The organism is Streptomyces sp. NBC_01707 (assembly GCF_041438805.1).
Classification (GTDB): Bacteria; Actinomycetota; Actinomycetes; order Streptomycetales; family Streptomycetaceae; genus Streptomyces.
The window spans coordinates 4,244,831-4,301,350 of record NZ_CP109190.1 but is presented as its reverse complement, the minus strand read 5'-3'; the positions used below and the strand labels follow the sequence as shown (position 1 = coordinate 4,301,350).

55 protein-coding genes and 1 pseudogene (2 of these 56 only partly in view) are annotated in these 56,520 nt (G+C 70.8%); 31 read left to right on the top strand and 25 right to left on the bottom strand.

Features of this window, described 5'->3' with window-relative positions; translation table 11 throughout:
• The 3 genes in view from OG963_RS19240 to OG963_RS19230 are tightly spaced (at most 12 nt apart) and all read left to right on the top strand, a layout consistent with a single transcriptional unit that may run on beyond the window.
• A protein-coding gene (locus tag OG963_RS19240; RefSeq protein ID WP_093773100.1) for an acylneuraminate cytidylyltransferase crosses the window boundary here: on the top strand, positions 1–1,221 show its 3' portion. Its footprint begins 24 nt before the window's first position; 1,221 of the gene's 1,245 nt are visible here — the last part of the coding sequence; the start codon falls outside the window, past its left edge; it ends in the stop codon at positions 1,219–1,221.
• A 12-nt stretch (positions 1,222–1,233) separates the two neighbouring features.
• On the top strand, positions 1,234–2,169 hold the full coding sequence (locus OG963_RS19235) for an N-acetylneuraminate synthase family protein (RefSeq protein WP_030914580.1): 936 nt from the start codon (positions 1,234–1,236) through the stop codon (positions 2,167–2,169).
• An 11-nt stretch (positions 2,170–2,180) separates the two neighbouring features.
• Complete coding sequence (locus OG963_RS19230) at positions 2,181–3,236, top strand: hypothetical protein (protein WP_030914583.1); 1,056 nt, start codon at positions 2,181–2,183, stop codon at positions 3,234–3,236.
• Positions 3,237–3,433: 197 nt separating this feature from the next.
• Here OG963_RS19230 and OG963_RS19225 read toward each other — a convergent pair whose 3' ends face one another.
• Entirely contained in the window at positions 3,434–4,708 is a 1,275-nt protein-coding gene (locus tag OG963_RS19225) for a M48 family metallopeptidase (RefSeq protein WP_256328065.1), read from the bottom strand.
• A 281-nt stretch (positions 4,709–4,989) separates the two neighbouring features.
• Between OG963_RS19225 and OG963_RS19220 the strand changes: the two genes are divergently transcribed.
• From OG963_RS19220 to OG963_RS19185, 8 genes are all read left to right on the top strand, one after another.
• The gene (locus tag OG963_RS19220; RefSeq protein WP_093773096.1) at positions 4,990–6,255 is read left to right on the top strand and encodes an amidohydrolase; all 1,266 of its coding nucleotides are present in this window, start codon (positions 4,990–4,992) and stop codon (positions 6,253–6,255) included.
• Between the two features lie 138 nt (positions 6,256–6,393).
• Entirely contained in the window at positions 6,394–7,434 is a 1,041-nt protein-coding gene (locus OG963_RS19215) for a BMP family protein (RefSeq protein ID WP_030914591.1), read from the top strand.
• Positions 7,435–7,691: 257 nt separating this feature from the next.
• Positions 7,692–9,284: an ABC transporter ATP-binding protein gene (locus OG963_RS19210; RefSeq protein ID WP_030914594.1), complete on the top strand. Its 1,593-nt coding sequence runs from the start codon at positions 7,692–7,694 to the stop codon at positions 9,282–9,284.
• Entirely contained in the window at positions 9,281–10,396 is a 1,116-nt protein-coding gene (locus tag OG963_RS19205) for an ABC transporter permease (RefSeq protein WP_371799274.1), read from the top strand. Before OG963_RS19210 ends, OG963_RS19205 begins: the two co-directional genes overlap by 4 nt.
• Entirely contained in the window at positions 10,393–11,679 is a 1,287-nt protein-coding gene (locus OG963_RS19200; RefSeq protein WP_030914602.1) for an ABC transporter permease, read from the top strand. Before OG963_RS19205 ends, OG963_RS19200 begins: the two co-directional genes overlap by 4 nt.
• The gene (locus tag OG963_RS19195; protein WP_327126483.1) at positions 11,676–12,074 is read left to right on the top strand and encodes a cytidine deaminase; all 399 of its coding nucleotides are present in this window, start codon (positions 11,676–11,678) and stop codon (positions 12,072–12,074) included. Before OG963_RS19200 ends, OG963_RS19195 begins: the two co-directional genes overlap by 4 nt.
• 112 nt (positions 12,075–12,186) lie before the next feature.
• On the top strand, positions 12,187–13,464 hold the full coding sequence (locus OG963_RS19190) for a thymidine phosphorylase (RefSeq protein WP_030914606.1): 1,278 nt from the start codon (positions 12,187–12,189) through the stop codon (positions 13,462–13,464).
• A gap of 90 nt (positions 13,465–13,554) precedes the next feature.
• Complete coding sequence (locus OG963_RS19185; RefSeq protein ID WP_371799273.1) at positions 13,555–13,908, top strand: STAS domain-containing protein; 354 nt, start codon at positions 13,555–13,557, stop codon at positions 13,906–13,908.
• A gap of 290 nt (positions 13,909–14,198) precedes the next feature.
• Here OG963_RS19185 and OG963_RS19180 read toward each other — a convergent pair whose 3' ends face one another.
• The 3 genes from OG963_RS19180 to OG963_RS19170 form a co-directional block, all read right to left on the bottom strand.
• Positions 14,199–15,188, bottom strand: coding sequence for a sigma-70 family RNA polymerase sigma factor (locus tag OG963_RS19180; protein ID WP_093773092.1), 990 nt, complete (start codon positions 15,186–15,188; stop codon positions 14,199–14,201).
• 105 nt (positions 15,189–15,293) lie between these two features.
• Positions 15,294–15,977 carry a L,D-transpeptidase gene (locus OG963_RS19175; RefSeq protein WP_093773090.1) on the bottom strand — a complete coding sequence of 228 codons (684 nt, stop codon included), beginning with the start codon at positions 15,975–15,977 and terminating at the stop codon, positions 15,294–15,296.
• Between the two features lie 118 nt (positions 15,978–16,095).
• Positions 16,096–17,406: an MFS transporter gene (locus tag OG963_RS19170; RefSeq protein ID WP_371799272.1), complete on the bottom strand. Its 1,311-nt coding sequence runs from the start codon at positions 17,404–17,406 to the stop codon at positions 16,096–16,098.
• A gap of 62 nt (positions 17,407–17,468) precedes the next feature.
• Between OG963_RS19170 and OG963_RS19165 the strand changes: the two genes are divergently transcribed.
• Positions 17,469–18,422 (top strand): LysR family transcriptional regulator, encoded by a 954-nt coding sequence (locus OG963_RS19165; protein ID WP_093773086.1) that lies wholly within the window; start codon positions 17,469–17,471, stop codon positions 18,420–18,422.
• A 62-nt stretch (positions 18,423–18,484) separates the two neighbouring features.
• Here OG963_RS19165 and OG963_RS19160 read toward each other — a convergent pair whose 3' ends face one another.
• Positions 18,485–19,243, bottom strand: coding sequence for an alpha/beta hydrolase (locus OG963_RS19160; protein ID WP_256223855.1), 759 nt, complete (start codon positions 19,241–19,243; stop codon positions 18,485–18,487).
• A gap of 103 nt (positions 19,244–19,346) precedes the next feature.
• Between OG963_RS19160 and OG963_RS19155 the strand changes: the two genes are divergently transcribed.
• Both OG963_RS19155 and OG963_RS19150 read left to right on the top strand, forming a co-directional pair.
• On the top strand, positions 19,347–20,501 hold the full coding sequence (locus OG963_RS19155) for an adenosine deaminase (RefSeq protein WP_093773082.1): 1,155 nt from the start codon (positions 19,347–19,349) through the stop codon (positions 20,499–20,501).
• A gap of 135 nt (positions 20,502–20,636) precedes the next feature.
• Positions 20,637–20,969, top strand: coding sequence for a hypothetical protein (locus OG963_RS19150; protein ID WP_030914629.1), 333 nt, complete (start codon positions 20,637–20,639; stop codon positions 20,967–20,969).
• Between the two features lie 68 nt (positions 20,970–21,037).
• On the opposite strand, the gene OG963_RS19145 is transcribed toward OG963_RS19150, so the two are convergent.
• The 5 genes from OG963_RS19145 to afsQ1 all read right to left on the bottom strand — a co-directional run bounded on the left by OG963_RS19145 (position 21,038) and on the right by afsQ1 (position 24,808).
• On the bottom strand, positions 21,038–21,244 hold the full coding sequence (locus OG963_RS19145) for a PspC domain-containing protein (RefSeq protein ID WP_030914632.1): 207 nt from the start codon (positions 21,242–21,244) through the stop codon (positions 21,038–21,040).
• A gap of 93 nt (positions 21,245–21,337) precedes the next feature.
• On the bottom strand, positions 21,338–21,886 hold the full coding sequence (locus tag OG963_RS19140; protein ID WP_256223854.1) for a VanZ family protein: 549 nt from the start codon (positions 21,884–21,886) through the stop codon (positions 21,338–21,340).
• Positions 21,887–21,972: 86 nt separating this feature from the next.
• Positions 21,973–22,599 carry a hypothetical protein gene (locus OG963_RS19135; protein ID WP_371799271.1) on the bottom strand — a complete coding sequence of 209 codons (627 nt, stop codon included), beginning with the start codon at positions 22,597–22,599 and terminating at the stop codon, positions 21,973–21,975.
• Entirely contained in the window at positions 22,596–24,134 is a 1,539-nt protein-coding gene (locus OG963_RS19130; RefSeq protein WP_093773076.1) for a HAMP domain-containing sensor histidine kinase, read from the bottom strand. Before OG963_RS19130 ends, OG963_RS19135 begins: the two co-directional genes overlap by 4 nt.
• A complete protein-coding gene (gene afsQ1, locus OG963_RS19125; protein WP_176902165.1) occupies positions 24,131–24,808 on the bottom strand; it encodes a two-component system response regulator AfsQ1 in 678 nt (225 codons plus the stop codon). Before afsQ1 ends, OG963_RS19130 begins: the two co-directional genes overlap by 4 nt.
• A 181-nt stretch (positions 24,809–24,989) precedes the next feature.
• Here afsQ1 and OG963_RS19120 point away from each other — a divergent pair, with 181 nt between their 5' ends.
• Positions 24,990–25,736 (top strand): SigE family RNA polymerase sigma factor, encoded by a 747-nt coding sequence (locus tag OG963_RS19120; protein WP_030914645.1) that lies wholly within the window; start codon positions 24,990–24,992, stop codon positions 25,734–25,736.
• 215 nt (positions 25,737–25,951) lie between these two features.
• Here OG963_RS19120 and OG963_RS19115 read toward each other — a convergent pair.
• Positions 25,952–26,074, bottom strand: a pseudogene (locus OG963_RS19115) (DNA-binding response regulator); the annotation flags it as partial.
• 71 nt (positions 26,075–26,145) lie between these two features.
• Here OG963_RS19115 and OG963_RS19110 point away from each other — a divergent pair.
• The gene (locus OG963_RS19110; RefSeq protein ID WP_176902149.1) at positions 26,146–26,289 is read left to right on the top strand and encodes a hypothetical protein; all 144 of its coding nucleotides are present in this window, start codon (positions 26,146–26,148) and stop codon (positions 26,287–26,289) included.
• A gap of 40 nt (positions 26,290–26,329) precedes the next feature.
• On the opposite strand, the gene OG963_RS19105 is transcribed toward OG963_RS19110, so the two are convergent.
• A complete protein-coding gene (locus OG963_RS19105; RefSeq protein ID WP_093773417.1) occupies positions 26,330–26,971 on the bottom strand; it encodes a uridine kinase in 642 nt (213 codons plus the stop codon).
• Positions 26,972–27,100: 129 nt separating this feature from the next.
• Here OG963_RS19105 and OG963_RS19100 point away from each other — a divergent pair, with 129 nt between their 5' ends.
• On the top strand, positions 27,101–27,490 hold the full coding sequence (locus OG963_RS19100; RefSeq protein ID WP_030914651.1) for a hypothetical protein: 390 nt from the start codon (positions 27,101–27,103) through the stop codon (positions 27,488–27,490).
• Between the two features lie 68 nt (positions 27,491–27,558).
• On the opposite strand, the gene OG963_RS19095 is transcribed toward OG963_RS19100, so the two are convergent.
• The 3 genes from OG963_RS19095 to deoC are packed head-to-tail and all read right to left on the bottom strand — an operon-like array spanning position 27,559 to position 30,934.
• On the bottom strand, positions 27,559–28,479 hold the full coding sequence (locus tag OG963_RS19095; RefSeq protein WP_093773074.1) for an aldehyde dehydrogenase family protein: 921 nt from the start codon (positions 28,477–28,479) through the stop codon (positions 27,559–27,561).
• Positions 28,479–29,936 carry an aldehyde dehydrogenase family protein gene (locus tag OG963_RS19090; protein WP_030914657.1) on the bottom strand — a complete coding sequence of 486 codons (1,458 nt, stop codon included), beginning with the start codon at positions 29,934–29,936 and terminating at the stop codon, positions 28,479–28,481. The genes OG963_RS19095 and OG963_RS19090 overlap by 1 nt, the downstream gene beginning before the upstream one ends.
• A gap of 5 nt (positions 29,937–29,941) precedes the next feature.
• Positions 29,942–30,934 carry a deoxyribose-phosphate aldolase gene (gene deoC / locus OG963_RS19085; RefSeq protein ID WP_030914659.1) on the bottom strand — a complete coding sequence of 331 codons (993 nt, stop codon included), beginning with the start codon at positions 30,932–30,934 and terminating at the stop codon, positions 29,942–29,944.
• A 135-nt stretch (positions 30,935–31,069) separates the two neighbouring features.
• On the opposite strand from deoC, the gene OG963_RS19080 reads away from it, so the two are divergent.
• Together OG963_RS19080 and OG963_RS19075 are read left to right on the top strand one after the other, a co-directional pair.
• Positions 31,070–31,708 (top strand): PH domain-containing protein, encoded by a 639-nt coding sequence (locus OG963_RS19080; protein ID WP_093773072.1) that lies wholly within the window; start codon positions 31,070–31,072, stop codon positions 31,706–31,708.
• Between the two features lie 74 nt (positions 31,709–31,782).
• The gene (locus OG963_RS19075) at positions 31,783–32,121 is read left to right on the top strand and encodes a hypothetical protein (RefSeq protein WP_371799270.1); all 339 of its coding nucleotides are present in this window, start codon (positions 31,783–31,785) and stop codon (positions 32,119–32,121) included.
• A gap of 18 nt (positions 32,122–32,139) precedes the next feature.
• Here OG963_RS19075 and OG963_RS19070 read toward each other — a convergent pair whose 3' ends face one another.
• The 3 genes from OG963_RS19070 to OG963_RS19060 form a co-directional block, all read right to left on the bottom strand.
• Positions 32,140–33,780, bottom strand: coding sequence for a phospho-sugar mutase (locus tag OG963_RS19070; protein ID WP_093773068.1), 1,641 nt, complete (start codon positions 33,778–33,780; stop codon positions 32,140–32,142).
• Between the two features lie 182 nt (positions 33,781–33,962).
• Positions 33,963–34,787 (bottom strand): purine-nucleoside phosphorylase, encoded by an 825-nt coding sequence (locus OG963_RS19065; RefSeq protein WP_093773066.1) that lies wholly within the window; start codon positions 34,785–34,787, stop codon positions 33,963–33,965.
• A 104-nt stretch (positions 34,788–34,891) separates the two neighbouring features.
• Entirely contained in the window at positions 34,892–35,329 is a 438-nt protein-coding gene (locus OG963_RS19060; RefSeq protein WP_030914674.1) for a gamma-glutamylcyclotransferase, read from the bottom strand.
• 262 nt (positions 35,330–35,591) lie between these two features.
• Here OG963_RS19060 and OG963_RS19055 point away from each other — a divergent pair, with 262 nt between their 5' ends.
• On the top strand, positions 35,592–37,031 hold the full coding sequence (locus OG963_RS19055; protein ID WP_093773064.1) for an NAD(P)H-quinone dehydrogenase: 1,440 nt from the start codon (positions 35,592–35,594) through the stop codon (positions 37,029–37,031).
• Between the two features lie 178 nt (positions 37,032–37,209).
• Complete coding sequence (locus tag OG963_RS19050) at positions 37,210–38,172, top strand: DeoR/GlpR family DNA-binding transcription regulator (protein WP_093773062.1); 963 nt, start codon at positions 37,210–37,212, stop codon at positions 38,170–38,172.
• A gap of 206 nt (positions 38,173–38,378) precedes the next feature.
• Here the strand turns inward: OG963_RS19050 and OG963_RS19045 are convergent, their stop codons facing one another.
• On the bottom strand, positions 38,379–38,978 hold the full coding sequence (locus OG963_RS19045) for a TetR/AcrR family transcriptional regulator (RefSeq protein WP_030914684.1): 600 nt from the start codon (positions 38,976–38,978) through the stop codon (positions 38,379–38,381).
• Positions 38,979–39,127: 149 nt separating this feature from the next.
• A complete protein-coding gene (locus tag OG963_RS19040; protein ID WP_093773060.1) occupies positions 39,128–40,882 on the bottom strand; it encodes a biotin carboxylase N-terminal domain-containing protein in 1,755 nt (584 codons plus the stop codon).
• Between the two features lie 411 nt (positions 40,883–41,293).
• Between OG963_RS19040 and OG963_RS19035 the strand changes: the two genes are divergently transcribed.
• On the top strand, positions 41,294–41,764 hold the full coding sequence (locus tag OG963_RS19035; protein WP_256223852.1) for a hypothetical protein: 471 nt from the start codon (positions 41,294–41,296) through the stop codon (positions 41,762–41,764).
• Between the two features lie 14 nt (positions 41,765–41,778).
• On the opposite strand, the gene OG963_RS19030 is transcribed toward OG963_RS19035, so the two are convergent.
• The 4 genes from OG963_RS19030 to OG963_RS19015 all read right to left on the bottom strand — a co-directional run bounded on the left by OG963_RS19030 (position 41,779) and on the right by OG963_RS19015 (position 44,572).
• Positions 41,779–42,390, bottom strand: coding sequence for a nucleoside triphosphate pyrophosphatase (locus tag OG963_RS19030; RefSeq protein ID WP_030914694.1), 612 nt, complete (start codon positions 42,388–42,390; stop codon positions 41,779–41,781).
• Positions 42,391–42,454: 64 nt separating this feature from the next.
• The gene (gene mmpB, locus OG963_RS19025) at positions 42,455–42,583 is read right to left on the bottom strand and encodes a morphogenic membrane protein MmpB (RefSeq protein WP_093773058.1); all 129 of its coding nucleotides are present in this window, start codon (positions 42,581–42,583) and stop codon (positions 42,455–42,457) included.
• A gap of 175 nt (positions 42,584–42,758) precedes the next feature.
• Positions 42,759–42,965: an acyl-CoA carboxylase epsilon subunit gene (locus tag OG963_RS19020; protein WP_030914697.1), complete on the bottom strand. Its 207-nt coding sequence runs from the start codon at positions 42,963–42,965 to the stop codon at positions 42,759–42,761.
• Positions 42,966–42,979: 14 nt separating this feature from the next.
• A complete protein-coding gene (locus OG963_RS19015; RefSeq protein WP_093773056.1) occupies positions 42,980–44,572 on the bottom strand; it encodes an acyl-CoA carboxylase subunit beta in 1,593 nt (530 codons plus the stop codon).
• Between the two features lie 190 nt (positions 44,573–44,762).
• On the opposite strand from OG963_RS19015, the gene OG963_RS19010 reads away from it, so the two are divergent.
• From OG963_RS19010 to hutH, 5 genes are all read left to right on the top strand, one after another.
• A complete protein-coding gene (locus tag OG963_RS19010; protein WP_093773054.1) occupies positions 44,763–45,629 on the top strand; it encodes a biotin--[acetyl-CoA-carboxylase] ligase in 867 nt (288 codons plus the stop codon).
• 1,214 nt (positions 45,630–46,843) lie between these two features.
• The gene (locus tag OG963_RS19005) at positions 46,844–48,016 is read left to right on the top strand and encodes an adenylate/guanylate cyclase domain-containing protein (RefSeq protein ID WP_030914705.1); all 1,173 of its coding nucleotides are present in this window, start codon (positions 46,844–46,846) and stop codon (positions 48,014–48,016) included.
• Between the two features lie 92 nt (positions 48,017–48,108).
• A complete protein-coding gene (locus OG963_RS19000; RefSeq protein ID WP_093773052.1) occupies positions 48,109–48,921 on the top strand; it encodes an enoyl-CoA hydratase/isomerase family protein in 813 nt (270 codons plus the stop codon).
• 86 nt (positions 48,922–49,007) lie between these two features.
• Complete coding sequence (locus tag OG963_RS18995; protein ID WP_030914711.1) at positions 49,008–50,192, top strand: GGDEF domain-containing protein; 1,185 nt, start codon at positions 49,008–49,010, stop codon at positions 50,190–50,192.
• Positions 50,193–50,299: 107 nt separating this feature from the next.
• Complete coding sequence (gene hutH, locus OG963_RS18990; RefSeq protein ID WP_093773050.1) at positions 50,300–51,850, top strand: histidine ammonia-lyase; 1,551 nt, start codon at positions 50,300–50,302, stop codon at positions 51,848–51,850.
• A 215-nt stretch (positions 51,851–52,065) separates the two neighbouring features.
• Here hutH and OG963_RS18985 read toward each other — a convergent pair whose 3' ends face one another.
• Entirely contained in the window at positions 52,066–52,365 is a 300-nt protein-coding gene (locus OG963_RS18985) for a hypothetical protein (protein WP_030914718.1), read from the bottom strand.
• A gap of 109 nt (positions 52,366–52,474) precedes the next feature.
• Between OG963_RS18985 and OG963_RS18980 the strand changes: the two genes are divergently transcribed.
• The 4 genes from OG963_RS18980 to OG963_RS18965 all read left to right on the top strand — a co-directional run.
• Positions 52,475–52,834 (top strand): hypothetical protein, encoded by a 360-nt coding sequence (locus OG963_RS18980; protein WP_234321983.1) that lies wholly within the window; start codon positions 52,475–52,477, stop codon positions 52,832–52,834.
• A gap of 251 nt (positions 52,835–53,085) precedes the next feature.
• Positions 53,086–54,351 carry an Ig-like domain-containing protein gene (locus tag OG963_RS18975; RefSeq protein WP_093929505.1) on the top strand — a complete coding sequence of 422 codons (1,266 nt, stop codon included), beginning with the start codon at positions 53,086–53,088 and terminating at the stop codon, positions 54,349–54,351.
• A 171-nt stretch (positions 54,352–54,522) separates the two neighbouring features.
• Complete coding sequence (locus OG963_RS18970; RefSeq protein ID WP_371799269.1) at positions 54,523–55,980, top strand: ABC transporter permease; 1,458 nt, start codon at positions 54,523–54,525, stop codon at positions 55,978–55,980.
• Between the two features lie 45 nt (positions 55,981–56,025).
• Positions 56,026–56,520, top strand: partial view of an ABC transporter ATP-binding protein gene (locus OG963_RS18965; protein ID WP_030914729.1) — the 5' portion only. The gene runs 189 nt beyond the window's last position; only the first 495 of its 684 coding nucleotides appear in the window; it begins with the start codon at positions 56,026–56,028; its stop codon lies off the right edge, out of view.

Genomic DNA, 56,520 nt, shown 5'->3' with positions numbered 1-56,520 from the left:
GCCGTGATCCCCGCCCGCGGCGGATCCAAGGGCGTCCCGGCCAAGAACATCGCCCAGGTCGGTGGCATACCGCTGGTCGCCCGCGCGGTGCAGGCCTGTCTCGGCTCGAGCGAGGTCACCGACGTCGTGGTGACGACCGACGACGCTTCCATCGCCGCCGTCGCGCGGGCCGCGGGTGACGCGCTGGGGGCCTCCGAGCGGCTGCACTGCGTGCAGCGTCCCGCGGCCATCGCGGGCGACAGGTCGAGCAGCGAGGACGCGGTGCTGCACGCCCTCGACGCGTACGAGGCGACGCACGGCCGCACCGTCGACGTGGTGCTGCTGGTCCAGTGCACCAGCCCCTTCCTCACTCGCGAGGACATCGACGGCGTGGCCGCGGCGGTCGCCCGCGAAGGTGCCGACACGGCCGTCACCGTGGCTCCCTTCCACGGCTTCATATGGCGCGACGGCACCGCCGTCGAGGACCACGCCTACGGCGTCAACCACGACAAGGGCGTCCGGCAGATGCGGCAGGACCGCCCCGAGGACCTGCTGGAGACCGGCGCGGCGTACGCGATGGACGTCGCCGGCTTCCGCACCCACCGCCACCGCTTCTTCGGCGACACCGCGCTGGTCCGCACCGACCCCGCGCGGGTCCTGGAGATCGACGACCCGCACGACCTGGCCCGTGCCCGCGCCCTCGCGCCGCTACTCGACCCGTCGCCGCTGCCGACCCGCGACGACATCGACGCGGTCGTCCTCGACTTCGACGGCACCCAGACCGACGACCGCGTCCTCATCGACGCCGACGGGCGCGAGATCGTCGCCGTCCACCGCGGCGACGGCCTGGGCATCGCGGCCCTGCGCAAGTCCGGGCTGGACCTTCTCATCCTGTCCACCGAGCAGAACCCGGTCGTCGCCGCCCGGGCCAACAAGCTCAGGATCCCCGTCCTGCACGGCATCGACCGCAAGGACCTCGCGCTCAAGCAGTGGTGCGACGAGCAGGGCATCGCGCCCGAGCGGGTGCTCTACGTCGGCAACGACGTCAATGACCTGCCCTGCTTCGCCCTCGCCGGCTGGCCCGTCGCCGTCGCCAGCGCCCACGACTCGGTACGCGCCGCCGCGCGCGCCGTCACGACCACCCCCGGCGGCTTCGGTGCCATCCGCGAAATCGCGGCCTGGCTGCTCGGCCCCACTCTCACAAACCACCAGTCCACCCCCACCAACAACACCACCAAGTAAGGAAACACCCCCATGAGCACCTCCCGCCTGCGCACCCTCGGCACCCGCACCGCCGGCCCCGGTCAGCCCGTCTACATCACCGGCGAGATCGGCATCAACCACAACGGTGACCTCGACAACGCCCTCGCGCTGATCGACGTGGCCGCCGAAGCCGGCTGCGACGCCGTCAAGTTCCAGAAGCGCACCCCGGAGATCTGCACCCCGCGCGACCAGTGGGACATCGAGCGCGACACCCCGTGGGGCCGGATGACGTACATCGACTACCGCCACCGCGTCGAGTTCGGCGAGGCCGAGTACCAGGCCATCTCCGACCACTGCGCCAAGCGCGGCATCGACTGGTTCGCCTCCCCGTGGGACACCGAGGCCGTCGCCTTCCTCGAGAAGTTCGACATCCCCGCCCACAAGGTCGCCTCGGCCTCGCTGACCGACGACGAGCTGCTCCGCTCGCTGCGCGCCACCGGCCGCACGATCATCCTCTCCACCGGCATGTCGACCCCGCGCCAGATCCGCCACGCGGTCGAGGTCCTCGGCAGCGACAACATCCTGCTCTGCCACGCCACTTCGACGTACCCCGCGAAGGCGGAGGAGCTGAACCTGCGCGTCATCAACACCCTTCAGCAGGAGTACCCGAACGTCCCGATCGGTTACAGCGGCCACGAGACCGGCCTCCAGACGACCCTCGCCGCCGTCGCCCTCGGCGCCGCGTTCGTCGAGCGTCACATCACCCTCGACCGCGCCATGTGGGGTTCCGACCAGGCCGCCTCGGTCGAGCCGCAGGGCCTCACCCGCCTCGTCCGCGACATCCGCACGATCGAGGCCTCCCTGGGTGACGGCGTCAAGAAGGTGTACGAGTCCGAGCTCGGCCCGATGAAGAAGCTCCGCCGCGTCGCGGGCGTCGTCGCCGAGAACACCGAGGCGGCCCCGGTCGCCGAGCCGGCCGCGGTCTGACGGGCCGACCGGTGAACCTCGCCTTCGTCGAGAGCCCGGTCCAGCTCCTGAACGTCCTGGAGTGGGCCTACACAGAGGGAGGCGACGACCTGGTCCGATCGGACATGACGGTCGTCGTCCTCCCCCCGGTCGACCCGATGTCGCGCGGTCAGCTGCGCCGGATGGCGGAGCTGGCCCGCGACGAAGGCGCCACCGTGCGCTGGCAGGAGGCGCGCGGCGGCGCGGGTGCGCCGCTGAAGACCCTGCGCGCACTGACGGGGCTGCTGCGCAGGGCGGACCGGATCGTGATCGGCGACCCGTTCTCCCGCTATGTGCAGCTGCTCCTCACGATGGTCCGTGCCCGCCGCCTCACGGTGGTCGACGACGGCACGGCCACGATGGAGTTCGTCGCCCAACTGGCACGCGGCGAGAGGCTGGTGCGCTGGCACCGGCGCGGCACCTCAGGCGCGCGCGATCTGGTCCTGGCCCCGGTCACGGCCACCGCCCGCCGCCGTTTCACCCCGTCGAGGACCCGTACGGTCGAGGTATTCACAGCGATGCCGGTCGAGGCTCCGGCCGGCATCACGGTCACCCCCAACACCTTTGCCTGGACCCGTGCCCGCTTCGGTCCGCCGCTGCTCACCCGGGGCGCGGACCTGGTCGGCACATCCCTGGTCGAGACGGGCGTCATCGACCAGGAGCAGTACCTGGAGGCGGTCTCCGCCCTGGCCCGGACCCACGGCGCGACCCGGTACTTCGCCCACCGCCGGGAGTCCGCCGAGAAACTCCACGCCCTGGAGGCCGCCACCGGACTGGAGATCGTCCGTCCGGACCTCCCCCTGGAACTCATCGCTCGCCGCGGCCCGATCGGCCGCACGGTCCTGAGCTTCCCGTCCACCGTCGTCCACACGTTGCCGCTCGCACTGGTCGGCACGGAGGTCAAGGTCGCGGTCTGCGACGTCGCCCCGGAGTGGCTGCGGGACACGGCGTCGCCGCGCGCGCAGGGATTCCTGAGCGGTGTCACGGAGACGGCGCGCGACGTACAGCGGCTGGCCCCGTGGCGGGCGACGGCGGTCACGAAGGCCTAGCCGCCGGCGGGGCGGTGCGACCCGCATCGAGGAGCATGGGATCCCATGCTCGCGGAGTGAGGGGACAGGCTGCCTCCCGCGCCGGTCATTTCCCCGGCGCTCCGGCCGCGTCGTGCATGACGCCATCATCCCCGGACGCGGCGGTTGTCCGGGCGTACGTGAAGACGTTCGACCGGTCCGGACCGACGTCCGGTGCGCTAGCTTCCGTTGAGGATCTCGCGCGCCAATGTCTCCCGGGCCTTGGCCAGTTCGGCATCGAGAGCGGCCTGCCGCTCGGGAGCCGCCACCACCTCGGCGGCCGTCGGAGCCCCGGTGAGCAGGCAGGCGCGGCGTAGATGGGTGGGCGGGTGGGTCGTGTCGACGCCGTGTCCCCGCAACGCACTGCAGCGCCGCTGACGCTCGTACTCGCTCTGCGGGAGCGAGTCCATGTGGGCGGCCAGCCGCTTCCAGAGGCCGAGCCAGGCCTCCTCGCGCGCCGGGTTCCCGGCCCGCGCCACCTGCTTGGTGTTGGCTTCGCGCAGCAGCGCGGACGTGGCGGAGTCGCCGACCAGCAGGCGGTCGAGGAGCCCCACGGCCGCTTCGGTGGACCCGGCTCGGGCGGCGAAGGAGTCCGCCAGGTACTCGCCGCGCTGCGTGGCGCGAAACGTCAGGTGGTCGAGCAGCATGAGTACACCCAGGACCGCGCAACGGGGCAGCAGATACAACGCGTTGAGCGCCACCTCGCCGAGGGTGGGCTGCGGGATCCGGTTCAGCAGATACCTCCACGTGGTCAGCGAGCGCAGTGCGTTCGCGATGATCAGCCCGTGGCGGGTGTCCCCGTTGGCGTAATGTCCGAGCTCGTGCCCCAGCAGTGCGATCCGCTGCTGCGGCGTCAGGATCTCCCAGAGACCGAGTCCGATCTCCAGCCGCCGGCGCTGCCGCAGTCCGTACGTGCTGACGGACGCGTTCACGTCGACGGTCACGACAACCGCGTGCACCCCCGCCGTGCCGACGGCCTCGGCGACCTCGGCGATCAGGCGGAACAGCTCGGGCGCATCGGCCCGGTACAGCACCGGCACGTCGTCGGGAAGCTGTTGGAAGCGGGGTCGCAGGGGCCAGGCGATGCCCAGGAGAACCGCGCCCAGCAGGGGCAGCGCGCTGCCCCAGCCGAGCACCACCAGCAGGATTCCGGTGACGACCAGAGCAGCCGTGACGCCGTGGACGGCCAGAGCGATGGTGTAGGCGAGGACACTGGCGCCGTCGCGCCGGGGCCGCAGCGTCACACCGGCCGTCACCTCGGCGAGCAGCTTCTCCCCGTGCTGCCGGGCCAGCCTGCGCTGCAGCCGCTCCAGCCGCCCAGGGGTCTCCTCGGGCTCTCCCGGATCCATGTTCCAGTCGCAGGCGGCGCACCACACGACGAACCTGGGGTCCGTCCGGATCTCTGTTCCGCACTCCGGGCACGGCTGAACTCTCCGGTCCACGGTGTCGAGCATCGTCGAGGCCCCCCTCGTCCCGCGGCCCCGCCCCGGGACCGCTCCTTTGTACGACGCACTCGAACCGAGCGGGCCGGCGACGCAGCGTAAGCCGTGTGGAGTCCGGACCGACCGGCGGGCCGCGGCGTACGCCTTCGGGGGAAAACGGGTGAGTTTACCCACCTCCATCTCACGGCACACGCTCCGGCGCCGTATTTTGTTCCTCTATGCGGCTGAACTTTTGTTGATCTGTGGTCAGTTGAGGGGGCAAGGGGCCTACCCTTCAACAGGTGAACCACTTGATGTCCCGCGAGTCCGATCCCGAGCCGCCCGAGGACGCCGCCCTGCCCGGCACGCTGCCCGAACCCCTGCGGGCCGAGCTGATCGCCTTCCGGCGTGATCTGCACATGCACCCCGAGCTCGGCAACCAGGAGTTCCGTACCACCGCGGCCATCAAGGCCCGGTTGGAGAAGGCCGGGCTCGAACCCCGGGTGCTCTCCACCGGCACCGGGCTGATCTGCGACATCGGCACATCAGGAGGGGCACGGAGCTCGGACGAGGGCGATGACCGGCGGGCGGGCGATCCGCGGCCCATGCTCGCCCTCCGCGCGGACATCGACGCCCTGCCCATCCCGGACACCAAGGCCGGCGTCCCCTACCGGTCCACCGTCCCCGACCGGGCGCACGCCTGTGGGCACGACATCCACACCACCACCGTCCTCGGCGCCGGGCTCGTCCTCGCCGAGCTCGACCGGCAGGGGCTGCTGCCGCACCCCGTGCGGCTGATCTTCCAGCCGGCCGAGGAGGTGCTGCCCGGCGGGGCGGCCGATGCGATCGAGGCGGGGGTGCTGGAAGGCGTCGGGCGGATCATCGGGGTGCACTGCGACCCGAGGGTCGACGTGGGCAGGATCGGGCTGCGGGCCGGGCCGATCACCTCGGCCTGCGACCGGCTCGAGGTCACCCTGGACGGACCCGGCGGTCACACCGCCCGTCCGCATCTGACCACCGACCTGGTCACCGCCGCCGCGAAGGTGGCCACCGAGGTGCCCGCGCTGCTCGCCCGCCGGGTCGACGCCCGCTGGGGGCTCGCGGTCACCTGGGGGCGGCTGGTGGCCGGGCACACGTGCAATGTGATCCCGCAGCACGCCGAACTGTCCGGGACGGTCCGCTGCCTGGATCTGGCGGCGTGGCGGGAGGCGCCGGACCTGGTCCATGCCGCCATCGACGAGGTGGCCGGAATGCATCGGGCCAAGTCCGTGATCAACTATGTCCGTGGGGTCCCACCCGTCGTGAACGACCCGGGGACGACAGAGCTGCTGGCCGCCGCCATGGCCGGGCGCCGCGGATCGTATGCGATCGAGGACACCGAGCAGAGCCTCGGCGGGGAGGACTTCTCCTGGTATCTGGAGCACGTTCCGGGGGCCATGGCACGGCTCGGAGTGCGTACGCCCGGGGACACCCGGCGCCTCGACCTGCACCGCGGAGACTTCGATGCGGACGAGGAGGCGATCACCGTTGGCGTGGAGCTGTTCACCGCCGCAGCTTTGCTCGATGGCAACCGTTCGTAACCGGACAGGTCACCGCCGGTTCGCGACGATCCGATAACGGCTTCCGTACAGGGCTTTATCTGACATCTACGCGCGTTACGATCGCGGCGAAACCAGCGCCGGAAGAGGCGCTTCGGTCAGGTTTGAAGGAGCCTTCCCTTGCGCCGGGTATCCAAGATCACCGCTGCGTGTGCTGTCACTGCGGCTCTCGCGCTCACCGCCACCGCGTGTGGCGAGTCGTCCGACGAGAGCACCAGCTCCGACAAGGGCCAGATGAAGATCGGCATGGCCTACGACGTGGGCGGCCGTGGCGACAACTCGTTCAACGACTCCGCCGCCCGCGGCCTGGACAAGGCCAAGGCCGAGTTCAAGGCCCAGACGAAGGAGCTCACCGCCAAGAACGGTGAGACTCCGGCCGACCGCGAGCAGCGCCTGCAGTCGCTCGCCGAGGGCGGCTACAACCCGGTCATCGCGATCGGCTTCGCGTACAAGGACGCGGTCGACAAGATCGCCCCGAAGTACCCGAAGGTCAACTTCGGTCTGGTCGACTCGGTCTCCGACGCCAAGAACGTCGCCTCCATCGTCTTCACCGAGGAGCAGGGCTCGTACCTCGCCGGTGTCGCGGCGGCGCTGAAGTCGAAGGACGGCCAGGTCGGCTTCATCGGCGGTGTGGACCTTCCGCTGATCAAGAAGTTCGCCGCGGGCTTCCAGCAGGGTGTCCTGGACACGAACCCGAAGGCCAAGGTGCAGATCCAGTACCTGTCCACCGGTTCGGACCTGTCCGGCTTCGGTAGCCCCGACAAGGGTGAGGCCGCCGCCAAGGGCATGCTCGACAAGGGCGCGGACGTCATCTTCGCCGCCGCGGGCGGTTCCGGTGCCGGTTCGATCGAGGCCGTCGCGGGCCAGAAGGGTGCCTGGTCCATCGGTGTCGACTCCGACCAGGCCCTGGACCCGGCGCTGGCGAAGTACAAGGACACGATCCTGACCTCGGTCGTCAAGAACGTCGACGCCGGTGTCTACGACCTGATCAAGTCCGTCAAGGACGGTAAGCCGCTGACCGGCGTCCAGACGTACTCCCTGGCCAAGGGCGGCGTCTCGCTGACCACCACGGGTGACCACCTCACGGACATCCAGGCCAAGCTCGACGAGGCGAAGAAGAAGATCGTCGACGGCACGATCACGGTCAAGACCACGACCTGATCCGTCCCGTCGATCGGGGCCCGGGGGGAGCTGCTTCGGTTGCTCGCCCGGGCCCCGATTTCGCGTACGGCCTTCGGCGGAACGCCTCCGTAGTCGTGCGCACACCGTCCGCCACCTGCTATCGGGTGGTCAACGATTCGGTGGCGCTACGCGCGTAGCGTCCGCCGGGCGCGGTACCTTTTTTCGCCCCCACCGCCTCCGCCCTCCGCTCCTGCCAAGGAGAGTGCGTCATCAACGCGTCCAGCAGTCCCCATGCCGTGGAGCTCCGCGGCATCACCAAGCGGTTCCCCGGGGTCGTGGCCAACCACGACATCGACATCACCGTGCGCCGCGGCACCGTCCACGCTCTTGTCGGCGAGAACGGCGCCGGCAAGTCCACTCTGATGAAGATCCTGTACGGCATGCAGAAGCCGGACGAGGGCACCATCGCGGTGGACGGCGAGCAGGTCTCGTTCCACAACCCCGGCGACGCCATCGCACGCGGCATCGGCATGGTGCACCAGCACTTCATGCTCGCCGACTACCTGACCGTCCTGGAGAACGTCGTCCTCGGCTCCGAGAAGCTGTTCGGGATCGGCGACCGGGCCCGTGCCAGGATCAAGGAGATCTCCGACGCGTACGGCCTCGGCGTCCGCCCGGACGCCATGGTCGAGGACCTCGGCGTCGCCGACCGTCAGCGCGTGGAGATCCTCAAGGTCCTCTACCGCGGTGCCCGCACGCTGATCCTCGACGAGCCGACCGCGGTCCTCGTGCCCCAGGAGGTCGACGCGCTCTTCGACAACCTGCGCGAGCTCAAGGCCGAGGGCCTGACCGTCATCTTCATCTCGCACAAGCTCGGCGAGGTCCTCTCCGTCGCCGACGAGATCACGGTGATCCGGCGCGGCACGACGGTCGGCACCGCCGACCCGGCGAACACCACGACCAAGCAGCTCGCCGAGCTGATGGTCGGCAGCGAGCTGCCGTCGCCGGAGACCCGCGAGTCGACCGTCACCGAGACTCCCATGCTCACCGTCGACGACCTGCGGCTGACCGCCACCGACCCCGACGGGGTGGTGCGTGCCGTGCTCGACGGCATCACCTTCACCATCCACAAGGGCGAGGTCCTCGGCATCGCGGGCGTCGAGGGCAACGGCCAGTCCGAACTGGTCGACGCCATCATGGGGATGCGCTCCCTGGACGACGGGGTGCTCACCCTGGACGGCGCCGACATCTCCCGTACCCCGACGCGCAAGCGCCGCGAGGGCGGCATGGCCGTCATCCCCGAGGACCGCCACCGGCACGGACTGCTGCTGGAGGCCCCGCTCTGGGAGAACCGCATCCTCGGTCATGTCACCGAGCGGCCCAACAGCAAGGGCGCGTTCCTCGACCTCAAGGCCGCCCGCGCGGACACCGAGCGGATCGTGCGCGAGTACGACGTCCGCACCCCCGGCATCGAGGTCACCGCGGCCTCGCTCTCCGGCGGCAACCAGCAGAAGCTGATCGTCGGCCGCGAGATGAGCCACTCCCCGAAGCTGCTGATCGCCGCGCACCCCACCCGGGGCGTGGACGTCGGCGCGCAGGCGCAGATCTGGGACCAGATCCGCGAGGCGCGTCACGAGGGTCTGGCGGTGCTGCTGATCTCCGCCGACCTGGACGAGCTGATCGGGCTCTCCGACACCCTGCGCGTCATGTACCGCGGCCGGCTGGTCGCGGACGCCGACCCGGCGACCATCACCCCGGAAGAGCTCGGCTCGGCGATGACGGGAGCGGCCAGCGGCCATCTCGAAGCGCCGGCCGAGTCCGGTACGGATGCGGAGTCCGGTCCGGACTCCGCCGACACCGACCCCCGGGACGGGGGAGAGGACCGATGAAGAAGTTCGACAAGGAGCGGCTGCTCCTGGCGATCGCGGCCCCCGTACTCGCGATCGTGGTCGCGTTCCTGGTGACCGCTCTCGTGCTGGCCGCCACCGGCAAGGAACCGTTCAGCGCGTTCGGCATCATGTTCGACTACGGGGTGAAGTCGGACAGCCAGGTCTACATCCTCAACAAGGCGACGACGTACTACCTCGCAGGTCTCGCGGTGGCCGTCGGCTTCCGGATGAACCTCTTCAACATCGGCGTCGACGGCCAGTACCGCCTCGCCGCCTTCTTCGCCGCCGCCGTCGGTGGCGCGCTGACCCTGCCGGGCGCCCTCCAGATCCCGCTGATCATCCTCACCGCGATGATCGTCGGCGCGATGTGGGCCGGGATCGCCGGTGTCCTCAAGGTCACCCGAGGTGTCAGCGAGGTCGTCTCGACGATCATGCTGAACGCCATCGCCACCGCCGTCATCGGCTACCTGCTCCAGCAGGGCCGCCTCGGTCACCTCGACGAGGCCGGCACGAAGATCTCCACCAAACCGCTCCCGGAGTCCTCGCACTTCTTCGAGTTCCCGACCACCCCGACGCCCGTGTGGGGCTTCATCGTGGTCGCGGTCGTCGCGGGCATCGCCTACTGGTTCACGCTCTCGCGCACCCGGTTCGGCTTCGACCTGCGTACCGTCGGCCAGTCCGGCTCCGCGGCCGAGGCCAGTGGTGTCGACGTCAAGAAGATGATCGTCACGTCGATGCTGATCTCCGGCGCGGTGGCCGGCCTCATCGGCATGCCGACGCTGCTCAACGACAGCTACGAGTACAGCGGCGACTTCCCCATCGGTATCGGCTTCACCGGCATCGCCATCGCCCTCCTCGGCCGCAACCACCCCGTCGGCATCGCGCTCGGCGCGCTGCTCTGGGGCTTCCTGGAGCGCGGCACCGGAAAGCTCGAGTTCGAGGGGTACGACAAGGAGATCGTCGGCGTCATCCAGGGCGTCATCGTCCTGTGCGTCGTCATCGCGTACGAAGTCGTCCGCCGCTACGGACTCAAGCGCCAGCAGAGCAAGGTCGGCGCGGAACTCGCCGCACAGGCCGCCCGTAACTCCGACCAGCAGGAGGTGTCGGCGTGACCGCCACGGCGACTTCCACCCCGCCGCCCGCGGCCCCCAAGGTCTCCGGTGGCAGCGGCCGCACCCGCCTCTCCTTCCCTGTCGTCCTGCTGATCGTCGCGGGCGCGCTGCTCGCGCTGTCCGCGGTACGCGCCATCACCGGCGCCCAGGACGTCACCTCCGCCGGGCAGATCAGCGCGGCGCTCGCGATGGCCGTGCCGATCGGGCTCGCCGGTCTCGGCGGCCTGTGGGCCGAGCGGGCCGGTGTGGTCAACATCGGCCTCGAGGGCATGATGATTCTCGGCACCTTCTTCGGCGCCTGGGCCGGCTGGCAGACCAGCCCCTGGCTCGGCGTGCTGGCCGGTGTCATCGGCGGCATGCTCGGCGGGCTGCTGCACGCCGTCGCGACCGTAACCTTCGGCGTCGATCACATCATCTCCGGTATCGCCATCAACATCCTGGCGCTCGGGTTCACCACCTACTTCGCCAAGCTCTGGTTCAACACCGGTGACGCGGCGGCCAAGGGTGGCAGCCCGAAGCAGTCACCGCCGGCCGACGACATCACCTCGGTGACGATCCCCGGCCTGTCGGAATGGCTGCACTCGATCGAGAAACACCACTGGTTCTTCGTCTCCGACGTGGCCGGTGTCGTCGGCGGTCTGATCACCAATGTCTCGCTGCTGACGATCCTGGCCGCGATCCTCTTCGTCGTGACCTTCTTCGTCATGTGGAAGACCTCGTTCGGGCTGCGGCTGCGCTCCTGCGGTGAGAACCCGGTCGCCGCCGAGTCGCTCGGCGTGAACGTCTACCGCTACAAGTACATCGCTGTGATCATCTCGGGCGGCATGGCCGGACTCGGCGGTGCCTTCCTCTCCCTGGTGACCTCGCACATCTACAACGAGGGCCAGACCGGCGGACGCGGATACATCGGTCTCGCCGCGATGATCTTCGGTAACTGGCGGCCCGGCGGACTCGCCATGGGCGCGGGCCTGTTCGGCTTCGCCGACGCGCTCCAGCTGCGCAACGGCGGCGAGTCCGTCCACGCGCTGCTGCTCCTGCTGTTCGTCGTGCTGGCCGTGCTCGCCGCCTGGAAGCTGTACCGCAAGAGCTTCGTGCAGGGCGTGGTCAGCGCTGTCATCGCCGCAGCCGTGCTGGTGTGGTACCTCGCCACGGACACGGTGCCCACCGAGTTCGTGAGCGCCACCCCGTACATCGTCACGCTGCTCGTCCTCTCGCTCTCCGCGCAGCGGCTGCGGATGCCGAAGGCGGACGGCATGCGGTACCGGAAGGGCCAGGGCAAGTGACCGCGGCCGCCGACGTCGACTGGGACGCCCTGCGTGTCGCCGCCCGGGACGCCATGTCCCGGGCGTACGCCCCCTACTCGGGCTACCCGGTAGGCGTCGCAGCACGCGTCGACGACGGCCGCACCGTGGTGGGCTGCAACGTCGAGAACGCCTCGTACGGTCTGAGCCTGTGCGCGGAGTGCGGCCTGGTCTCGATGCTCAACGCCACCGGCGGCGGCCGTCTGACCCACTTCACCTGTGTCGACGGGACGGGCGCGATCCTGGTCCCGTGCGGCAGGTGCCGGCAGCTGCTGTACGAGTTCGGCGGACCGGAGCTCGTCCTGGAGACCCCGGACGGACTCCGCACGCTCGACGAGATGCTGCCCCAGGCCTTCGGCCCGGACCATCTGAAGTAGAACTGCTGTGGCCCTCCCGTCCGTTGGGAGGGCCACACCGTCATCCACCCTCTATGCGCGTAGAGTCATTCGGGACTCCTGCGTACGTACCGGCCGGAAGGACTCCCAGGACATGGACGCCATCTCCGTCATCCGCACCAAGCGCGACCGGGGCGAGCTGACCCCCGAGCAGATCGACTGGGTCATCGACGCCTACACCCGCGGCGAGGTCGCCGACGAGCAGATGTCCGCACTGGCCATGGCGATCCTGCTGAACGGTATGAACCGTACGGAGATCGCCCGCTGGACCGCTGCCATGATCGCCTCCGGCGAGCGGATGAACTTCGACTCGCTCTCCCGACCCACCACCGACAAGCACTCCACCGGCGGCGTCGGCGACAAGATCACCCTGCCGCTCGCTCCGCTGGTCGCGGCCTGCGGAGCCGCCGTGCCGCAGCTCAGCGGCCGCGGTCTCGGCCACACCGGTGGCACCCTCGACAAGCTGGAGTCCATCCCCGGCTGGCGCGCCCACCTCTCGAACGCGGAGATGCTCGACGTCCTGGACACCACCGGCGCCGTGATCTGCGCCGCCGGTGACGGTCTGGCCCCCGCCGACAAGAAGTTGTACGCGCTCCGTGATGTCACCGGCACCGTCGAGGCCATCCCGCTGATCGCCAGCTCGATCATGTCCAAGAAGATCGCCGAGGGCACCGGCGCGCTGGTCCTGGACGTCAAGGTCGGCTCCGGCGCCTTCATGAAGACCATCGAGGACGCCCGTGAACTGGCCTCCACCATGGTCGCGCTGGGTACCGACAGCGGCGTACGGACGGTCGCGCTCCTCACCGACATGGCCACCCCGCTCGGCCTGACCGCGGGCAACGCCCTGGAGGTCCGCGAGTCGGTCGAGGTCCTGGCCGGCGGCGGACCCAAGGACGTCATCGACCTCACTCTCGCCCTGGCCCGCGAGATGCTCGACGCGGCCGGACTCAAGGACGCCGACCCGGAGAAGGCCCTGGCCGACGGCTCCGCGATGGACGTCTGGCGCCGGATGATCTCCGCCCAGGGCGGCGACCCGGATGCCACGCTCCCGGTCGCCCGCGAGCAGCACGTGGTGGCGGCTCACACCTCCGGCGTACTGACCCGTCTCGACGCGTACGACATCGGCGTCGCCGCCTGGCGCCTCGGCGCGGGCCGGGCCCGCAAGGAGGACCCGGTGCAGGCGGGCGCGGGCATCGAAATGCACGCCAAGCCGGGCGACACGGTGACCAAGGGCCAGCGGCTCCTGACGCTGCACACGGACACCCCGGAGAAGTTCGAGTACGCGCTGAAGGCCCTGCCCGGGTCGTTCGACATCGCCCCGGCCGGCACGGACTTCACCGCCACCCCCGTGGTGCGGGAACGTATCGCCTGACCTGCGGCTCACTCGTACGGGTGAACAGGACCGGTGGACTGCCGCCGGTCCCGTTCGGCATGGTCGGTCGAGGAGCCGCGTCGCGCTGCGATGAGTTCCGGCGGCTGCGGCGGTCTCCTTCGTGTGGATCCCAAGACCCCGAAGGCTCTGGTCATCGCCGGTCGCGTCACCAGGCCCGACGTGCCGGCGCTCTGCGCCGAGCTGGAATCCCTGCTGTACGACCCGGAGGGCAGGGCCCGCGACCCGGACGTCGGGGTGGACTGCGACGTGGGCGGGGTCGTACAGGTGGATCTGATCCTGGTCGAGGCGATCGCGCGACTGGGGCTCGTCACGCGCCGGGCGGGCCGCGGACGGCTGCGACTGCGTAACGTGCCGCCCGAACTACGGAACCTGCTGCACATGGTGGGGCTGGCCGATGCCGTGAACCTGAGGGAGCAGGGCTGAGGCGCCGGCCCCCGCTCTCCGGGGTCGGCCCGACCGTACGCAGACGACCAGCAGCGGGGCTGCCGGGGCCGTGGGCTGCGGCGTCGGCGTCGCTGTCGTGGTCGCTCCGCCGTCGCAGGCGTCGTCGGACCCGCGCTCCGGCCGAGGCACCGGTCCGACGCCGGATGCCGGGTGCCGGCCGGGTCCCTCGGTGGCGACGGGCTCACCCAGCCACTGCGTGGCCCCCCAGCCGCCGAGCGCCGGCACCGCCCAGCCCGCCACCAGCGCGTGCCGCAGCCGCGGTCGTCGTCTCACACCGCATCGCCTTCCAGGTGATCCGGCAGACCGAAGAGCGGGAACCAGCGGGGTGTGTCCAGGAAACAGTGCAGTCCGGCGATCGCACCGTCCGAGATCTCGATGACCTGCACCGCCCACGGCACGAAGCCCGGACCGTCCGGATTCGGCTTGTAGTGGGCGAACGCCGGAGTGCCGTTCGCCGTGGTCGCCACCAGGCGGGAGCCCTCGCAGCTCGCGCCGAGGGAGACCATGAAGCCGGTGATGTCGTCGTGCCCCTGGAGCCAGAGGTCGAACGGCGGCATCGTCATCACGGCGTCCTCATGGAGCAGCGCGGTCAGCGCAGCCATGTCGTAGCCCTCGAACGCCGCGACGTACCGCTCGAGGAGCTTGCGCTGCTCCTCGTCGAGCGGGTCCGCGGTGTCGGTGGCCCGTCCCTCGTTCTCGCCGAGGGTCGCCCTGGCGCGCTGCAGGGCGCTGTTGACCGAGGCGACCGAGGTGTCGAGCAGCTCGGCGACCTCGCTCGCCTTCCAGGCGAGCACCTCGCGCAGGATCAGTACGGCCCGCTGTTTGGGCGGCAGGTGCTGCAGCGCGGCGACGAACGCGAGGCGCACCGACTCCCGTGCCACCGCGGCCTCCGCCGGATCGGCCACCGACGGCAGGATCCGCCCGTCCGGCATCGGCTCCAGCCAGGTGTTCTCCGGCAGCGGGGTGAGCGCGGCCTGAGCGAGCGGTGTCGGGCCCGTCAGATCGACCGGGCGGGCCCGCTTCTTCCCCGCCTTCAGCATGTCCAGGCAGACGTTGGTGGCGATCCTGTACAGCCAGGAGCGCAGCGAGGAACGGCCTTCGAACTTCTCGAAGTTGCGCCAGGCGCGCACCATCGTGTCCTGTACGGCGTCCTCCGCCTCGAAGGCCGAGCCGAGCATCCGGTAGCAGTAACCGGTCAACTCGGCCCGGTGTCCTTCCAGACGGCTGTCGATGTCCGTCGCTGCCGTCAGATCACTCATCGCTCCACCCCTGTTGCGTTGTGTCACTGCTCACCCGGCACTTCGGAAGCTACAGGAGGCCACTGACAACGGGGGTGGGAAGTACCGAAGCCGCTCGCGTTCCGGTCACGTTCCGGGCTTGCGCCCGTAGACGTAGACGTCGTCGCCGTTCTTCAGCAGATTCCAGTACGCCTTGGCGTCCGCGTCCCGCATGTTGACGCAGCCGTGGGACCCCGGCGGGTTCCACATCTTCAGACCGACCGAGTGGAACGCCTGCCCGCCGTCGAAGAACTGCGAGTACGGCATCCACACGTGGTACAGCGTCGACCAGTGCTTGATGTGCCGCAGGTAGACCTTCTTCGCCCCGGTGCGGGTCTCGTATCCGTTCCGCCCGCTGCGGATCGGCACCGGACCGTACTTGAGCTTGGCACCGTCCTGGATCCAGCTCAGCTGCCGGGTCAGGTCCACACACGCGATGCGCCCCTTGTTGGTGGGGCACTTCCCGGCCTTGTTGGGGTTCTTGCCGGCCGCCTTCTGGGCGGTCAGCGTCTGCATCGTCCGCCAGGTGATCGGTCCCGCGTACCCGATGTCCGGGGTGATCCCGTAGGTGCGCTGGAACGACTGGATCGCCTTGCAGTCGGCCGCCGACTGCTTGCCGTCGACCGTCCGGTGCAGGTATTTCTCGACCTGCTTCTGGTACGGCCCGGTGGACGTGGTGCAGGATGCGGCCTGAGCGGAGGCGCCCGATCCGAGCACGAGCGCCGGTGCTGCCATCAGTCCGGCGACGGACAGCGCCACCGCGCGCCGCATCCGGACTCCCCGTATGTTCCCTACGACTCGCATGTACGCCAACTCCCCTTCGCGCGCAGTGCGGTGGTTCCGCCTGCTAGACGCGCGTCGGGGAGTGGATGGTTGTGCGCCCTATGTCTCAGTTCTGTACGGACGCCACCGGTACGAGCCGGCGTCGCTCGGCGCGGGCGACCCGCGACCCGTACAGCGTGATCGAGACGACGCCGAGGACCGCGAGCAGTCCCATCGACACCGTGGCCGCCCAGCCACCGGCGTGGAAGGCGATCGCGCCGAGCGTGCCGCCCGCGCTCGAGCCCAGGTAGTACGCGGACTGGTAGAGCGCCGACGCCTGCGCCCGGCCCTTCGTCGCGGTCCGGCTCACGGACGACGAGGCGACCGCGTGCCCGGCGAAGAAGCCCGCCGTGATCAGGACCAGACCGAGGAGTACGGCGGCCAGCTGGTCGGCGAGCGAGAGCAGCAGACCGGCGGTCGTGGTGGAGACGGCCAGGTAGAGGGCGCCCCGGCGGCCGAGCCTGGCTACGAGCCGGCCGGCGGCGGCCGACGACACCGTACCGACGAGGTAGACCAGGAAGATCGAACCGATGACGCCCTGCGGGAGATTGAACGGTTCGCCGATCAGCCGGTAGCCGATCACCGTGTAGACCGCGCCGAACACCGTCATGAACAGGGCGCCGATCGCGTACAGCCTGCGCAGCAGCGGATCGGCGAGGTGTTCGCCCACCGTCTTGGCCAGGGCCTTCGGGTTCAGCGTGCCGGGCGTGAAGTTGCGGGCCCTCGGGATCATGAAGTGGAAGACGACCGCGCAGGCCACGGCGAGCAGCCCGACCGCGCCGAGCGCCGCCCGCCAGCCCCACAGCTGGGCGATCCAGCCGGTGAGGATGCGGCCGCTCATGCCGCCGATGCTGTTGCCCGCCACGAACAGTCCGATCGCGGCCACCAGCGCCTTCGGCCGTACCTCCTCGGCCAGGTACGCCATCGCGGAGGCGGGCAGCCCGGCCAGGGCCGCGCCCTGGACGGCGCGCAGGGCGATCAGCCAGCCGAGCGAGGGGGCGAACGGCACGAGCAGGCCCACCAGTACGGCGACCGTCAGCGACGCGGTCATCAGCTGCCGCCGTCCGAACCGCTCGGACAGTGCACTCATCGGCAGCACACACAGCGCCAGCGCACCCGTCGCCGCGGAGACCGTCCAGCTGGCCTGGCCGGCCGTGGCGCCGAAGCCGGCGGAGACGGCGGGCAGCAGCGCCTGGGTGGAGTAGAGGAGTGCGAACGTCGCGACACCGGCGGCGAAGAGCGCCAGGCTCATCCGGCGGTAGCCGGGGCCACCGGGCTCCAGCCGGTCCGGAACGGCGGCGGCAGCGGGGACGACGGCTGATGACGGTGCTGAGGCGTCCAGCGTGAGGGTGGACGCCTTGGTACTGGCAGGAGACATACCTCGAAAGTAGATCGCTCTGATTCATGCGTCCAATGCACGAACTGGCGATAATCAATCCCATGGTGCATGAACACAGCTCACAGCCTCGGCTGTCACCGAGTAGTTACGAAGAAGACATTCGCGCGGTCCTCGCGCCGCGGCTCGCTTACTTCGAGGCGGTGGCGCGCCACGAGCACGTCACCCGCGCCGCGCACGAGCTCGGCGTCCCGCAGTCCACGCTGTCGCGGGCAATGGTCAGGCTGGAACAGGACCTGGGCGTCGCCCTGTTCGCCCGCAAGGGCCGTACCGTCTCCCTCACCCCGGCGGGCCGCACCTTCCTGGGCTCCGCCGAGCGGGCCCTCGCCGAGGTGGAGCGGGCCGCGGACTCGGTACGGGCCGACGCCGATCCGGCCGCGGGCAAGGTGGCCTTCGGGTTCCTCCACACGATGGGCTCGGAGACCGTTCCCGCGCTGATCCGGGCCTTCCGCGCCGACCACCCTCGCGTGCGCTTCCAACTCGTCCAGAACTACGGCGAGGCGATGATCGAGCGGCTCCGCGCCGGCGGCCTGGACCTCTGCCTCACCTCGCCCGTCCCGGACGCCCCCGACCTGGTGGCCCGCCGTCTCGACGAGCAGCGGCTGCGCCTGGTCGTCCCCGACGATCACCGGCTCGCCTCCCGCAGGCGCATCCGCCTTGCCGAGGCGGCCGACGAGGCGTTCGTGACCCTGGAGCCGGGGTACGGCCTGCGGCGGATCACCGACGACCTGTGCGCGGAGGCGGGCTTCACACCCCGGGTGGCGTTCGAGGGCGAGGAGGCGGAGACCCTGCGCGGCCTGGTGGCCGCCGGCCTCGGCGTGGCCCTGCTGCCGCCGCCCGCAGTGGCCCGCCCGGGCGTCGTCGAACTGACGGTCACGGCCCCGCGTGCGGCCCGCGAGATCGGCGTGGCCTGGCTGGACGGCCACCCGGACACACCCCCGGTGGCGGCGTTCAAACAGTTCCTGCTGTCGCGGCGGGGGCATCTGCTGCCCGACTGACGGGCGGCAGTGCGTGCGAAGTCATGCGGCGCATTCCGGGTGTCCGGGGCGTCCCGCGCGCCCTACTTCAACGACCGCCCGAACCCAGCGGCCAGCGGCATCCGCAGCCCCAGCGGTGGGGGCGCCGCCAGGGCGTCGGCGACCGGGCGGGCGTAGTTCCGCCCGAACAGCGATCCCCGTACGAAGTCCACCGCCAGCGCCACCACTTCGGCGCGGTGCTGGCGCAGGGCGTGGCCGTCCGAGTGGACCTCGAAGCGGCAGGTGTCCCGGTTGGCCTTCTTGGCGCGCTGGGCCAGGCGGAACGACAACTCCGGGTCGGAGCGCGCGTCGTTCGTGCCGTGGACGAGCAGCACCTGACGGCCCAGCAGATGCTTCACCGGCTCCTGCTCCACCGACGGGTCATCGGGCAGCCAAGGCGCCATCGCCAGCACCGAGTTGACCGCCGGATGGCCGCCCGCGCGCAGCGCCGCACGGCCGCCCATGCCGTGCCCGGCCAGGCAGACGGGGATGTCGCCGTACCGTCGTACGACCTCCTCCACCGCCCACTCGGCGTCCGCCGCGAGCTGCGCGTCCGTGGCGTTCCAGCCGCGGCAGCGGTAGTGCACGACATGCGCGGCCAGCCCGTCGTCCTGGCCGGCGCGGGCCAGGGTGCGGGCGAGCGGCAGCTGGAGCGCGTACGACAGAGGGGAAGGGCGGCGGTGCGAGTCGGCCTCGCCGTCCGGGAGCAGCAGGACCACGCCGCTGACCGCAGGTTGTGCTCCGGCCGTCTTCACGGCCCGTCCCAGCCTCGCAGCAGGCAGGGGGAGTGCGCGCTGTGCCATGACAGAACAGTGTCAGAAGGACAGGTGTACTCCACCCGTATTCGCGGTCACTGTTACGTATCGGCGGTCGGTGCTCTACGCGCGTAGGCGTTAGAGTGCCCAGATGATGAGCCCGACCCTCCATGTGCCCGGCCCCGACCAGATCCGGCGCGCCCCCAAGGTGCTGCTCCACGACCACCTCGACGGTGGTCTGCGTCCCGGCACGATCATCGACCTGGCCCGTGACGCGGGCTACGAAGCCCTTCCCGAGACCGAGGCGGACAAGCTCGGCATCTGGTTCCGCGAGGCGGCCGACTCCGGCTCGCTGGAGCGCTACCTGGAGACGTTCGCCCACACCTGCGCCGTCATGCAGACCCGCGAGGCTCTGGTCCGGGTGGCCGCGGAGTGCGCCGAGGACCTCGCCGCGGACGGTGTCGTGTACGCGGAGGTGCGGTACGCCCCCGAACAGCACCTGGAAGCCGGGCTGACCCTCGAAGAGGTCGTCGAGGCGGTCAACGAGGGCTTCCGCGAGGGTGAGCGCCGGGCCAGGCTGGACGGCAACCGGATCCGGGTGGGTGCCCTCCTCACCGCCATGCGGCACGCCGCCCGCGCCCTGGAGATCGCCGAACTCGCCAACCGCTACCGGGATCTGGGCGTCGTCGGCTTCGACATCGCGGGTGCCGAGGCGGGCTACCCGCCCACCCGTCACCTCGACGCCTTCGAGTTCCTCAAGCGCGAGAACAACCACTTCACCATCCACGCGGGCGAGGCCTTCGGGCTGCCGTCGATCTGGCAGGCGCTCCAGTGGTGCGGCGCCGACCGGCTCGGCCACGGCGTCCGCATCATCGACGACATCGAGGTCGCCGAGGACGGCAGTGTCACGCTCGGCCGTCTCGCCTCGTACGTCCGGGACAAGCGCATCCCGCTGGAGATGTGCCCGACCTCCAACCTCCAGACCGGTGCCGCCACCTCGTACGCCGAGCACCCGATCGGGCTTTTGCGCAGGCTCCACTTCCGGGCCACCGTGAACACGGACAATCGGCTGATGAGCGGTACGACCATGAGCCAGGAATTCGAGCGGCTGACCGAGACTTTCGGATACACGCTCGACGACATTCAGTGGTTCACAGTCAATGCGATGAAATCAGCATTCATTCCTTTCGATGAACGTCTGGCGATGATCAATGACGTGATCAAGCCTGGATATGCCGAGCTGAAGTCGGAGTGGCTTTTCGAGCAGACCGCTGCGACCAGCGCATCTTCCGCTTCCGCGGGCTGAATCACGCTTCCGTGACAAACGGCCGGGAAGATCGGATCCCGGCCGTTTGCCACGTCCGCCATGTTTGCGGGACCGGTAGTGCGCTGGCTAGTTTGCAGAGCCGCTCGCATCCCCTTCCCCAAGGATGAATTTCACATGAAGCAGTCTGCTGCCAGGACTCTCGGTGTCGCCGCTCTCGGTGCCGCTTTCGCCGCGGCCGCCGCCGGTACGGCCTCCGCCGCCGCGCTTCCCCTCGACGCCGCGACGTCCGCCCTGCCGACCGCCGCTCTGCCGATCGCCGGCTCCGCACTGGGGACCGCCACGCAGTCCCTGCCGGTCCAGGACACGGCCGCGAAGCTGCTCGGCAGTGGCCAGACCAAGATCCTCGACGACGCCACCGCCCCGGCCAAGGGCCTGCTCGGCGGGCTGCCCGCCGGTGGCGTGACCACCAGCGGTCTGTCGACCAACGGTCTTCCGCTCGGCGGCTGACCCTCGTACGACGTGAGTGGGGCGGACACCCGGACCGGGTGTCCGCCCCACTCACGTATGTCCCGGGGCTACCAGGCGGTGGTGGCCGCCGACGCCTTCTCGGCCGGCAGCAGCAGCCACAGCGCCAGATAGAGCAGGAACTGCGGGCCGGGCAGCAGACACGAGACGAGGAAGATCACGCGCATGGTCCCCGCGGACGTGCCGAAGCGCCGTGCCAGCGCTGCGCACACTCCGCCGATCATGCGTCCGTCACGGGGGCGGGCAAGTGCGGCCATGGTGGGCTCCTTCGCGAACCGTTGCCGAGGAGCAGCTCCGTCGTGCTCCCCGTGTATCCATGGTGGCCCGGCGAACAGGGGCAAAGCGTCGCTCTACGGTGCGATACCGACCCTGGAAATCGTCGGGGTCGACCCCTGAGGCATCTCGTCCCTGGGGCGGGGAACCAGTCGTACCCGGTCCTGCCCGCGACGACGCAGCCGCTTCCGGCACACCGGTACGACCAGCAGATGGGCGAGCCCCACGCCCACGGTGTTCAGCAGCAGCGAGTCGACATCGACGACCTGACCCGGCACCCCGGTCTGTGCCAGCTCGATCGTCAACGAGATCAGCGACCCGGCGGCGACGGTACGGGCCAGGGAGGCCCACGGGGAGACATGGAGTCGTCCCCCGGCCATGGGCAGCAGCACCCCCAGCGGCGCCAGCAGCAGCAATCCCTCACCGATCCGATGTGCTGCCTCGGCCGGGCCGAGGGACAGGTCCGTCCTTATACCGGCGAAGGGCCGAAGGTTGGCGGCCGTCATCCACGGCACGTCCAGCGGGCGCAGAGTCAGCCACCCGACAAGCAGCAGATGCGCGAGGAGGAGAAACACCCCGACCGCGCGGAAGCGGATGACGGCTTGGCCGCCCGAACCTTGACGCACGCCCCCCAAGACGCGGCTACCGGCAGGATCGGTTCCGCCGCGTCCCAGGATGACTCGAAGACCACACATCAGCTCGGGTCCGGTCCTCAGGACAGCTTGGCCGCACCGAGCGTCGGCACGGCCTCCGGCCGGGCCTTCGTCTCCGAGGTGCACAGATAGGCGCGCGGCGGGTAATTCCCGGGCCCCCCGAGCAGCACCGTGCCGTCCGAGGCCAGCGACTCGCTCTCCGCGTACGTGCACACGATCTGTGCCAGAGCCTCCGACGGCAGGTCCTCGGGCTGCTCGCTGAGCCGCAGCACGGCCGCCGGATCGGCCCCGCGGGCCCCGCTGATCTGCAGGGTCGCCGGTACGTCCGTGGAGAAGCCCGCCTGCCGCTCATCGGAGGCCGGCTCCTCCTGAAGCTCGTCGAGGAGCGCCTGCGCGACCCGGATCCGGTCGGACTTCGCCTCGTGGATCTGCACCGAACGGTCCACCGTGACCAGCTGCGAGGCACAGATCAGATAGATCTGCACCGGGATCCCCTGCATCGCCTGCGTGCTGACGTCCTCCGCGGACATCGAGCACGGCACCCGGGACGGCGCGGCTCCGGCGTCGACCGGTACCGAAGTGGTCCTGATCCCGCATCCGGCGACCAGCACGGCGCAGACGACGACGCCGGCCAGTGCTCCGGCCGCGCGGCGCGCCCGGCGCGTTCCACGGTTGTTGCGCCTCACGTCGCGTCCCCCTTCTCGTCCCGGGCCTCGGCTCCTTCGTCCCGCGCGGTGGGGGTGAGCTCCTCCGCATCGCGCGGCAGACGCAGCACGAACACCGCGCCGTCGCCGTCCGGTGAGTTCGCGGCCGTGATGTCACCGCCGTGGATGTGTGCGTTCTCCATGGCGATCGACAGACCGAGCCCGCTGCCCTCCGAACGCGGCCGGGAGGCACTGGCCTTGTAGAAGCGGTCGAAGACGTGCGGCAGGACGTCCTCCGGGATGCCGGGGCCGTGGTCGCGCACCTCGATGACGAGCTCGTCGCCGTCGGTCCGTACCGCGACGCGTACCGGCGATCCGCCGTGCTTCAGCGCGTTGCCGATCAGATTCGCCAGGATCACATCGAGCCTGCGCGGATCGAGGCGGACCATCATGCCGCGCTCGGCGTCCAGATCCACCGCGTCCAGCCAGGCGCGGGCGTCGATGCAGGCGGTGACCTGGTCGGCGACGTCGACGGTGTCGAGGACGAGCCGGGCCGTCCCCGCGTCGAAGCGGGTGACCTCCATCAGGTTCTCCACCAGGTCGTTCAGCCGCCTGGTCTCGCTGACCACCAGATGCACGGCGGGCGCGATCATCGGGTCGAGGCTGTCGGCCTCGTCCTCCAGCACCTCGGCGACCGCGGTGATCGCGGTGAGCGGGGTACGCAGTTCGTGCGACATGTCGGCGACGAACCGGCGGCTGGACTCCTCCCGCGCGCTCATGTCCGCGACCTTCTTCTCCAGAGAAATCGCGGCTCTGTTGAACGTACGGGAAAGATCGGCGAGTTCATCGGTGCCGGAGACCACGAGCCGGGTGTCGAGCTTGCCCTCACCGAGCTTGCGCGCGGCGTCACCGAGCCGCTGGACCGGCCGCAGCACCGTCGTCGCGGCGGCCTGAGCGAGCAGCGCCGAGCCGACCAGGGCAAGTCCGGTGGCGATCCCCAGCGACCACGCGAGGGAGTTGAGATCCTGCCGCTCCTGGTCGAGCGACTTCAGCATGTAGCCGGTCGGACCACCACCGATGATCCTCGTGCCCGCCACCAGGTACGGCGTACCGCGGATCGAGGTGCGCTGCCAGAACAGGTGGTACGGGTACGTGTTGCCCGCCTCCGACGGCTGCCTCCTGTTGACCTGCTGCTGCAACGAGAGCGGCACGTTGTCCAGCGTGAAGGTGTCCAGATTGGAGTTGCCCACGATCGGCTTGTCGCCGTCGCGCTTGTCGACGAGCAACACGCTGTAGCCGGGACTGCTGCTCGCCATCTGCACGGCGGCGTTCTGCAGATCGTCCTTGGTGGGGTGCAACGGCAGCGACGCCGCCCGGTTCTGCATCTCCTGCCGGAAGTCCCCGAGCGCCGCGTCCTGTGTACGCGTCAGCACGGCCTCGCGGTTGAGCCAGTACGCGATCCCCGACGCGGACACCGCGGCGGTCAGCGCCACCAGCGCGAACACGACGACGAGCCGCAGCCGCAGACTGGTCCAGCGAAGACCGGCGAGCAGGCTGCGCTTGGCAGCAGCGGTCACTGCGGCGAGTCCAGCCGGTAGCCCACGCCCCGTACCGTACGGATCAGGGTCGGCGAGGACGGTACGTCCTCCACCTTGGCGCGCAGCCGCTGCACACAGGCGTCGACGAGCCGGGAGTCACCGAGGTAGTCGTGCTCCCACACCAGCCGCAGCAACTGCTGCCGCGACAGGGCCTGTCCGGGTCTGCGACTCAGCTCCAGCAGGAGCCGCAGCTCGGTCGGCGTGAGCTGCAGGTCCTCCCCGTTCTTGGTCACCGTCATCGCGGAACGGTCGATGACCACGTTGCCGAACGTCGCCGAGTCGGTGGACTCGCGCTCGCCGCGGCGCAGCACCGCACGGATCCGGGCGTCCAGCACCCGGCCCTGCACGGGCTTGACCACATAGTCGTCGGCGCCGGACTCCAGTCCGACGACGACGTCGATGTCGTCGCTGCGCGCCGTGAGCAGAATGATCGGCAGCTGGTCGGTGCGCCGGATGCGCCGGCACACCTCGAAACCGTCGATGCCGGGCAGCATCACATCCAGCACGACCAGGTCCGGCCGCTGCTCGCGCAGCAGTTTCAGGCCGTCCTCTCCCGTAGCCGCGGTGGCCACACGGTGGCCCTGGCGTGACAGCGAGAGTTCGAGGGCCGTGCGGATGGCGTCGTCGTCCTCGATCAGCAACAGGAAAGGCACGGGGGTCATTCTGGCCCATGGGAGAGCCTCAGTTCGACCGTTGGAGGCCTCTCATTCGGACGGCACGCCGGTCGGAGGGCCTGTGACAGGTCTGTGACAGTCGGCGGACAGCGCCATGAAACAGCGCGGGCAAGCTCATTGGCACATGGAACGGACGGACTCCACCGACGGGGGGCGCGAGATGAACGCACTGCACAGCACCACCTCAAGCGCAGTTGTCACGCGTCTCCACGACGTCGGCAGGGGCACCGAGAAGTCCGGCGCCGCGGGTCGGGGGTGCGTTCGTGGCGCCGGGCGGCAGTACACGTCGTACATGACGGTGGTCGACGCGTCTGCGGGGGCCAACGGGGGAGCTGCGTACGGGGAGGGCTCGGGGGAGCGGAAGCCCCTGGCGGAGACCGCGGACGCCGAAGCGGCGTTCACGGCCTACGTCCAGGAGCGCCGTGCCTCCCTGTACGCAACCGCCTACCACCTGACCGGTGACCGGTTCGAGGCCGAGGACCTGCTGCAGAGCGCCCTCTTCTCGACGTACCGGGCATGGGACCGGATCAGCGACAAGGCGGCGGTCGGCGGGTATCTGCGCCGCACCATGACCAACCTGCACATCAGCGCCTGGCGTCGGCGCAAGCTGAACGAATACCCGACCGAGGAGCTGCCGGAGACGGCGGGCGACACGGACGCGATGCGCGGTACGGAACTGCGCGCCGTGCTCTGGCAGGCGCTGGCGCGGCTGCCGGAAGTCCAGCGCACGATGCTGGTCCTGCGGTACTACGAGGGGCGCACGGACCCGGAGATCGCGTCGATCCTCGACATCAGTGTCGGCACGGTGAAGTCGAGCATCTGGCGGTCGTTGCGACGGCTGCGCGAGGACGAGGTGCTGAGCTTCGGCCGTGACGAGGAGGAGTCCTTCGGCGAGCTGGTGGCCTGAAGGCAGCGGGGGGAACCGGGGGAACGGGGACTGCCGCTTCGGGGGGAGCGGCGGTTCACGGGGAACACAGCAGGGTCGGACGGGCCGGGGGGTCCTGTCCGGCCCTGAGGTGCGTTCGGGGAGGCGGCGTCCTTGCGACCCGGTCCTCGGGCGCGGAAGGAGCGAGAGGCGCCCTCGATCGCCGCACGGGGCAGGGCGGACCCAAGGTGTCGTGCTCAGTCGCGGAAGCCGGGGGCGACCAGGCCTGATTCGTAGGCCGCCACCACCGCTCGGGTCCGGTCGCGCAGGGCGAGTTCGGCCAGGATTCGGCTGACGTGCGTCTTCACCGTCTCCTCAGTGATCAGCAGGTGCGTCGCGACAACTGGTCACCGACCCGGACCGGCACCGGTATCTGCAGCAGATCGCCCCGATGACCGCGGGCCTCGCCGTCCAGGCCACCGTCGGTCGCGACACGCTGCCCATCGGCCCGTGGACCGGGCTGGGGGTGCTCGCCGGATGGGCGGTGGCCGCGCTGCTCGGAGGCGGGCCGGTGCTCAGGCTGCGGGACGCGTGAACTCCCGCTGTGAGCCCAGCAGGACCGAAACGAGGAGCCCTCAGGCCATCCCGCGTGCCGCGGGGGCCCGGCGGCAGCGGCCGGCTGCTGCCGCGGCCAGTCGTCCCAGCGCCTCCTGCTTCCCGCAGGGATACGCGCCGAGTTCGGTCTGGCGCGCCACGATCCGTCGTTCCGCCCGCATCAGGCGCCATCCCCGCCGGAGCAGGAACGGCACCGACTTCCGGCCCTCGCGCAGATCCCGCAGCAGCCTGCGGCGGAACGTCGTCGTAGGGCGGCCGCGCAGGCACAGGGCGTCTGCCAGGACACCCAGGTCCTGGCACCGCTCCACTATCTCCGCCGCGAAGATGCCCTCGGCCACGAACAGCGGCGTGCGCTCGATGTGGAGTGCCTCGCGGTCGACCCGGGAGCTGGTGGAGATGTCGTACACCGGGACGTTCGTACGTCCCGTGCGGCACAGCTCCATGATGGCGGCGACCGCCGCGTCCGCGTCCCAGGACTGGGCGGAGTCCCAGTCGATGTCCGAACTGCCCGGGACCACCGGCAGCGTGGGGTCGTCGCCCTCCTTGTAGAAGTCGTCCAGGCGCAGCACCGGAAGGTCGGTGCGGGCGGCGAGGGAGGACTTGCCGGAGCCGGAGGGGCCCGCGAGCAGCACGACGCGGGTCGGGATCGGTTGGGGACTCACGGGACACCAGTGTGAGGCATCGACCGGCGCAGGGAACCCCCCGGTGCCTGTGTTGGTATCCAGCATCACACCTCAATTACGCTACGTACCCAGATGATTACTCGATCGGTTCGATCAGGTGGGAACTCCATGGCACGTCATGCACTTTCCAGGTCCCGGCGTCGTGCGCTGCTGCGCGCGGGTCTGACCGTCACCGCGGTGGGCGCCGCGCTCGGTGCGGGGGGTGCGGCGGCACAGGCTGCGCCGCTGCCCGTCGCACCGGCCTCGGGCGCCGACAGCAGCCTCGATGCGGTCGGCGGCGCGACCGGTGCGTTCGGGCACGCGGTCTCGCCCCTCACGCAGTTGCAGCTCGACCCGCTGGCCAACACGGGCGTCGACCCGCTGGCGAACGGGGTGGGCACGCAGGTCGCCGACTTCAAGCCGGTCTCCACGGGCGTCGTCACCGATCCGCTGACCAGCGGCGGTGCACTGAAGGACCTGCCGGTGGTGGGGCAGGTCGCCGGGCTGCTGCACGGCTGATCCCGGCGCACAGGGCTGCGGCCCGCCCCTCCATGGTGTTCCGGAGGGGCGGGCCGCAGCCGCGTCGGTCAGTAGGAGGAACCGGAGACGCCGAGCGCACCCGTGGGGTGCCAGACCGTCTTGGTCTCCAGGAAGGCCGTCAGGCGGTGGGTGCCCGGGTCGGCCGACCAGTCTCCGTCCACAGCCTGTGGACGGGAGGCGGGCGGGCGGAGAACTCGCTTCAGGTTGTCCGCCGCCGCGATCTCCAGTTCCTTCGCCAGTTCGGCGTCGGCGCCGGTCAGGTCGATCGCGTTGACGTCCTGGTGGGCCGCGAGCGGGGCCGCGAGCTCCGCCGTCCTCCCGGACAGGATGTTCACCACACCGCCCGGCAGGTCGGAGGTGGCCAGCACCTCGCCCAGGGACAGCGCCGGCAGCGGCGCGTCGGCGGACGCGATGACGACGGCCGTGTTGCCGGTGGCGATCACCGGGGCGACGACCGAGACCAGGCCCAGGAACGACGACGCCTGCGGGGCCACGACCGCGACCACGCCGGTCGGCTCGGGCGTGGACAGGTTGAAGAAGGGGCCCGCGACCGGGTTCGCCCCGCCCACGATCTGGCCGATCTTGTCGGTCCACCCCGCATACCAGACCCAGCGGTCGACGGCCGCGTCCACGACGGCAGCCGCCTTGGACTTCGACAGCCCCTCCGCGTCCGCCACTTCGCGTACGAACTGGCCCCTGCGGCCCTCCAGCATCTCCGCGATGCGGTAGAGGATCTGGCCGCGGTTGTACGCCGTCGCGCCCGACCATCCGCCGAACGCCTTGCGGGCGGCCACGACCGCGTCACGCGCGTCCTTGCGGGACGACTGAGGCGCGTTCGCCAGCCACTTGCCCTTGGAGTCCGTCACCTCGTACACCCGGCCGCTCTCGGAGCGGGGGAACTTGCCCCCGACGTACAGCTTGTAGGTCTTGAAGACGCTCAGTCGGTCAGTGTGCTCAACTGCATTCATCAACGCTCGCCCTCCGGGCTCGACGGGGCGAGGTACGCCTCCAGGCCGTGACGGCCGCCTTCACGGCCGAAGCCCGACTCCTTGTAGCCGCCGAACGGCGAGGTCGGGTCGAACTTGTTGAACGTGTTGGCCCAGACGACGCCCGCCCGGAGCTTGTTCGCCACCGCGAGGATGCGGGAGCCCTTCTCCGTCCAGATGCCGGCCGACAGGCCGTACTGGCTGTTGTTGGCCTTGGCGACCGCCTCGTCCGGCGTGCGGAACGACAGCACGGACAGCACCGGGCCGAAGATCTCGTCGCGGGCGATGGTGTGCGCCTGGGTGACGTTCGTGAACAGCGTCGGGGCGAACCAGTAGCCGGACGACGGGAGGTCACAGGGGGCGGACCAGCGATCGGCGCCCTCCGCCTCGCCCGTCTCCACCAGCGCCGTGATCCGGGAGAGCTGCTCCTGGGAGTTGATCGCGCCGATATCGGTGTTCTTGTCCAGCGGGTCGCCGAGGCGCAGCGTGGACAGCCGGCGCTTCAGGGAGTCCAGCAGTTCGTCCTGGATCGACTCCTGGACGAGGAGGCGCGAGCCCGCGCAGCAGACCTGGCCCTGGTTGAAGAAGATGCCGGTGACGATGCCCTCGACGGCCTGGTCGATCGGGGCGTCGTCGAAGACGATGTTCGCGCCCTTGCCGCCCAGCTCCAGGGTGACCTTCTTGTCGGTGCCCGCGACCTGGCGGGCGATGGCCTTGCCGACCGCGGTCGAGCCGGTGAAGGCGACCTTGTCGACGTCAGGGTGCTCGACGAGGGCCGCGCCCGCGTCCCCGTACCCGGTGAGGATGTTCACGACACCCTTGGGCAGGCCCGCCTGGCGGCAGATGTCGGCGAAGAACAGCGCGGAGAGCGGGGTCGTCTCTGCGGGCTTCAGGACCACCGTGTTGCCGGTGGCGAGAGCCGGGGCGATCTTCCAGGCCAGCATCAGCAGCGGGAAGTTCCACGGGATGACCTGGCCCGCGACGCCGAGCGGCCGGGGGTTCGGGCCGTAGCCGGCGTGGTCGAGCTTGTCGGCCCAGCCCGCGTAGTAGAAGAAGTGCGCCGCGACCAGCGGAAGGTCCGCGTCGCGGGTCTCCTTGATCGGCTTGCCGTTGTCGAGGGTCTCGAGGACGGCGAGCTCGCGGCTGCGCTCCTGGATGATCCGGGCGATCCGGAAGAGGTACTTGGCGCGCTCGGAGCCGGGCAGCGCCGACCACTTCTCGAACGCCTTGCGGGCCGCCTTCACGGCCCGGTCGACATCCGCGGCGCCGGCCTGCGCGACCTCGGAGAGGACCTCCTCGGACGACGGGGAGACCGTCTTGAAGACCTTGCCGTCAGCAGCGTCGGTGAACTCACCGTCGATGAACAGCCCGTACGAGGGAGCGATGTCGACGACCGACCGCGACTCGGGGGCGGGTGCGTACTCGAATGCAGATGCCATGGGGATCAGTCCACCGTCACGTAATCGGGGCCGGAGTAACGGCCGGTGCTGAGCTTCTGACGCTGCATCAGCAGGTCGTTCAGCAGGCTGGAGGCGCCGAAGCGGAACCAGTGGTTGTCCAGCCAGTCCTCGCCGACGGTCTCGTTGACCAGGACGAGGAACTTGATCGCGTCCTTCGAGGTGCGGATGCCGCCGGCCGGCTTCACGCCGATCTGCACACCGGTCTGCTCCCGGAAGTCGCGCACGGCCTCCAGCATGAGCAGCGTGTTCGCGGGCGTGGCGTTCGTCCCGACCTTGCCGGTCGACGTCTTGATGAAGTCCGCGCCCGCCAGCATCCCGAGCCAGGACGCGCGGCGGATGTTGTCGTACGTGGACAGCTCGCCGGTCTCGAAGATGACCTTGAGGCGGGCGTCGGTGCCGTCGGCACGGGCGCACTCGGCCTTCACGGCGAGGATCTCCTCGTACACCTTGAGATAACGGCCGGAGAGGAACGCGCCCCGGTCGATCACCATGTCGATCTCGTCGGCCCCGGCGGCCACGGCGTCGCGGACGTCCGCGAGCTTGATGTCGAGCGCCGCACGCCCGGCCGGGAAGGCCGTCGCGACGGACGCCACCTTCACGCCGGAACCGGCCAGCGCGACGGCGGCCGTCGCCGCCATGTCGGGGTAGACGCAGACCGCGGCGGTGCGCGGGGTCGTGCGGTCGGTCGGGTCGGGGTTGACGGCCTTGGCGGCGAGAGCCCGGACCTTGCCCGGGGTGTCCGCGCCTTCGAGCGTCGTCAGGTCGATCATCGAGATGGCGAGGTCGATCGCGTACGCCTTGGCCGTCGTCTTGATCGAACGGGTGCCGAGGGACGCGGCGCGCGCTTCGAGGCCGACGGCGTCGACGCCGGGCAGCCCGTGCAGGAAGCGGCGCAGGGCGCTGTCGGACGCGGTCGCGTCGGAGAGGGGGGTACCTCCCACGCGTTCGGCCGTGGTGGAGGGTGCAGTGGTGGGCATGGTCACCAGATGAGCATATCTACGCGCGTAGCGGCCTGTACAGGGGGACCCGCATTCCGGGTTTGCGAGGGTGCCGGGCCGGTTGGTGGGTGGCCGCTCCGGCGGGCCCCCCGCGCATCAGGCAGAATCGGGCCCATGACGAGCCCCACGCCCCCAGCCGAGCCGACCTACGCCGACCGGACGTTCCGGTCGCCCGCCGGGCTGGTGGGCGGTGTGCTGCTGCTCCTGCTCGTCGGGTGGATCGGCGGCGACGCCGTGTACCGGGGCACCGGCCGGGTGCCGTGGCTGGCGCTCGCCGGACTGCTGACGGCCGTGCCGTTGATCGTGGCGTTCACGCTGCGGCCGGTGGTGCTCGTGAACGACCGGCGCATCCGGATCCGTAACCCGTTCCGTACGATCACGGCGCCGTGGACGGCGGTCGCGGATGTGCGGGCCGGGTACTCCAGCGAACTGTTCACGCAGGACGGCGCGAAGTTCCAGTTGTGGGCGGTGCCGGTGTCGCTGCGGCAGCGGAAGAAGGCGGCGCGGCAGCAGACGCAGAAGGCGCAGGACGATCCGTACCGGCGGACGTCCGTGCACGCGGATGTGCGCGACGCGAAGTCGCGGACCGCCGCGGCCGACCAGAGCGTGCGGGAGATGCGGGAGTTGGCCGAGCGGGCGGGGGACGGCGGCGCCGACGGCTCCGGGACGGTTGTCGTCCGGTGGGCGTACGAGGTGATCGCGCCGGCGGTCGTGGGTGCGGTGGCGCTCGTCGTGCTGTTCGCGACCGGCTGAGGGGGCAGGTCGCGCGGCTGCTGCCGCGCTCCGGCCTCGGCCTCCCCAACTCCTCGCGGACATGGAGGTGTTGCATGCACTCGAACCGACTTGATTTCCGGCCGGCGCCGTCCGCGAACGGACTGGGCCGGGTACACGCCGCGGTCCGGTGGACGGGACCCGGCCTCGGCGCCGCGGACGGCCACGAGATGCGTACGGCCGTCGCCGTCGGCCATGACATCTGCGGATTCCCGCAGTTCGCGACGGTGCCGGGGGGCACCGTGGTCACGATGGAGACCCCGCGCCAGGTCCTGCGCCACGAGGTCCGCGCCCGCCACCGCACCCCCGGCCACCGCCTGCGGCCTCTGCCGGGGAGACCTGACGCTCCGGTCCTGCGCGGGACCGGGCGCCGGCCTCACGTACCCGATGCGTGAAGCCGGTGTCCGACCCGCTCAGATCCCCGCGGCCGCCGACAGATCCCGCTTGATCCCGGCGAGCAGTTCGGCGCCCTTCGCACGGGCGGCGGGGAGCTCGCCCGCCGAAGCGACCGGCACCACGACCTCCAGGTAGCACTTCAGCTTCGGCTCGGTACCGCTCGGGCGGACGATCACCCGGGCACCCTCGAGGTGGTAGCGCAGCCCGTCGGTGGGCGGCAGCTGCTCCGTCCCTTCCGACAGGTCCTCGGCCGAGGTGACGGCGAGGCCCGCGAGTGCGGTCGGCGGGGTGTCGCGCAGCCGCCGCATGGCGTCCGCGATGACCGACAGGTCCTCCACCCGGACCGACAGCTGGTCGGTGGCGTGCAGCCCGTGCTCGACCGCGATGTCGTCGAGGAGATCGAGGAGCGTACGGCCCTGCTCCTTGAGCCCGGAGGCCAGCTCGGCGGCGAGCAGAGCGGCCGTGATGCCGTCCTTGTCGCGCACGCCGTCCGGGTCGACGCAGTAGCCGAGCGCCTCCTCGTACCCGTACCGCAGGCCGTCGACGCGGGCGATCCACTTGAAGCCGGTCAGCGTCTCCTCGTAGCCGTTGCCCGCCTTCTCGGCGATCCGGCCGAGCAGCGACGACGACACGATCGACTCGGCGAAGACGCCGGTGGCACCCCGGGCGACCAGATGCGCCGCGAGCAGCGCGCCGACCTCGTCGCCGCGCAGCATGCGCCAGCCGCCGTCCGCGGTGGCGTCCGGCACGGCCACGGCGCAGCGGTCGGCGTCCGGGTCGTTGGCGATGACGAGGTCCGGGTTCGCGCGCCGGGCGGTGGCGAAGGCGAGGTCCATCGCGCCGGGCTCCTCCGGGTTGGGGAAGGCGACGGTGGGAAACGCCGGGTCGGGCTCCGCCTGCTCGGTGACGAGTACCGGGGCGGGGAAGCCGGCACGGGCGAAGGCCGCGGTCAGGACGGACGTGCCGACGCCGTGCATCGCCGTGTACACCGTCCGGGCGGTGCGCGGGGACCCGGCGGCGAGGACCGCGTCCGTACGCGCCAGATAGGCGTCCAGGACCTCGTCGCCCAGGATCTCCCAGCCGTTCTCCGGGCGGTCGACGCCGGCCAGCGGGCCGACCGCGGCGATCGCGTCGGCGATCTCGCCGTCGGCCGGGGGCACGATCTGCGAGCCGTCGCCGAGGTAGACCTTGTAGCCGTTGTCGCGCGGCGGGTTGTGACTGGCGGTCACCTCGACGCCGGCGACGGCACCCAGATGCCTTATGGCGTACGCCAGGACGGGGGTGGGCAGCGGGCGGGGGAGGACCGCCGCCCGCAGGCCCGCGCCCGTCATCACGGCCGCGGTGTCGCGGGCGAAGTCGGCGGACTTGTAGCGGGCGTCGTACCCGATGACGACCAGGCCGCCGGTCCGGCCCTGCGCCTTCAGATAGGCGGCGAGCCCGGCGGCGGCGCGGATGACGACGGACCGGTTCATCCGCATCGGCCCGGCTCCCAGCTCGCCACGGAGCCCGGCGGTACCGAACTGCAGCGTGCCGGCGAACCGTGCGGCGAGCGCGTCGAGGTCCTCGGCGTCGATGAGCTTGGCGAGCTCGTCGCGGGTCTCGGGGTCGGGGTCCTCGGCGAGCCAGGTCCTGGCCTGCGTGATGAGGTCCTGCTGCACGGTGTCCGCCTTTCGGGGGTGGGGTGGGTTACGGGGGAGCTGCCCCCGGACCCCCGTCCCTCAATCGCCGGAGGGGCCAATTCTTCGGCCTCGCCGGCGTTCGAGGCGCGGGGTCCGGGGTCGAACCCCGGTTCGGGAAGGGGCGGGTCGGGGAAACCGCCCGCCGCCGGTGCGACGCCCGCTCAGATACGGTCGAGCACCCGCGCCAGCAACGACCCCATCCGGGTCGCCGAGTCGCGTCCCGCCTGCAGCACCTCTTCATGGTTCAGCGGCTCCCCGCTCAACCCGGCAGCCAGATTCGTGACGAGCGAAATACCCAGCACCTCGGCCCCCGCCTCCCGCGCGGCGATCGCTTCGAGCACGGTCGACATGCCCACCAGGTCACCACCCATGACCCGCACCATGTTGATCTCGGCCGGAGTCTCGTAGTGCGGTCCGGGGAACTGCACGTACACGCCTTCTTCGAGCGTCTCGTCGATCTCCTTGCACAGGGCGCGCAGCCGCGGCGAGTACAGGTCGGTCAGGTCGACGAAGTTGGCGCCGATGATCGGCGAGGCCGCGGTGAGGTTGATGTGGTCGCTGATCAGGACGGGCTGTCCGGGGCGCATGCCCTCGCGCAGACCGCCGCAGCCGTTCGTCAGGACGACGGTCTTGCAGCCCGCGGCGACGGCGGTACGGACGCCGTGTGCGACGGCGGCGACGCCGCGGCCCTCGTAGAAGTGCGTGCGGCCGAGGAAGACCAGGGCGCGCTTGTCGCCGATCCGGTACGAGCGGATCGTGCCGCCGTGGCCCTCGACGGCCGGCGCCGGGAAGCCGGGCAGTGCGGTCACCGGGAACTCGGCCTCGGGCGCGCCGAGCGCGTCGCCCGCAGGTGCCCAGCCGGAACCCATCACGAGCGCGACGTCGTGGGTCTCGGCGCCGGTCAGCTCGCGCAGTCGGGCGGCGGCGTCGGCGGCGGCGGCGTGCGGGTCGCCCTGGATGTTGTCCGGAATAACAGATGCGTTCACGCGGATGAGCGTAGCCGGTGAATCCCTACGCGCGTAGATGCCTATGCGGAGAGTCTGCACACGCCTCTTCGTGCTTTCGCACAAAACGTCGGGAAGTGTGCTGCTCAGCAGGGGCGCTTGCGCAGCTCCATCACGTAGTCGTGCGGCGCGCCCGCCGACTCGGCGGCGTCCGCCAGCTCGCCCAGGTACCGGGCGGACGGCAGTCCGCCCTCGTACGCGTTCAGCACGTACATCCAGGCCGGCTCCTCGCCGTCCAGGGTGTGCACCCGCACCCGCATCCGCCGGTAGATGTCGAGGCCGACACCCTCCCACCGGTCCATGGAGTCCTCGTCCATCGGCGCCAGGTCGTACAGCGCCACGAAGACCTGCGAACGCGGCGCCTCCACCACTGTGGCCAGCGCGCCTTCCCAGCCCATCTGCTCCCCGCCGAAGGTCAGCCGCCAGCCGTTGAGCCAGCCGGTGCCGCGCAGCGGGGAATGCGGTGCGCGGCGGGTCATCAGCCGCGCGTCGAGGTTGCCGGCGTACGCGGCGTAGAGCGACATGGGATCGAGGGTACGGGAGGTGGCCCGGCGAGCGGCGATTCCTGTGACGAAGACCCTGGCGAGGGTCGTGCCGGAGGCCGGGCCGAGGGCTCCGCCGCCGGCTCGTCCGGGGGTCCCTGTCCCGTATGGAGGGCCCCGGGGCGAAGCATCTTGGCGCGTGCGGGACAATGGAGTACGTACTGCATTCCCCCGGGGTGATCCCCCGGACCCCCGGCCGGGGCGGCAGACGGCCGCGGGATGACATACGCGAGGCGGACTTTTCGTGACCCGGATCGTGATCATCGGCGGCGGACCCGGCGGGTACGAGGCGGCATTGGTGGGCGCCCAGCTCGGCGCGGAGGTGACCGTCGTCGACTGCGACGGCCTCGGCGGCGCGTCGGTGCTCACCGACTGCGTGCCCTCGAAGACCCTGATCGCGACGGCAGAGGTGATGACCACCTTCGACTCTTCGTACGAGGAGTTGGGGATCATCGTCGCCGACGACACGCCGCACATCGAGCAGGCGGCGCGGGTGGTCGGTGTCGACCTCGGCAAGGTCAACCGACGCGTGAAGCGCCTGGCGCTCGCCCAGTCCCACGACATCACCGCCTCCGTCACCCGTGCGGGTGCACGCGTGATGCGCGGCCGGGGCAGGCTGGAAGGCCTCCAGGCCGCCGACGGCTCCCGCAAGGTCGTGGTGACCGCGGCCGACGGCACGGAGGAGACGCTCACCGCCGACGCCGTGCTGATCGCGACCGGCGGTCACCCCCGGGAGATCCCGGACGCGCTCCCCGACGGCGAGCGCATTCTGAACTGGACCCAGGTCTACGACCTCGACGAGCTCCCCGAGGAGCTCATCGTGGTCGGCTCCGGTGTCACCGGTGCCGAGTTCGCCGGCGCCTACCAGGCGCTGGGCTCGCGCGTCACCCTCGTCTCGTCCCGCGACCGGGTGCTGCCCGGCGAGGACCCGGACGCGGCCGCCGTGCTGGAGGACGTCTTCCGGCGCCGTGGCATGAACGTCATGGCCCGCTCGCGCGCCCAGGCGGCGAAGAGGGTCGGCGACCGGGTCGAGGTCACGCTCTCCGACGGCCGCGTCATCACCGGTTCGCACTGTCTGATGGCGGTCGGCGCGATCCCGAACAGCGCGGGGATGGGCCTGGAGGAGGCCGGGGTCCGGCTCAAGGAGTCCGGCCACATCTGGACCGACAAGGTCTCCCGCACCAGCGCCCCCGGCGTGTACGCGGCCGGTGACGTCACCGGCATCTTCGCGCTCGCCTCGGTCGCCGCGATGCAGGGCCGGATCGCGATGTACCACTTCCTCGGTGACGCGGTCGCCCCGCTGAACCTGAAGACGGTCTCCTCGAACGTCTTCACCGACCCGGAGATCGCCACCGTCGGCTACACCCAGGCGGACGTCGACGCGGGCGCGATCGACGCGCGCGTGGTGAAGCTGCCGCTGCTGCGCAACCCGCGCGCCAAGATGCAGGGCATCCGGGACGGCTTCGTCAAGATCCTCTGTCGGCCCGGCACGGGCATCGTGGTCGGCGGCTGTGTCGTCGCACCGAGGGCCAGCGAGCTGATCCACCCCATCTCGATCGCGGTCGACAACAATCTGACGGTGGAACAGATCGCAAACGCTTTCACTGTGTATCCGTCCCTGTCGGGATCGATCGCAGAAGTGGCACGTCAGTTGCACACGCGGAAGCGCGCCGGCGAGGCCTAGAAAACCCGACATTCCCTGGCAACCCCCGGCAACTCAGGCGGGCGGCATGCCGATGTCCGGTCAGTAGGGAACAACAACGGGGCCGCCTATACCACTTGGCGGCCCCTTGTGTGTACAACTTCTGTTTTTCGGCGCAAACTGCTGAAAACCCTCGCGCGGTCACGTTACTGTCAGTTTCGTGTTCGCTGCAGAACGTCGTCAGTTGATCCTCGAAATGGTGCGCGCCAACGGGGCAGTATCGCTCCGCGAGCTCGCCCGCGTCGTCCAGACCTCCGAAGTGACCGTACGGCGGGACGTGCGGGCACTGGAGGCAGAAGGACTCCTCGACCGCCGGCATGGCGGTGCGGTACTGCCGGGCGGTTTCACGCGGGAGTCCGGCTTTCCGCAGAAATCCCATCTCGCCACCGCCGAGAAGACGGCCATCGCCGACCTGGCCGCCGGCCTCGTCGAAGAGGGCGAGGCCATCGTCGTCGGTGCCGGCACGACCACGCAGGAGCTGGCCCGTCGGCTCGCGCGGATCCCCGGCCTGACCGTGGTCACCAACTCACTGCTGGTCGCCCAGGCGTTGGCCCATGCCAACCGGGTGGAAGTGGTGATGACCGGCGGCACCCTGCGCGGTTCCAACTACGCCCTGGTGGGCAGTGGTGCGGAACAGTCGCTCCAGGGTCTGCGGGTGTCGCGCGCGTTCCTGTCCGGAAGCGGGCTCACCGCGGAGCGTGGGCTGTCCACGTCCAACATGCTCTCGGCGAGCGTGGACCGGGCGTTGGTGCAGGCCGCCGCGGAGGTGGTGGTCCTCGCGGACCACACCAAACTGGGCTCCGACACCATGTTCCAGACGGTACCGACGGACCTGATCACCCGCCTGGTGACGGACGAACCCGCGGGCCATGACGACCGGGCCGCCACCGAACTGCAGGCCCTGGCGGACCAGGGTGTACAGATCGCGGTGGCCGGTGGGGGGACGGGCCCCGCCGGGGCGGACTCCCTCTCGCCGGGCCGTCAGGCGCGCCGGGACATGCCGCTTCCAGGCCAGCGTCGCACGCACGGCGGCCCCGGTCCGCAACTGCGCAGTGCGGCCGCGTCCTTGACGGACCAGCCCTCGGGGGACCGCGCCCGCGTGGCGGACCTGCGCCGCCGCTGAGGGCCGGCCCGCCATCCCTGGCGGACCGGCGCGCGGCGACGGCTGCGGTGCGTCGCAAGGTGCGAGGGCGTCCTCGTACCGGGTGTGCCCGGGCGTTCCGGCAACGTGGCGAGCTGCCGAGTATTCGTCGTGCGCCCGTCAGGGATGACGGGACAGCCCTTGGGCCTTCGAGGGTCGGGGGCGCGAACCCCCGGCTTCGGCATGCCTCAACCCCCGGCTGCGCGCGGCCCCTTCAGCCCCTGCAGCGTCAGCGTCAGCAGGCGGCCCGCCAACGCCGGGTCCTCCGGCGCCTGCTCCGCAGCCAACGCGATCGCATTCGTCAGCTGCATCAAGTCACCGATCGACACATCCGCCCGCACCGTGCCGCTCGCCTGCGCCCGGGCCAGCAGCCGTGCCCCTGCCTCCCGCAGCGGCACATTGCAGTCGGACAGCGCCGAAGTCTCGTCCCGCGACGTCGACATGAGTGCCTGCGCAAGCCCCCGGTACTCACCCGCATGAGTGATGATCGCACCCAGCCACTCGACCAGACCGCTGCACGGATTCTCCGCCGCCGCCAACTCGTGGGACCGGGTGAGGAGTGTGCCCAGGGCCTCCTGGAAGACCGCGCTCATCAGGGCGTGCCGGTTCGGGAAGTGCCGGTACAGCGTGCCGATGCCCACGCCCGACCGGCGCGCGATGTCCTCCAGCGACGCGTCCGTGCCGTGTTCCGCGAACGCCGTACGGGCTTCGCCGAGCAGCCGGTCGTAGTTGCGGCGCGCGTCGGCGCGCATGGGCCGGCCCGGCGTCTGTGCCGTGCTCATCGCCATTGCGCAGTCCTCCCTTTTTCCGCCCCCGGGTCCAGGATGCCATCGCGCAACCGGACGACCTCTCCTCCTGCCCGGCCGCCGAACGGCCGAGGCCCCCGCGGAGTCGGTGGTACGACTGCGCAGGGGCCTCGCCGGAACTTCGTGCGGGATCAGTCCTTGATCTCGCAGATGACGGCGCCCGACGAGATCGAACTGCCGACCTCGGCGGCGAGTCCCTTCACCGTGCCGGCGCGGTGTGCGTTGAGAGGCTGCTCCATCTTCATGGCCTCCAGGACGACGATCAGGTCGCCTTCCTGGACCTCTTGGCCCTCCTCGACGGCGATCTTGACGATGGTGCCCTGCATCGGGGACGCGAGGGTGTCGCCGGAGACCGCGGAGCCGCTCTTCTTCGCCGCGCGCCGCTTGGGCTTGGCACCCGCCGCGAGTCCGGTACGGGCCAGGCTCATGCCCAGCGAGGACGGCAGGGAGACCTCGAGACGCTTTCCGCCGACCTCGACGACGACCGTCTCACGGCCGGTCTCCTCCTCCGCCTCCACGTCGGCGGGGGCGGCGAAGGGCTTGATCTCGTTGACGAACTCGGTCTCGATCCAGCGGGTGTGGATGCGGAACGGGTCGCTGGTGAACGCCGGGTCGACGACGACCGCGCGGTGGAACGGGATCGCGGTGGCCATGCCCTCGACGTTGAACTCGGCCAGCGCACGCGCCGCCCGCTGCAGCGCCTGCTCACGGGTGGCGCCGGTCACGACGAGCTTCGCGAGCAGCGAGTCCCACGCCGGGCCGATCACCGAACCCGACTCGACGCCCGCGTCCAGGCGGACACCGGGGCCGGTCGGCGGGGCGAACACGGTCACCGTGCCCGGAGCGGGCAGGAACCCGCGGCCCGGGTCCTCACCGTTGATCCGGAACTCGAACGAGTGCCCGCGCACCGCCGGGTCGTCGTAACCGAGCTTCTCGCCGTCCGCGATCCGGAACATCTCGCGGACCAGGTCGAGGCCCGTGACCTCCTCGGTCACCGGGTGCTCGACCTGCAGACGGGTGTTGACCTCCAGGAAGGAGATCGTGCCGTCCACGCCGACCAGGAACTCCACGGTTCCCGCACCGACGTACCCGGCTTCCTTCAGGATCGCCTTCGAGGCCGCGTACAGCTCCGCGTTCTGCGCCTCGGACAGGAACGGCGCCGGAGCCTCCTCGACGAGCTTCTGATGCCGGCGCTGCAGCGAGCAGTCACGGGTCGAGACGACCACCACGTTGCCGTGGGAGTCGGCCAGGCACTGCGTCTCCACATGGCGCGGCTTGTCGAGGTAGCGCTCCACGAAGCACTCCCCGCGTCCGAACGCCGCGACCGCCTCACGGACCGCGGAGTCGTACAGCTCCGGGATCTCCTCCAGCGTCCGCGCGACCTTCAGCCCACGACCGCCACCACCGAACGCGGCCTTGATCGCGATCGGCAGCCCGTGCTCCTTCGCGAACGCCACGACCTCCGCCGAACCCGACACCGGGTCCGGGGTCCCGGCGACCAGCGGGGCACCGGCGCGCTGCGCGATGTGCCGCGCGGCCACCTTGTCACCCAGATCGCGGATCGCCTGCGGCGGCGGACCGATCCACGTCAGTCCCGCGTCCAGCACCGCCTGGGCGAACTCGGCGTTCTCCGACAGGAACCCGTAACCCGGGTGGACCGCGTCGGCCCCCGAGTCCTTGGCCGCCTGCAGCACCTTCGCCATGTCCAGGTAGCTGGCGGCCGGGGTGTCACCGCCCAGAGCGAATGCCTCGTCGGCCGCACGCACATGCAGAGCGTCCCGGTCCGGGTCCGCGTAGACCGCCACGCTCCCGATCCCGGCATCCCGGCACGCCCGAGCAACACGGACAGCAATTTCGCCACGGTTGGCGATGAGCACCTTGCGCACGATGGCTCCCTCCTTGAAACAAGCTGAGTTTAGGGACTACCGACACGGCCTTACGACCCGTCCCCATTGGTGAGCTTGCCCACACGGAGCGTGATTCGAGGCTTGCTCGAGGCGCGAAATCCCTTGTGACACCACGGTACGCCGGGATTCATGACCGCACAGTAGCCACGAGGTGTGGTCCAGGTCTCTGTTCGATCGAGGTGTGGCTGTCGGCGTTTCTTTGTGGAGTACCTACTAACGAGCGAGTGTTTCTTTGCCCGACGCACGAGGGGCGCGACAAGCGGGGTGCGTAAACAGTGTGTGCGGAGGGCATCGGGGCGAGTGGGACGAGTGAACGTGGTCGGAACCCTTGTCCGAATGATTACCCGTTAGTAGGGTCCGCGCTACCGCACTTACTACAGGTAACAAGGGGTGAGCGCCGTGGTGCGCAGACCGGTGGCGTTCGTGGCCGCGATCGTGCTGTTCGGGGAGGCCGCGGGCATGGTGCTCGTCAACGGCATCATGGCCACGGTGGTCGACAACCAGGAGATGTCACTCGCCGGGCTGGATCCGGCCGCCATGTCCGCCGGGGCGTGGGCGATGGGCGGCGTCGCCGGGCTGTACCTGGTGCTGTGCGGTCTGGTCCTGCTGCTGACCGGCATCCGCGACCGGGCTCCCGGGCGTGTCGGCCGGGCCGCCCTGATCAGCTGCGCCGTGGTGCACGGGGTACTGGGCGCGCTGACGGTGGGCCTGATCGGCTGGGCCGCCTTCGTGTTCATGATGGTCGTGCTCGGCCTGATCGTGCTCACGCTGGTCGCGTACGGGAACGGGAACGGGAGCGGCACCGGTAGCCCGAACGAGAAGGATGACGGCGCCGAAGAGGGTGCTCCGGCGCCCGCGTAACCCGTTCGTGGGTATCAGACCCACAAGTCGGTGACGGAGAGTCCCAGTTCGCCGAGGAGCCGGCGCAGCAGCGGCAGCGAGAGCCCGATGACGTTTCCGTGGTCGCCCTCGATGGAGTCGACGAACGGGGCGGAGCGGCCGTCCAGGGTGAAGGCGCCCGCGACATGGAGGGGCTCGCCCGAGGCGACGTAGGCGGCGATCTCGGCGTCCGTCGGTTCGCCGAAACGGACGACGGTGGACGCGGTCGCGGAGACCGTGCGCCCGGTCGCGGTGTCGATCAGGCTGTGGCCGGTCTGCAGGATCCCGGCCCGGCCACGCATGGACTTCCAGCGGGCGGTCGCCTCCTCGCTGTCGGCCGGCTTGCCGAGCGCCTCTCCGTCGAGCTCCAGGACCGAGTCGCACCCGATGACCAGGGCGCCCGCGACCGCGGGGCGGGCGGCCACGGTGGCGGCCTTGGCCTCGGCGAGCACCAGCGCCAGCTCGGCGGGTGTGGGGGCGGACAGCGCGTCCTCATCCACACCGCTGACGATCGCCTCCGGCGCGAACCCGGCCTGGCGCAGCAGGTTGAGGCGGGCGGGTGAGGCGGAGGCGAGTACGAGACGTCGCTGATCAGTCATACCGGCCATCGTAGAAGGGCCGGGCGCGGCGGGGGACCACGCGTCCGCAGGACGGGCGGACGACCGCGGCGCCTCAGCGTGTGCCCAGCACGAACATTGCGACCACCATGGCGAGCGCAAGCACCAGCCACACGCGCCGCATCATGTCCTGGGCGTCGCGCAGCTCTTTGGGGGGCTTGTTCTCGGGATCGGACCACAGCATGGTCCCGATCCTGCTGCGGCCGCCGTCACGACGCCTGAGTACGGGTACTCAGCCGCCCTGATGCGTACGGACCGATCGCTGCGTGGCGACACGGCGGAGGCCCGGTCCCCCAGGGGGGGCCGGGCCTCCGAGCCTGCTCTGTGCGAACGGGACGGCCGGGTCGGGCCGCCGAGCGCTAGACGGGCCAGTACGTCCGTGCCCAGGACCGCGGACCCGGCCGAGGCCGGTCCCGCCGGGCGATCCGGCCGGGGTCGGACCACTGCTCGGGCAGCGCCGGCGCGCCGGACGACACGGCAGCCGTCGCCGCGGCGCGCGCCTGGACGACCGCCAGTGCGGCGGCCAGCTCCTCCGGGGTCGGGTTGCCCCGTACGACCTTGATCATGGTCAGGACCCTTTCTAGAGGGGGATGTTGCCGTGCTTCTTCGGCGGCAGTGATTCCCGCTTCGTGCGCAGCTGACGCAGGCCCTTCACCACGTGGGCCCGGGTGTCGGACGGCATGATCACCGCGTCGACGTAGCCGCGCTCGGCCGCCACGTACGGGTTGAGCAGCGTGTCCTCGTAATCGGCGATCAGCTCGGTACGGGTCGCCTCTGCCTCGTCGGGGTCCGTGACGGCCGCGATGGTGCGTCGGTGCAGGATGTTCACCGCGCCCTGCGCGCCCATCACGGCGATCTGGGCGGTCGGCCAGGCGACGTTGATGTCCGCGCCCAGGTGCTTGGAGCCCATGACGTCGTAGGCGCCGCCGAACGCCTTGCGGGTGATCACCGTGATCAGCGGGACGGTCGCCTCCGCGTACGCGTAGATCAGCTTGGCTCCGCGCCGGATGATGCCGCCGTACTCCTGGTCGACGCCCGGCAGGAAGCCGGGGACGTCGACGAAGGTCAGCACCGGCACGTTGAAGGCGTCGCAGGTACGGACGAAGCGTGCGGCCTTCTCGCTCGCGTTGATGTCCAGACAACCCGCGAACTGCATCGGCTGGTTGGCGACGATGCCGACGGGGTACCCCTCGACACGCCCGAAGCCGGTGATGATGTTCGGCGCGAAGAGGGCCTGCGTCTCCAGGAACTCGCCGTCGTCGAGCACATGCTCGATCGCGGTGTGCATGTCGTACGGCTGGTTCGCCGAGTCCGGGATGAGGGTGTCGAGCTCACGGTCCTCGTCGGTCGTCGCGAGATCCGCCTCCTCCGGGAAGGCGGGCGCCTCGGAGAGGTTGTTCGACGGAAGGTACGACAGCAGCGACTTGACGTACTCGATGGCGTCCTTCTCGTCACCCGCCATGTGATGCGCCACACCCGAGGTGGTGTTGTGCGTACGGGCTCCGCCCAGCTCCTCGAAGCCGACGTCCTCGCCGGTGACGGTCTTGATGACGTCAGGACCGGTGATGAACATGTGCGAGGTCTGGTCGACCATGACCGTGAAGTCGGTGATCGCGGGGGAGTAGACCGCGCCGCCCGCGCACGGTCCGACGATCAGCGAGATCTGCGGGACGACACCCGAGGCGTGCACGTTGCGGCGGAAGATCTCGGCGAACAGGCCGAGCGCCGCGACCCCTTCCTGGATACGGGCGCCGCCGCCGTCGTTGATGCCGATGACCGGGCAGCCGGTCTTCAGCGCGAAGTCCATCACCTTGACGATTTTCTCACCGTAGACCTCGCCGAGCGACCCGCCGAAGATGGTGAAGTCCTGCGAGTAGACGCAGACGGGGCGGCCGTCGACCGTGCCGTAGCCGGTGACGACACCGTCTCCGTACGGGCGGTTCTTCTCGATGCCGAAGTTGGTGGAGCGGTGCCGGGCGAACTCGTCGAGCTCCACGAAGGAACCCTCGTCGAGCAGGAGATCCACCCGCTCGCGGGCGGTCAACTTGCCCTTGGCGTGCTGCTTCTCGACTGCGCGTGCGGAGCCGGCGTGCGTGGCCTCGTCGATACGGCGCTGCAGGTCCGCGATCTTGCCCGCGGTGGTGTGGATGTCGATCTCTTCCGGCTCGGACATCGGGTGGCGGCTCCCTGCCTGGTCACGGGGACGACTGACTGGTGGGTTCTACGGCTGCGTGCGAGGCCGCGTGCGCGACGACGGCCGGTCCGGCAGCCGACGATCAGGTTCTGAATGGCTACTGATCCGTAGCGTATCGGCGCGGATACCGTTCGGCAGTGCGTCGTTTGCCACACCTAGGGTGGCTTGCATGACACCTTCGGATGCGTCACCGAACCGCTGGTCGGACCTGGACCGGCCGCCCCTGAACGTCCCCGCGCTGCGCCGCGGGCTGCTGCGGCCGGGCGGGCTGTGGACCTCGCTCGACGTCGTGGACGTCACCGGGTCCACCAACACGGACCTCGCGGCACGGGCGGCGGAGCTGACCGAGGGGACCGTTCTCGTCGCCGAGGAGCAGACCGCGGGCCGTGGTCGCCTCGACCGGTCCTGGACGGCGCCCGCCCGCTCGGGCCTCTTCTTCTCCGTCTACCTGACCCCCGGCGACGACGTGCCGGTCCACCGGTGGGGCTGGCTGCCGCTGCTCGCCGGGGTGGCGACCGCGACCGGGCTGGCACGGGCCGCGGGCGTCGACACGGCACTGAAGTGGCCCAACGACCTGCTGGTCACCGTGGAGGGCGAGGAACGCAAGACGGGCGGCATCCTCGCCGAGCGCGCCGGGGACGGCGTCGTCATCGGCATCGGCCTCAACGTCACCCTCCGTGCGGACGAGCTGCCCGCCCCGACGGCGGCCTCGCTCGCCCTGGCCGACGCGGTCTCCACCGACCGGGAGACGCTGCTGCGCGGCGTGCTGCGCTCGCTGGACCACTGGTACGTCGAGTGGCGCGCGGCCGGCGGGGACGCGGCGCAGAGCGGCCTGCAGGCGGCTTACGCGGCCGGCTGCGCGACGCTGGGCAGGAGGGTGCGGGCCCAGATGCCCGGCGACCGTTCGCTCGTCGGGGAGGCGGTGGCGATCGACGGTGACGGCCGCCTGATCCTGTCCACGGCCGACGGCGTGCAGGAACCGGTGTCGGCAGGCGACATCGTGCATCTGCGGGACGCGGAAGGCGGCCTCACCTAGAACCGCGCACGGGCGCCCGCCGGGCCCCGTCCCGGCTGTTCCCCCGGGGGTGCTCAAGCCGCCGTACGGAAACCTTCACAGCCCCTGCACCCCGCGCACCGGACCGAGCGCCTGGCTGTTCCCCTGGGCGCTCAGTCTCCGCCCCGCGAAAGCCCCCCACGGGCCGTACATCCGCGTATCGGCCCGTGCCCGTCTTGTTCCCCCCGGACGTCCGGTCCGCGCCTGAAAGCCCCTCCCACAGGCCCTGCACCCGCGTGCAGGGCCCGCACCCCGCTGTTCCCCCGTGCGTTCAGTCGGTCCCGCGCAAGCCCCGCACGGGCCCTGCGCCCGTGTACCGGCCCGCGCCCGTGTCGTCCCACGTGGCGCCCTCGGGCCTTCGCCCCGTGGAAACCACCCCCGAGGAGAACCGCCCACGGCCCCTGCCCCCGGCCGACCCCGTACCGGGACGCCCCTCGGGCGTTCGCCCCGTGGAAACCACCCCCGAGGAGAACCGCCCACGGCCCCTGCCCCGGCCGACCCCGTACCGGGACGCCCCTCGGGCGTTCGCCCCGTGGAAACCACCCCCGAGGAGAACCGCCCACGGCCCCTGCCCCCGGCCGACCCCGTACCGGGACGCCCCTCGGGCCTTCGCCCCGTGGAAACCACCCCCGAGGAGAACCGCCCACGGCCCCTGCCCCCGGCCGACCCCGTACCGGGACGCCCCTCGGGCCTTCGCCCCGTGGAAACCACCCCCGAGGAGAACCGCCCACGGCCCCTGCCCCGGCCGACCCCGTACCGGGACGCCCCTCGGGCCTTCGCCCCGTGGAAACCACCCCCGAGGAGAACCGCCCACGGCCCCTGCCCCCGGCCGACCCCGTACCGGGACGCCCCTCGGGCCTTCGCCCCGTGGAAACCACCCCCGAGGAGAACCGCCCACGGCCCCTGCCCCGGCCGACCCCGTACCGGGACGCCCCTCGGGCCTTCGCCCCGTGGAAACCACCCCCGAGGAGAACCGCCCACGGCCCCTGCCCCGGCCGACCCCGTACCGGGACGCCCCTCGGGCCTTCGCCCCGTGGAAACCACCCCCGAGGAGAACCGCCCACGGCCCCTGCCCCCGGCCGACCCCGTACCGGGACGCCCTAAGGACGTGAGGTAGCGCACATCTGCCGTATCGTTGAGGCGATCCACCGACAGATCGGCAGGGCAGTGCGCAGGGAACGGGCAGGAGGCGGCTGGTGACCGTCGACGACACGACCTCCGGCGCGGGCGCGGAGCCCCCATCGGAACCCTCGGTCCACGCGACACCGCATCACGAAGTCGACCACACGGCTGAACCGACCGACGATCCGCTCGCGATCCGGCTGGAACAGCTGATCCTGGGTGCCGACCGTCGCTACACCCCGTTCCAGGCGGCCCGTACCGCCGGAGTCTCGATGGACCTGGCGTCCCGGTTCTGGCGCGCCATGGGGTTCGCCGACATCGGGCAGGCCAAGGCGCTCACCGAGGCGGATGTGCTGGCGCTGCGGCGGCTCGCGGGACTCGTCGAGGCCGGGCTGCTCAGCGAGCCGATGGCGGTGCAGGTCGCCCGGTCCACCGGGCAGACCACCGCCCGGCTGGCGGAGTGGCAGATCGATTCCTTCCTGGAGGGTCTGACCGAGCCGCCCGAGCCCGGGATGACCCGCACCGAGGTCACGTACCCGCTGGTCGAGCTGCTTCTGCCCGAGCTGGAGGAGTTCCTCATCTACGTCTGGCGGCGCCAGCTCGCCGCCGCGACCGGCCGCGTGGTGCAGGCCGCGGACGACGACGAGATGGTCGACCGCAGGCTCGCCGTCGGCTTCGCGGACCTGGTCGGTTTCACCCGGCTCACCCGCCGGCTGGAGGAGGAGGAGCTCGGCGAACTCGTCGAGGCGTTCGAGACGACCTCCGCCGACCTGGTCGCCGCGCACGGCGGCCGGCTGATCAAAACCCTGGGCGACGAGGTTCTCTTCGCAGCCGACGACGCGGGCACGGCGGCCGAGATCGCGCTGCGCCTGATAGAGGCCATGACCCAGGACGAGACGATGCCGGCTCTGCGCGTCGGTATCGCGTTCGGCACGGTCACGACCCGGATGGGCGATGTCTTCGGTACGACGGTGAACCTCGCCAGCCGGCTCACGTCGATAGCGCCGAAGGACGCCGTGCTGGTGGACGGCGCCTTCGCCGAGGAGCTGACGCGCACGGGCGACGCCCCGGCCTCCGAGGCGCAGGCGGCGGAGGAGGCCGCGGCCGCCGAGAAGGAGCGCGCGGAGGGTGTGGAGCCGCTGGTCGTGCCGAAGTACCGGTACGGGCTGCAGCCGATGTGGCAGCGGCCGGTGCGCGGACTCGGCGTGGTGGAACCGTGGCTGCTGGCGCGACGAGGCGCCTCCTGATGCCTGTCCCTGTCCTGGGCGCGGCCTGGGGCCTCTCGAACGAAAGACCCTAGGATCCTCCGGTAACGCTCGTTAACCGGAGGGGTGTAGCCATGACCGTCACGTCCGAGCAGCGGTTCGGGGAGTTCGTCGTCGTACGGGTCCATGAGGGCCAGGAGCACGTTGCCGAACTGGTCCTGGACCGGCCCAAGGCCATGAACGCCGTGTCCACGGACATGGCCCGCTCGATCGGGGCCGCCTGCGCCGCGCTCGCCGCCGACCAGGACGTACGGGTCACCGTCCTCACCTCCAGCCATGAGCGGGCCTTCTGCGTGGGCGCGGATCTCAAGGAGCGGAACTCGTTCACCGACGCCGAGCTGGTCCGTCAGCGGCCCACCGCCCGCGCCGCCTACACCGGCGTGCTCGACCTGCCGATGCCGACGGTCGCCGCCGTGCACGGGTTCGCGCTCGGCGGCGGTTTCGAGCTGGCGCTGTCCTGCGATCTGATCGTCGCCGACCGTACGGCCGTGGTGGGGCTGCCCGAGGTCTCGGTCGGTGTCATCCCGGGCGGCGGCGGTACGCAGTTGCTGCCGCGCCGGATCGGCGCGGCGCGCGCTGCCGAGCTGGTCTTCACCGCCCGGCGGGTGGAGGCTGCCGAGGCGCGGGAGTTGGGTCTGGTCGACGAGCTGGTGGAGGAGGGGCAGGACCGGGCCGAGGCGCTGGCGCTCGCCGGGCGGATCGCCGCCAACTCGCCGGTGGGCCTGCGCGCCGCGAAGCGTGCGCTGCGGCTCGGGCACGGACTCGATCTGCGGGCCGGTCTGGAGGTGGAGGACGCGGCCTGGCGATCGGTGGCCTTCTCCGGGGACCGGGCGGAGGGCGTGGCCGCGTTCAACGAGAAGCGGAAGCCGAACTGGCCCGGCGAGTGACGGCGCGTTACCGCCCCGACGCGCAGTGCGGAACTTTTGATGCCTCAAACTGATCAAGACTTCGCAAATCTACATAAGATGTAGCGATGGGTGGTGATGATGCGCGGCTGCGGGCCGTGGTTTCGCTTGCACAGGCAATGGCGGCGGCGCACACCCCGCCGGAGTCCTGGCGGGCGGCCGCGCTGGGGGCGTGCGAGGCGCTGGGCGGCAGCTTCGCCGCGCTCTCCGTGTGGGAGCGGGGGCCGGGGCGGCTGCGGGTGCTGGTGAACGCGGGTGAACGGGCCGAGGGGGAGGAGGAGTTCCCCGACGACGAGACGTACCCGGTGCATCAGTTCCCGGAGATCACCGAGTTCCTGCATGAGCGGTGGGCGGGCGGCGGCGAGCCGGACGCCTGGGTGGAGACCGCCGACGGTCCGGTCGATGACACCGGGGACGGCGAAGCCGATTCGGCGGTGGCGGGCGCGCACGGGTACGGGCGGGTCTACCGCCACCAGCGGGTGGCGGCCCTGCGACGGCGCCGGCGCGGCTGCTGTGTGGTCGCGCCGATCGTCCTGCACGGGCGGGCCTGGGGTGAGCTCTATGTGGCACGCCCGGTGGGGGAGCCGGTGTTCGGGCGGGAGGACGCGGACTTCGCGACCGTGCTGGCCGCCGTCGTCGCCGCCGGTATCTCCCAGACGGAACGCCTCGAAGAGGTCCGCAAGCTCGCCTTCACCGACCCGCTGACCGGGCTCGCCAACCGCCGGGCCGTCGACGCGCGGCTCGACGAGGCGGTGGAGATGCACCGCGCCGACGGCACGGTGGTCAGTCTGGTCGTCTGCGACCTGAACGGTCTGAAGGGGGTCAACGACTCCCTGGGCCACGCCGTCGGCGACCGGCTGCTGGAACGTTTCGGCTCGGTGCTGTCCCGGTGCGGTGCGATGCTGCCGGGCGCCCTCGCCGCCCGGCTCGGCGGTGACGAGTTCTGCCTGCTGGCGGTGGGCCCCGGCGCGGACGAGGTGATCGAGGTGGCCACCGAACTCTGCGACCGGGCAGCGGAGTTGGAGCAGGGTGACGGGGTCGCCTGCGGCATCGCGTCGACCGGTGACCCGATCGGGCCGGTGACCTCGGCCCGGCGGCTGTTCCGTCTGGCGGATGCGGCCCAGTACCGGGCGAAGGCGGCCCGCTCCGCGAAACCCGTGGTGGCGGGGCGCGACGGCGAGGTCATCCGGCTGGCCGACTCGCCGCCGAAGTCCGCCCACGACCGCCGTCGGCTGCGCGGCAGCCGGCCCTGAGGGCTGTTCCGCGGGAGACGTCCGGCGGAGTCCGTGAACGGGCCGGTAAGGGGTCAACCGCACGACCACTAGTGACATGAAGGGATTCAGTCCGTACGCTTCTGAATATGGATATGCACACAGTCGTGGTGGGGACGTCCGGTACCACCGCAGAGGACGTCATCGCCGTGGCCCGCGCGGGCGCCCGTGTCGAGCTCTCCGCAGCCGCCGTGAGCGCGCTTGCCGCCGCCCGCGAGATCGTGGACGCGCTGGCCGCCAAGCCCGAGCCGGTCTACGGAGTCTCCACCGGCTTCGGCGCGCTCGCGTCCCGCCACATCAGCCCCGAGCTGCGGGCCCAGCTCCAGCGCAACATCGTCCGCTCGCACGCGGCCGGCATGGGCCCGCGCGTCGAGCGCGAGGTCGTACGGGCGCTGATGTTCCTGCGCCTGAAGACGGTCTGCTCGGGCCGCACCGGCGTACGTCCCGAGGTCGCGCAGACCATGGCCGACGTGCTGAACGCCGGCATCACCCCCGTCGTGCACGAGTACGGCTCGCTCGGCTGCTCCGGCGACCTGGCGCCGCTCTCGCACTGTGCCCTGACGCTGATGGGCGAGGGCGACGCGGAGGGTCCCGACGGCATCGTGCGCCCGGCCGGCGAGCTGCTCGCCGCGCACGGCATCACTCCCGTCGAACTCCGGGAGAAGGAGGGCCTCGCCCTCCTCAACGGCACGGACGGCATGCTCGGCATGCTCGTGATGGCCCTCGCCGACCTGCGCAGCCTCTACACCTCCGCCGACATCAGCGCCGCGCTCAGCCTGGAGGCGCTGCTCGGCACGGACAAGGTCCTCGCCCCGGAGCTGCACGCCATCCGGCCGCACCCGGGCCAGGGCGCGAGCGCCGACAACATGCTGCGGGTGCTTGCCGGTTCAGGCCTCACCGGCCACCACCAGGACGACGCGCCGCGTGTCCAGGACGCCTACTCCGTGCGCTGCGCGCCCCAGGTCAACGGGGCCGGCCGCGACACCCTCGCGTACGCCGGGATCGTCGCCGACCGTGAGCTGGCCTCCGCCGTCGACAACCCCGTGGTGCTCCCGGACGGCCGGGTCGAGTCCAACGGGAACTTCCACGGTGCCCCGGTGGCGTACGTGCTCGACTTCCTGGCGATCGTCGCCGCCGACCTCGGCTCGATCACCGAGCGCCGCACGGACCGGCTGCTGGACAAGAACCGTTCGCACGGCCTGCCGCCGTTCCTCGCCGACGACGCCGGTGTCGACTCCGGTCTGATGATCGCCCAGTACACGCAGGCCGCCCTGGTCAGCGAGATGAAGCGGCTCGCGGTCCCGGCGTCGGCGGACTCGATCCCGTCCTCCGCGATGCAGGAGGACCACGTCTCCATGGGCTGGTCGGCGGCGCGCAAGCTCCGTACCGCCGTCGAGAACCTCGGACGGATCGTCGCCGTCGAGCTGTACGCGGCGACCCGCGCCATAGAACTGCGCGCCGCCCAGGGGCTCACCCCGGCGCCCGCGTCCCTGGCCGCCATCGAGGCGCTGCGGGCGGCCGGCGTCGAGGGACCGGGACCGGACCGCTTCCTGTCGCCCGATCTCGCTGCGGCGGAGGCGTTCGTGCGGGACGGGAAGCTGGTCGCCGCCGTGGAGCCGGTGACCGGGGTGCTGGCCTGAGGGCTGTCGGGTAATCCCCGGTGGATCAGCGCGCGGTGTCGGATGCGGTGCATCGCAAGGCGGAGGGGCGTCCTCATGCCGGGCGTATTCGGTATTCCGAACGCGGCGAGGTGCCGTAGCTGTCGTCGCGCGCCCGTCGGGGACTGCGGGGCCCTCAGGAGGGGTGGCGAGGCGTGCTGCGCGCTTCGTTCCTCATCGCCGGACGGGCCGGAATGTCAGGCCCGTCCGGCGATCGAGGACATCGCGGCGGTGCGGCGTGCGGAGTACGTGACGAAGCCCGCGCCGATTCCCAGGAACGCGGTGCCACCGATCAGATACGCAGTGGTGTCGACCCCGGTGCCGGTTTCGGCCAGTGCCGGCCGGGCCGCCTCGTCCTCGGTGCTCGCGCCGGCCGGTCTGCTCGGCGCTCCGCCGGCCGCGTCGTCCGTCGCGTTCGCCGAGGGGACGAACCACAGAGCGCACAGCAGTGTGCCCGCGGCGGTGGCGGTCAGGAGTGGGCGACGAGCTATGGCCACGGATTCGATCCCCCTTGTGGAAGCCATGAGTTAGCCGTGTGCGCCGATGCTAATGAAAGCAGCGGGTCGCAGGAAAGTCGCGACTGCCGGTAGCTCTACGCTCCGGCGTATGAGCCCTTCTGAGACATCACGGTTTGTTCGCCTTCGCGTGGACATGGTGCTGGAGATCACCGACGCGGAGGCCCTCAGCGGCACCGCGCTGGAGAGCCTCGCGGCCGAGTACGGCGAGCCGGACGGCGAGTACGCCGAGGAACGCATGCAGGCCGAGTCCGCGGTACGGGAAGACGGGGCGGAGGCCCTCGCCTCCCTCGTGGACCCGTTCGACCTCGTCGGCGAGGTGCCGGGGGTCGAGCTGGCCCAGGCGTCCTGGAGCAGCGAGATCGTCGACTACGACCCCGAGGACCCGGGCGACTGGGACCTCGACGACGAGCGTGACGGCGAGGAGGGGGACGACGACGTCGCGCCGTAGCGGGTGAGGAACGCACCGGCCCCGGCCCGCTTCCGGTGGCCCGGGGCCGGTGCGTGCAGATCCCGGGAACCACAGGTGGCACGGCTGCGTCGATGAGTGGTGTTCCCCACATCTGAGGCGGATGTGGAACGGAGGACCCCCGCCAGGTGTTCTTGGAACATTGATGGGGACCCGTCTCACGACGGTTCCGGCATCGACGGGAATCCGTCTCACGACGGTTCCGCTCGGGGTTATGGGGGAATTCGGCAACGATGGAGAAGCGTGTGATGACGGACAGCAAGCGGCGCAAGGGCCTGATGGCCGCGTCCGCCCTGCTCGGCGGCGTGCTCGTGCTCACTGCCTGCAGCGAAGGCGCGAGCTCGGGCAGCGACGAGGGCTCGAAGAAGTCTCAGGCGGCGGCAGTCGACAAGGCGGCGGCCGAGGACGCGTCCCAGGCGCAGATAGCGATCTCGCCGAAGAACGGCGCGACCAACGCCAGCATCAACAACGCCGCTAAGGTCACCGTCACCAAGGGCAAGCTGACCCAGGTCACCATGACCACGTCGGCCGGCGCGAGCGTCCCCGGCACCCTGGCCGCCGACGGCACCAGCTGGCAGCCGAACGCACAGCTCGAGCGCTCGACCACGTACAAGATCAACGCGACGGCCGAGGACACCAAGGGCCGCGAGGCGCACGAGAACGCGTCGTTCACCACCGTGTCGCCCGCCAACAGCTTCATCGGGAACTTCACCCCCGAGGACGGCTCCACGGTCGGCGTCGGCATGCCGGTCTCGATCAACTTCAACAAGCCGATCACGGACCGGAAGGCCGTCCAGGCCGGAATCACCGTGACGTCCAGCAGCGGCCAGCAGGTCGTCGGTCACTGGTTCAACGCGCAGCGTCTCGACCTGCGCCCCGAGCAGTACTGGACGGGCGGCTCCACCGTCACGCTGAAGCTTGCGCTCGACGGCGTCGAGGGCGCGGACGGCGTCTACGGTGTGCAGCAGAAGACGGTCACCTTCAAGGTCGGCCGCAACCAGGTCTCGACGGTCGACGCGTCGACGCACACCATGACCGTCACCCAGGACGGCAAGACGATCAAGACGATCCCGATCTCTGCCGGTTCCCCCGACAACCCGACGTACAACGGTCAGATGGTCATCTCCGAGAAGTTCAAGGAGACCCGGATGAACGGTGCGACGGTCGGCTTCACCGACGACGACGGCAAGGGCGAGTACGACATCAAGGACGTGCCGCACGCCATGCGGCTGTCCCAGTCGGGCACGTTCATCCACGGCAACTACTGGGGTGCGCCGTCGGTCTTCGGCAGCGCCAACACCAGCCACGGCTGTGTCGGCCTCGCCGATGTGAAGGGTGCGGGCGACGCCAACCAGCCCGCCGCCTGGTTCTACAACAACTCCATGATCGGCGACGTGGTCATCGTCAAGAACTCCCCCGACAAGACCATCACGCCCGACAACGGCCTCAACGGCTGGAACATGAGCTGGAACGAATGGCAGGCGGGCTCCGCGGCCTGACCCCGCGGGAGGTTCACGCAGCAACTTCATGACCCCGAAGTCCCGTGCGTACACAGGGCGGTGGCACCCGGATCCCCCGGGTGCCACCGCCCTGTGGCGTTCGTAGCCGTTCTCATCGGGATCTCATGCGGGCCTTAACTCGCCATCACGACCGGTTCATAGCCTCGCGCCATGTTCTTCACCTATCTCCGGCGCGAGCTGCGCCGCCGCAGAAAGGCGGCGCTGGTCGTCGCCTCGGGGCTCGCCCTCGGTATTGCGCTGGTCATCATCGTCAGTTCGGTCTCCTCCGGCATGAGCAAGGCCCAGGACAAGGTCCTGGAATCGCTGTACGGCCTCGGCACGGACATGACGGTCACCAAGGCCGCCGCCGCACCGGGCTCCGGTACCCAGCGGCCCCGGTTCGAGTTCGATGCCAAGGACAACGACGACGACGCGAAACAGAGCTCGGACCGGGTCATGGTCCAGGGCTTCCAGACCCTGTCCGCCGCAACCGTCGACAAGGTCGGCACGCAGGACGGCGTCGCGGACGCGGTCGGCGGACTCAGCCTGACCGTCCTGAAGGTGGACGGCCAGTTCAAGCGCGGCGAGTTCAAGCAGAACGGGACCGCCGGCACGGGCGGCCCCGGCGGCCGGGGCGGCAGCACGCAGCCGCAGGGTGAAGTCAGGGGCGGCGGCGCCTCGTTCGACGTCAACTCGTACACCGTGTACGGGACCGACGTCACCAAGCAGGACCTCGGCCCGCTGACCTCGTCGAAGATCACCAAGGGCCGTACGTTCAAGGCCACCGAGACCGACGCGAAGGTCGCGGTCGTCGACGCCTCGTACGCCAAGGAGAAGAAGCTCGCGGTCGGCAAGACCGTGACCGTCTCCGGGACCAAGTACAAGATCGTCGGCGTCTCGACGGCGGACAGCGGCGACGCGGCCGCCAACCTCTACATCCCGCTGAAGCAGGCGCAGACCCTCGCCGACTCCAAGAACAAGGTCACCACGGTCTACGTCAAGGCCGCGGACTCGCAGCAGATCGACCACGTCAAGTCCGCCATCCAGAAGAACATCTCGGGCACGACGGTCACCACCTCCGCGGACCTCGCCGACACGGTCTCCGGCTCCCTGTCCACCGCCTCCGACCTGGCCTCCAGCGTCGGCAAGTGGCTGTCGATCGCCGTCCTCGTCGCCGCCTTCCTGGTGGCCGGGCTGCTCACCTCCTCCGCGGTCAGCCGCCGGGTGCGGGAGTTCGGCACGCTGAAGGCCCTCGGCTGGAAGAGCGGCCGGGTCACCCGCCAGGTCGTCGGCGAGGCCCTCGTCAACGGTCTGATGGGCGGTGTCCTCGGCATCGCGGTCGGTCTCGCCGGTGCGTACGTCGTGACCGCGATCAGCCCCACGCTCACCGCGCAGCTCGGAGGCTCCGGCGGCGGCGGCGGTGGCGGTGGTGGTGGCGGCATGTTCGGCGGACCCGGCCGGCAGGCCGCGTCCAAGTCCCTGGACATCGCGCTGACCGCACCGGTCTCCCTCTCCATCATCCTGATCGCCGTCGCGCTGGCCGTGGCGGGCGGGCTGATCGCGGGTGCCTTCGGCGGCTGGCGGGCCTCCCGGCTGCGTCCCGCGGATGCGCTGCGCCGCGTCGAATAGCCCGCCCGGGCGTCCCACCCCCTCTGTTCCAGCAGGAGTTGACCCATGTACACCCTCAGAGACGTCACCAAGCGCTATACCCGCGGCAAGTCCACCGTCAATGCGCTCGCCGGTGTCGATCTGACCATCGAGGACGGCGGCCGGCTCGTCATCCAGGGCCCCACCGGCGGCGGCAAGTCCACACTGCTGCAGATGCTCGGCGGCCTCGACCGGCCCACGAGCGGCAGCGTCGAACTCGACGGTGTGGACCTCGCGAAGCTCAGCGAGGCCAAGCTCACCAAGGTGCGCGCGCAGAACATCGGCTTCGTCTTCCAGAGCTTCAACCTCATCCCGACGCTGACCGCGCAGGAGAACGTCGAGACGGCGCTCGTCCCGCTCGGCGGCAAGGCGTCGGAGCGGCGCAGGCAGGCCGCCGAGGCACTGGAGTCCGTCGGACTCGGTGAGCGGCTCGGACACCTCCCCGGCGAGATGTCCGGTGGCCAGCAGCAGCGTGTGGCCATCGCACGGGCCCTGGTCAAGCGGCCCAAGGTGCTGCTCGCC

Coding starts and splice junctions, on each gene's coding strand:
- OG963_RS19235 (WP_030914580.1), top strand. CDS start 1,234: ATGAGCACCTCCCGCCTGCGCACCCTCGGCACCCGCACCGCCGGCCCC.
- OG963_RS19225 (WP_256328065.1), bottom strand. CDS start 4,708: ATGCTCGACACCGTGGACCGGAGAGTTCAGCCGTGCCCGGAGTGCGGA.
- OG963_RS19220 (WP_093773096.1), top strand. CDS start 4,990: ATGTCCCGCGAGTCCGATCCCGAGCCGCCCGAGGACGCCGCCCTGCCC.
- OG963_RS19205 (WP_371799274.1), top strand. CDS start 9,281: ATGAAGAAGTTCGACAAGGAGCGGCTGCTCCTGGCGATCGCGGCCCCC.
- OG963_RS19190 (WP_030914606.1), top strand. CDS start 12,187: ATGGACGCCATCTCCGTCATCCGCACCAAGCGCGACCGGGGCGAGCTG.
- OG963_RS19185 (WP_371799273.1), top strand. CDS start 13,555: ATGAGTTCCGGCGGCTGCGGCGGTCTCCTTCGTGTGGATCCCAAGACC.
- OG963_RS19180 (WP_093773092.1), bottom strand. CDS start 15,188: ATGAGTGATCTGACGGCAGCGACGGACATCGACAGCCGTCTGGAAGGA.
- OG963_RS19175 (WP_093773090.1), bottom strand. CDS start 15,977: ATGCGGCGCGCGGTGGCGCTGTCCGTCGCCGGACTGATGGCAGCACCG.
- OG963_RS19170 (WP_371799272.1), bottom strand. CDS start 17,406: ATGTCTCCTGCCAGTACCAAGGCGTCCACCCTCACGCTGGACGCCTCA.
- OG963_RS19165 (WP_093773086.1), top strand. CDS start 17,469: ATGGTGCATGAACACAGCTCACAGCCTCGGCTGTCACCGAGTAGTTAC.
- OG963_RS19160 (WP_256223855.1), bottom strand. CDS start 19,243: ATGGCACAGCGCGCACTCCCCCTGCCTGCTGCGAGGCTGGGACGGGCC.
- OG963_RS19155 (WP_093773082.1), top strand. CDS start 19,347: ATGATGAGCCCGACCCTCCATGTGCCCGGCCCCGACCAGATCCGGCGC.
- OG963_RS19150 (WP_030914629.1), top strand. CDS start 20,637: ATGAAGCAGTCTGCTGCCAGGACTCTCGGTGTCGCCGCTCTCGGTGCC.
- OG963_RS19145 (WP_030914632.1), bottom strand. CDS start 21,244: ATGGCCGCACTTGCCCGCCCCCGTGACGGACGCATGATCGGCGGAGTG.
- OG963_RS19120 (WP_030914645.1), top strand. CDS start 24,990: ATGAACGCACTGCACAGCACCACCTCAAGCGCAGTTGTCACGCGTCTC.
- OG963_RS19110 (WP_176902149.1), top strand. CDS start 26,146: ATGACCGCGGGCCTCGCCGTCCAGGCCACCGTCGGTCGCGACACGCTG.
- OG963_RS19100 (WP_030914651.1), top strand. CDS start 27,101: ATGGCACGTCATGCACTTTCCAGGTCCCGGCGTCGTGCGCTGCTGCGC.
- OG963_RS19095 (WP_093773074.1), bottom strand. CDS start 28,479: ATGAATGCAGTTGAGCACACTGACCGACTGAGCGTCTTCAAGACCTAC.
- OG963_RS19090 (WP_030914657.1), bottom strand. CDS start 29,936: ATGGCATCTGCATTCGAGTACGCACCCGCCCCCGAGTCGCGGTCGGTC.
- deoC (WP_030914659.1), bottom strand. CDS start 30,934: ATGCCCACCACTGCACCCTCCACCACGGCCGAACGCGTGGGAGGTACC.
- OG963_RS19080 (WP_093773072.1), top strand. CDS start 31,070: ATGACGAGCCCCACGCCCCCAGCCGAGCCGACCTACGCCGACCGGACG.
- OG963_RS19075 (WP_371799270.1), top strand. CDS start 31,783: ATGCACTCGAACCGACTTGATTTCCGGCCGGCGCCGTCCGCGAACGGA.
- OG963_RS19060 (WP_030914674.1), bottom strand. CDS start 35,329: ATGTCGCTCTACGCCGCGTACGCCGGCAACCTCGACGCGCGGCTGATG.
- OG963_RS19045 (WP_030914684.1), bottom strand. CDS start 38,978: ATGGCGATGAGCACGGCACAGACGCCGGGCCGGCCCATGCGCGCCGAC.
- OG963_RS19030 (WP_030914694.1), bottom strand. CDS start 42,390: ATGGCCGGTATGACTGATCAGCGACGTCTCGTACTCGCCTCCGCCTCA.
- mmpB (WP_093773058.1), bottom strand. CDS start 42,583: ATGCTGTGGTCCGATCCCGAGAACAAGCCCCCCAAAGAGCTGCGCGAC.
- OG963_RS19020 (WP_030914697.1), bottom strand. CDS start 42,965: ATGATCAAGGTCGTACGGGGCAACCCGACCCCGGAGGAGCTGGCCGCC.
- OG963_RS19015 (WP_093773056.1), bottom strand. CDS start 44,572: ATGTCCGAGCCGGAAGAGATCGACATCCACACCACCGCGGGCAAGATC.
- OG963_RS19010 (WP_093773054.1), top strand. CDS start 44,763: ATGACACCTTCGGATGCGTCACCGAACCGCTGGTCGGACCTGGACCGG.
- OG963_RS19000 (WP_093773052.1), top strand. CDS start 48,109: ATGACCGTCACGTCCGAGCAGCGGTTCGGGGAGTTCGTCGTCGTACGG.
- OG963_RS18995 (WP_030914711.1), top strand. CDS start 49,008: ATGGGTGGTGATGATGCGCGGCTGCGGGCCGTGGTTTCGCTTGCACAG.
- hutH (WP_093773050.1), top strand. CDS start 50,300: ATGGATATGCACACAGTCGTGGTGGGGACGTCCGGTACCACCGCAGAG.
- OG963_RS18980 (WP_234321983.1), top strand. CDS start 52,475: ATGAGCCCTTCTGAGACATCACGGTTTGTTCGCCTTCGCGTGGACATG.
- OG963_RS18975 (WP_093929505.1), top strand. CDS start 53,086: ATGGAGAAGCGTGTGATGACGGACAGCAAGCGGCGCAAGGGCCTGATG.
- OG963_RS18970 (WP_371799269.1), top strand. CDS start 54,523: ATGTTCTTCACCTATCTCCGGCGCGAGCTGCGCCGCCGCAGAAAGGCG.